The organism is Streptomyces cavernicola (assembly GCF_029968035.1).
Lineage (GTDB): Bacteria > Actinomycetota > Actinomycetes > Streptomycetales > Streptomycetaceae > Streptomyces > Streptomyces cavernicola.
Window position 1 is genome coordinate 1 of sequence record NZ_JASCIQ010000056.1, and the last position, 48017, is coordinate 48017.

Genomic DNA, 48017 nt, shown 5'->3' on the forward strand with positions numbered 1-48017 from the left:
CTCTATTGGCCCTCCCCCCCCCCCCCCCCCGGCCCCCCGGGGGGGGGGCCCCCCCCCGCCCCCTCCGTACCACCCACGCACAACCTGGAGTTCGCATGTCCTCGTCCCAGCCCCTCCGCGGAGTCGTCCCGCCCGTCTGCACCCCCTTGGACGCGGCGGGAGACGTCGACACGGCCTCCCTCGCCCGCCTCGTCGACCACCTCGTGGGCGGGGGAGTGCACGGCCTCTTCGCCCTCGGCTCCAGCAGCGAGGTCGCTTTCCTCACCGACCGGCAGCGGGCCGTGGCCCTGGAGACCGTCGTCGAAGCCGCCGCGGGACGCGTTCCCGTGCTCGCGGGCGTCATCGACATGACCACCCCGCGCGTCGTCGAACACGCCCGCGCGGCCCGTGCCCTGGGCGCCGACGGCCTCGTGGCCACCGCCCCCTTCTACGCCCGCACCCACCCCCGCGAGATCGCCCGCCACTTCCGGACCGTCCGCGACCGAGCAGACCTGCCGCTGTACGCCTACGACCTGCCCGTCTCCGTACACAGCAAGCTGCCCACCGCCCTGGTCCGCGAACTCGCCGAGGACGGCACCCTCGCCGGACTCAAGGACAGCAGCGGCGACGAGGGCTCCCTGCGCCGCCTCATCGTCGAGCTCGGCGGCCGGCACGGCCGCGCCGACGGCCCCGCCCCCGCCTTCAGTATCCTCACCGGCTCCGAACTGACCGTGGACGCCGCCCTGTTGGCGGGCGCGGACGGCGTGGTCCCGGGCCTCGGCAACGTGGACCCGGCCGGGTACGTCCGGCTGTACGACGCGGTACGCGGCGGCGACCTGGACAGCGCCGTCAAGGAACAGGAGCGTCTTGTCGAGCTGTTCGGCCTCGTCGAGGCGGGCCCGGACAGTGAGATGGGCCGCAACTCCTCGGCCATCGGCGCCTTCAAGCACGCGCTGCGGCTGCTCGGGGTGTTCACCCACGGCACCACCGCCGCCCCGCAGATCCAGCTGGGCGACGAGTCCGTCGCACACGTCGAGCAGCACCTGCGGACCGCAGGCCTGCTGCCCACCCGATGACGGGCCCCCGGCCGGTGGTCGGCCTCGACCTGGGCGGCACGAAGATCGACGCGGCGCTGGTGGCGGACGACGGATCCCTCCTCGCCCGGCGCAGCGTGCCCACGCCTGCCTCCGAAGGCCCCGAGGCCGTACTCGACGCCCTGGCCGCCGCCGCCGATGCGGTGAGCGGGCCGGACGCGGTCGCCGTCGGCGTCGCCGCAGCCGGGGTCATCGATCCCGTGTCCGGCACCGTCACCAGCGCCACCGACACCCTCCGCGGCTGGGCGGGAACCGCCCTGGCCGAGGGCCTCGCCGCCCGCACCGGTCTCCCGGTCGCCTGCGACAACGACGTACGGGCCGCCGCGGCCACCGAACTCGCCTCCCTGGACGGGCCGGACGGCTCGATGGTCTACGTCGCGGTCGGCACCGGCGTCGGCGGCGCGGTCGCCGCCGCGGGCCGCATCCTGAACGGCACCGCGGGCATCGCCGGCCATCTCGGCCATGTGCCCAGCCCCGAAGCCGCGGGCCTGCCGTGCACCTGCGGAGCCACCGGCCACCTCGAAGCCATCGCGGCAGGCCCAGCCATCGCGGCCCACTACGCCAGAACCACCGGAACGGCCACCGGCCCGCTCCAGCGGATCGCGGCGTACGCGAGCCACGGCGACCCGCACGCCCTGTCCGCCATCGTCCTCGGCGCCCAGGCCCTCGGCCGCGTCCTCGGCGGCCTGGCCAACGCGCTCGGCCCCGAGCGGGTCGTCGTCGCCGGCGGCGTCCCCCGCATCGGCACCCTCTACTGGGACGCCCTCTGCGAGGCATTCACCGACCAACTCATGCCACCGATCGGGGAGTTGCGACCCCAGCCGCCCCGCGTCGGCCACGACGCTGCCGTTCTCGGCGCCGCCGCCCTGACCCGCACGCTGCCCCTGCACAACCCCCGCACCACCGGAGCCCCACGATGACCGACCGCTCTCTCGCCGACGCCCTCACGGGGCGCCTCATCGTGTCCTGCCAAGCGCCTCCCGGGGACGCGATGCGGGACGTCGACACTCTGGTGCGGATGACCCGCGCGGCCCGGGACGGGGGTGCCGCCGCCGTCCGCGTCAACGAGCCCGCGGTCGTCGCGGCCACGGTCGCCGCCGTCGACCTCCCGGTGATCGGTCTCTGGAAGGACGGCGACACCGGCGTCTACATCACACCGACCGTGCGCCACGCACTCGCTCTCGTCGACGCGGGCGCCGCCGTCGTCGCCGCCGACGCCACCGCGCGGCCCCGGCCGGACGGCAGCACCTTCGCGGAACTCGTCACGGCCGTACACGAGGCCGGAGCGCTGGTGATGGCCGACGTGTCCAGCTACGACGAAGGACGGGAAGCCGCCCGCCTCGGCGCCGACTTCGTCTCCACGACCCTCTCCGGATACGTACCGGGCAGTCCGCAGCAGAGCGGGCCGGACCTGGCTCTCGTCGCCGAACTCGCTGCCGCCCTGACCACGCCCGTCGTCGCCGAGGGCCGCATCGCGACGCCGGCGCAGGCGGCCGAGGCACTGGCGGCGGGCGCCGCGAGCGTGGTCGTCGGCACCGCCATCACGGCACCCACCGCGCTGACCCGCCTGTTCGTGACGGGGCTCCGCGAGTGAGTAGCCCTCAGGGCCCTCACGACCTGGCTCCCCGATCCTCGCGGCCCCGCGCAGACCGGAGAGCCGGGACCTCACCGAGCGTGGCACCCAGTTGACCGGCCGGGCCTGGCAGGGTGCCCGCCAACCAGCGGTGGGTCGCGAAGCCGGTGACACCGCGGACGGAGCACCGGTCACACCGGAGCGGGCCGGCGCGTCCGCTGTTCAGACGTGGACGTTCACCGCCCGGTCCTGTCCGGGAACTACGGAATGGTCAAAGAGCAGACGCGGCTCGTCGGATCGAAGATCCGCAGGTCCCTGAACACCTTGTGGGCCAGCACCAGATGGCCCTGCTCGTCGGGATGCAGACCGTCCCCGAGCAGGCCGGCCGGCGGGGTGTCGCCGTAGTCGGCGGACCACTGGGCGAAGTGGTCGACGAGGACCACGTTCTGCTCGCCCGCAACATCCCGCATGGTCTGGGCGTAGTCGGCGAGAGCCGCACGCGCGGGCCATACGGTGGTGTCGACCGGGTTGGGCGTCTGCAGCAGCGGAACGGCCCGGCCCGGCAGCCCCCGGATCGAGGTGATCAGCTTGAGGAGATTCGCGCGATACGTCGCGACACCGATTCCCGAGGTGACGACGTCGTTCGTGCCGAGCATCACAGAGACGACCCGTGGGGAGAAGGCGGAGACTCTCTGGTCGAACTTGGCGGTCAGGTCGTTCGTGGTGCTGCCGCTGACGCCGGTGTCTATGACGAAGTCGCTGTTCTTGGGCTTGCCCAGCTCCCACCGGACTCGTTCCTGGAAGTGCTCGACGTAGCTGCGCCAGCCATCGGTCCACAGCGCGCCGTGCGTGATGCTGTCACCCGTGAAGAGCCAGGTGGCGGGCGTGTCCGAGTTGAGTGCCGCGGCGATTCTGCCGAAGTCCGCGAGGTCGGTCCGGACGCTCTGCGAGGCGATCTGCTGTGCGGTCAGCGTGTGACCGTAGACGGCCACACGCCGGATACCGCCGGTGAAGAACCACTCGCCGCCCGGGTGTTCGCTGTCCACGTTGCGCGCGATGTTCAGCGAGGTCAGCCCGGACACATGGGAGAAGAAGTACCCGGAGGCCGTCGTGTGGACGGGCTGTCCGTCGGCGTAGAAGGTCGTGGCTCCGTCGGCGACGGTGATGGCCGCGGTGTGCCACTCGCCGTCGTCGTAGCGGGTGCGCGTCAGATGGTTCTGCTTGAGCACTCCCTTGTCCCGTACGGAGAACTGCAGGACCCCGGCGCTGACGCTGAGCGTGATGTTGCCGGCGGCCTGCGTCTTGTCCGACGCGCTGACCAGGGTCATTGCCTGGGCGCGGCTGGTCGTCCGGAACGTCACCAGGATGGTGCCGGCTTTCAGCCCTGCGACGGCAGCCGTCTGCCCGGACAGGTCCGTGTAGGTCTGCCCGGTGTAGACGGTCTCGGTGGCGAACTCCACGACGGGCGTTGCCGTTTGAGCCGCCGCCGCGCGTCCCGCCGTCGCCACCGACGACATCAGGGCACCCGCCGCCAGCAGAACTGATCGTCTTCGCAACTGCCTCGCCTTCCAGCCATGGGTACGGGAAGCACAGCGCCAAATGTATGAGGTCTGACGTCTGATGCCCAAGTCACTGTAAGAAGAGCCTGTTTTAGCGTCAAGAGACCCTTCAGAAAGCAGAGTTGAGGAACTGGAGGCGGAAACTCCGGGCTGTCGACGGGGGATTCGGCACGGCCCGCGCTCGGAGTACGTGAGGGGCGGTTGAGCCGTCGGTGCCCTTCGGCAAGGCGCCGACGGCAACCGCCCCCGTCTGCCCGGCGCTCACTGGAAGGCCGGCACGACCTCCTTGATGAACAGCTCAAGGGACTTGACCTTCTCCTCGTGGGGCAGGCCGGTGTCGATCCAGAAGCTGTACTCGTCGATGCCCATCTCCTCGTAGGCGCGCAGCCTTTCGACGACCTCGGCCGGGGTGCCGATCATCGCGGTCTTGTGCAGGGCCTCGGGGGCGAACTCGGGGCGGTCCGCGAACTTCGACTCGGGGCTCGGCTCCAGGAAGCCGTTCTCCGGGGTGGTCCTGTTGCCGAACCAGGCGTCGAAGGTGCGGTAGAAGCGGTTGATCGCCTCCGCGGCCGGGCGCCAGCCCTCGGGCTCGTCGGGAGAGTGGACGTGGGTGTGGCGCAGGACCATCAGGTCGGGGCGGGTCACCTCCGGGTGGTTGGCCACCGCGGTGTCGAACTTGCCCTTGAGGGCGGCGACTTCCTCGTCGCCCTTCATCAGCGGGGTGACCATGACGTTGCAGCCCTGGGCCACGGCGAAGTCGTGCGAGTCGGGGTCGCGGGCGGCGATCCACATGGGCGGGGTGGGCTGCTGCACCGGCTTGGGCACGCTCGTCGAGGTCGGGAACTTCCAGATCTCGCCGTCGTGGGCGTAGTCGCCCTGCCACAACGCCCTTACGGCGGGCACGAGTTCACGCAGGTGCTTGCCGCCGTCGCGCGCCGAGAGGCCTTCCGCGAGGCGGTCGAACTCGAACTGGTAGGCGCCGCGGGCGAGTCCGACCTCCATCCGGCCGTTGCTGATGACGTCGAGGAGCGCACACTCGCCGGCGGCCCGGACCGGGTGCCAGAACGGGGCGATGATCGTGCCCGCGCCGAGGCGGATCGTCGAGGTCTTCGCGGCCAGGTGCGCGAGCAGCGGCATCGGGCTGGGGGAGATCGTGTACTCCATCGCGTGGTGCTCGCCGATCCACACCGTGCTGAACCCGCCGGCCTCGGCCATCAGGGCCAGTTCGGAGAGGTTCTCGAAGAGCTGCCGGTGGCTGACCTCCTCGTCCCAGCGCTCCATGTGCACGAACAACGAAAACCTCATGACTGCTCCTCGTGTGCGGGATCGCTCGGGCCGTTCAGCTCGGCGATGGTGACGTCGCCGGTGGCCCAGTGCGTACGGGGGACTTCGTGGACGACGACCCGGATGTGCTCGGGCCGGGCGCCGGTGGTGCGCAGGACCGCGGTGTGCACCTCGTGCAGCAGGTCCCGGATCTGTGCCGGGGTACGGCCCTCGGCGAGGGTGATGGCGACCTGGGGCATGTCAGCTCCGCATGGTGAACGGGTCGGCCACGGGCTCCTCGCTGGTGTTGATCCAGACGCTCTTGAGCCGCGTGTACTCCTTGATCGACTCGGTGCCGTGCTCGACGCCGACGCCGCTGGCCTTGAAGCCCTGCCGTGGCGACATCGGGGACATGGCCCGGTACGTGTTGACCCACACCGTCCCGGCGTCCAGGCGGGCCGCCATGCGGTGCGCCCGTGCGAGGTTCTGCGTCCAGACTCCGGCGGCGAGCCCGTACTCGGTGTCGTTGGCCAGGCGGACGGCGTCCTCCTCGGTGTCGAACGGCATGACGGCGAGGACGGGGCCGAAGATCTCCTCACGTACGACGCGCATGTCGTTGTGGACGTCCACCAGGACGGTGGGCTCGTAGAACCAGCCGCCGAGGCCGCCGTCGGTGGGGTTGCCGCCGGTCAGCACGCGGGCGCCCTCCTCGCGGCCGAGGTCGACGTACCCGGCGACCTTGTCGCGCTGCTCGGCGAAGGCCAGCGGGCCGAGTTCGGTGCGCTCGTCCATCGGGTCGCCGATGCGGATGGCCTTGGCGCGCTCCGTGACGCGCTCGACCAGCTCGTCGTGGACCGACCGGTGCGCGAAGACGCGGCTGCCCGCGATGCAGGTCTGGCCCGCGGCGGCGAAGATGCCCGCGACCACGCCCATCGCCGCGTTCGGGACGTTCGCGTCGTCGAAGACGATGTTCGGGGACTTGCCGCCGAGTTCGAGGGTGGAGCCGATGAAGCGGCTCGCGGTCGCCGCGGCGATCCGGGACCCGGTTGCGGTGGAGCCGGTGAAGGAGATCTTGGCCAGGTCGCGGTGGTCCACCAGGGCCTGCCCGGCCTCGGCGCCGAAGCCGGTGACGACGTTCACGGCGCCCGGCGGGAACCCTGCCTCCAGGGCGAGTTCGGCGAGCCGGAGCACGGTCGCCGAGGTGTACTCGGAGGGTTTGATCACCACGGTGTTGCCCGCGCAGAGCGCCGGGGCGAGCTTGCTGCTGGTGAGCGTCAGCGGGGAGTTCCACGGGGTGATCGCGCCGACCACGCCGAGGGGTTCGCGGGCCGTGTAGTTGAGGACCTGGCGGTCGGAGGTGGGGATGAAATCGCCGTGGATCTTGTCGGCGAGGCCCGCGTAGTAGTGGAAGTACTCGGGCAGGGTGGCGAGTTGGCCGCGCATCTCGCGCAGCAGCTTGCCGTTGTCCCGCGTCTCCATCCGCGCGAGTTCCTCGGCGTTCTCGGCGATCAGCTCACCGAGCCGGCGCAGCAGATGTCCCCGCCTGGTCTGGCTGAGGTTGCGCCAGCGCGGGTCCTCGAAGGCGAGCCGGGCGGCGGTCACGGCCCGGTCGACGTCGGCGGGGTTGCCGCGCGCCGCCCGGTAGTTGGTCTGCAGGGTCGCCGGGTTGGTGGACTCGAAGTACTCGCCCGACGCGGGCTCGACCCACGTACCGCCGATGAAGTGCTGCAGCGTGGTGAGTTCAGACATGTGCGCTCTCTCCGATGAACGTGGTGAGGGAGTCGACGAACGCCCGCGGGCGTTCGACGGGCAGCATGTGCCGCGCCCCGGGGACGACGACCGCGCGGCAGTGCGGCAGCGCCGCGGCGAGCCGGTGCGTCATCCCGGGCGTGGAACCGGGGTCGTCCGCACCCGTCACCGCGAGCGCGGGGGCGGCGATCTCGCCGAGGTGCGGGGCGAGTTCGGCGTCCGCGGTGGCGAAGACCCGGTAGCAGCCGAGGAAGGACCGCACGTCGTTGGCGAGCAGCGTCGCTTCCGTACGGGCGATCCGGTCGGCGTCGACGTCCGTGCCCGCGTACCACCGCTGCAGGGAGGCGGCCGCGCTCGCCGCGAAGTCCGCCTCGGCGGCGCGCAGCCGGCCGAGGACGGACGCGCGCTCCTCGGCCGTCCGCGCGCATACGGAGCTGACCGAGGTGAGGGTGCCGACCAACTCGGGCCGGTGCAGGGCCAGTTGCTGTGCGACGAGCGCGCCGAGCGAGAACCCGACCAGGTGCGCGCCGACGGGGATCTCACCGGCCACGCCGTCGGCCAGGCCGGCGAGCGCCACCCCGTCGTGCACCGGCGGGCGGGTGCCGTGGCCCGGCAGGTCGGGGGCGATCACGGTGAAGCGGTCGGCGAGGAGCGCGGCGGCAGGCTCCCACATGGTGCGGTCGAGCCCGACACCGTGCAGCAGCACCAGGGGCGGTCTGGTCATACGTGCCTACTGTTCGGTGGAGAGCGGCGCCAGACGCTGCTGCGGGCGCCCCTGGGCGGCGGCGGCGAGCGCGATGACGATCTCGTTCGGGTGCGGGGCGTCGGCGATCCGGACCTCGGTGGTCTGGTGGTGCGAGCGGATCGTGGCGTCGGTGATGTGCTTCAGGGGGATGTCGAAGACCACGCCGGCCGGTCCGCGCTTCTCCACGGCGGGCAGCAGTGTGGTGGCGTTCGCGGCCTTGCGGAAGTGGTCGCCGAACTTCAGCGTGTGGATCAGCGCCGAACCGTGCTCGACCTCGCCGTCCAGGCCGACGATCGCGGCCTTGCCGTACGCCTCGGCGGGGGCCTGCAGGGCGTCGAGCACCTCGGGGGCGAGCAGGGCGCCGACATCGGAGGCGGTGGCTTCGATGCCGGGCCCCAGGTCCTCGACGAAGCCCTCTCCGGCCCACGGGTTCTCGATCACGGCCGCGACGACGGCGACGCGGGCGGGCGGGCTGACCGGGCGGCCGCCCTCGCTGCGGATCTCCTCGACGAGGGTCACGATCTTGCGCACGTTCATGAGGGAAGTGCCTCCAGGGTTTCGGTGGTGACGACGGGGTCGGTCAGGCGGTCCCCGATACGGGGGTGCGGACGCGGGCCGGTGGACGCGGCCGCGATGACGACGAGCTCGTCGGCGCGCGGGGCGTCGGGCACCCGCGCGCCGAAGGTCTGGTAGTGGCTGCGGGTCGCGGCGTGGGTCTTGTGCCAGAGCGGGACGATCAGCGTCTCGCCCGCCTCGGCGCGGGTGTCGGCGAAGCAGATGATCGACTCGCCGCGCAGGTACTCGCGGACGAGATTGCCGAAGTACGGCGTGTGGATGAGGGCCCCGGCGTGCTCGATCTCGCCCGCCGTGCCGACGACGGCGGCCTTGCCGAACGCCTCGACGGCGTCGACACCGCCCAGCGTGCCGACGAGGCGGTCCGTGAGCAGCTTCGCGAGCGCAGGGGCGATGCGCAGCTGCTCGGCCGTCAGGTCGGTGCCCGGCCCGGAGCCCGCCCAGGGATTCCGGATGACGGCGGCGACGCTGGCCCGCCGGGCCGGCCGCGCGGGCGCCTCGCCCGCCTCGGTGAGGACGACCTCCTGATGCAGCACGAGCTTGCGGAGGCCGATGCCCGCGTCGGGGAGGACGGAGGGAGCAGAGGGGCCGGCGGGATCGGAGAGGACGGACGGATCGGAAGGATCCAGACGATCCTGGATGCTCTCTTGCATGCCACAGGACGTTAGACATCCCGTGAAGCGTCGGTCAAGAGGATGCCCTCGATGAATTCCCCGGCCGCTCGGGAATCCCCGTAAACGCACCTTCAATACTCCGCTGAACTGCTGCTTAACCCTTCCTGGAGAGGACTTCGCGCTTCGATGACGTCGACCCCTTGACGCTCCACGTGTGGCATGCCTTACTGCTTCTTGCATGCCAACGCCGGTGGCCTGTTGGCCCCGCGTACTCAAGGAGTTTCATGGCCAGCCACCTTCGAGCAGACGCGGAGACGACCTCCGCCACGTCGCCGGGGAGCACTGCCGCAGACACCGCGGACGCCGCCCGCAGCCCCGCCGCCACCGACCCCGACGCCGACCGTGAGAACGGCGGCCGGCTCGGTTCCGTTTTCTGGGCCTCGATCGGCCTGTCCGTCGTCGTCGTGGCCTGGGCGGTGCTCTTCACGGACAACCTGAACAAGGTCACCACCGCCTCCCTGAACTGGGTCACGGGCACCTTCGGCTGGACCTATCTGCTGGTCACCCTCGTCATCCTGCTGTTCCTGGTGTTCCTCGCGTTCAGCCCCGCCGGCGGCATCCGGCTCGGGAAAGACGCCGACCGCCCCGAGTTCTCCACGCCGGCCTGGATCGCGATGATCCTCAGCGCCGTCATGGGCATCGGCCTCATCTCGTACGGCGTCGCCGAGCCGATCTCGCACCTCTCCACCCCGCCGCACGGGCTCGCCGAGCCCGGCACACCGTCGGCGGCGGTGCGCGCCCTGCAGTACTCCTACTTCGACTGGGGCCTGCACGCCTGGGCGATCTTCGCGGTCTTCGGCCTCGCCATCGCGTACTCGACGCACCGTAAGCAACGGCGCACCCTGGTCAGCCAGTTGTTCGTGCTGCTGCTCGGCGACCGCGTCAACGGCCCGGTGGGCAAGGCGATCGACGTGCTCGCCGTGTTCGCGACGCTCTTCGGCACCACGACCTCGCTCGGCCTGGGCGCCCTCCAGATCAACAACGGCCTGGGCACGCTGTTCGGCATCCCGGTCGATTCGGTGACCCAGGTGCTCATCATCGCCGCCGTCACCACGCTGTTCACGCTGTCCGCGGTGACCGGCGTCAGCAAGGGCATCAGGCTGCTCAGCCAGGGCAGTTCACTGCTCGCCGCCGGCCTGTTCGTGTTCATGCTGGTGGTCGGCCCGACGGTGTTCCTCGCGAACCTGTACATCGAGTCCGTGGGCCGCTGGGCCACCGACTTCTTCCGGATGAGCCTGCAGGGCACCGCCTTCGGCGGGCTTGAATGGATGCAGCTCTGGACCTACTTCATGATGGCCTGGTGGGTCTCATGGGGCGCCTTCGTCGGCGTCTTCCTCGCCCGCATCTCGCGCGGCCGCACCATCCGCGGCTTCATCGTCGGCGTCCTGGCCGTGCCGAGCGCCGTGTTCTTCGCCTGGTTCACGGTCTTCGGCGGTACGGCCATCCACCTCGACCTCTTCGAGGGCGGCGACATCGCCGAGCAGACCGCGGCTGACATCAACAGCGCGTTCTTCGCCACGCTCGACCACTTCCCGTTCGCCTCGGTCACCTCGGCGATCGCGATCCTCCTGGTCGTGATGTTCTTCGTCTCCGGCGCCGACGCCAACACGTACGTCCTCTCCATGATGACCTCGGACGGCTCGCTCACCCCGCGCCGCCCCGTGCTCGTCCTGTGGGGCGTGCTCACCGGCGTCACCGCCATCGTCCTCATGCTCGCGGGCGGACTGAACGCCCTGCAGAACACCGTCATCGTGACGTCCCTGCCCTTCCTCGTGATCATCGTCGGCCTGGCGGTGTCCTTCTGGAAGGAACTGGGCGCCGACCGAAAGGGAATGACCCATGTCGCACGCTGAAGCCCGCCGCCTGCTCATCGAGAAGGTGTGGCGGACGACCTGGGGCGAGGGCGACGTCGACGCACTCGACACCCTCCTCGGCCCCGGCTACCTCCGGCACGGCTCGGACCCGCAGCCGCAGAACCTGACCGCGTTCAAGGCCGCGATCGTCTCCACCCGGGCGGCGTTCCCCGACCTGACCACGACCATCGACGACATCGTCGTCGACGGCGACCGCGCCGCGATCCGCTGGCACAGCAGCGGCACCCACCTGCACTCCTTCCTCGGCGTCCCCGCCACCCGCCGCCGCGTCGACGTCAGCGGCGCCACCTTCGCCCGCTTCGACGGCGACCTGATCGCCGAGGAGCACGTCACCTGGGACCCGCGAGCGCTGCTCTCGGCCCTCGGCATCATCTCCGTAGGACAGGACTGAGCTGTGCCGGACGACGACGGCACCCCCGCCCGACAGGGCCGACCACACCCGCACGACCAGCGAAACGGCAAGACCGGAACGACAAGGAGCACCACCATGACCGCACTTGCCACGAAGCCCGACGTCGACGTGATGAAGCAGGTCAACCGGCAGTTCGTCACCGGCGTCACGGTCGTCACCGCGATGGACGGGGACACCCCGCGAGGCCTCGCGGTCAACGCCTTCTCCAGCATCTCGCTCGACCCCGCGACCGTGATGGTGTGCGTCCAGCGCACCTCGTCCACCCACGACTGCCTGTTCCGCGCCGGCCACCTCGCGATCAACATCCTGTCGACGGATCAGCTCGACGTCGTCGGCACGTTCGCGGGCAAGTCCGACGACAAGTTCAGGGACCTGGACTGGGAGAGCGGACCGTTCGGCAGTCCGCTGATCGCCCGGAGCAGCGCGCGGATGGAGGCCGAGATCCGCGAACGGCTGCAGGCCAGCACCCATACCGTGTTCATCTGCCGGGTGGTGCACGCCTCCGTGACGGAGCTGCCCGCGATGGTCTACAGCGCGGGTAAGTTCTACGACGGTGGCGCACTCGCGCCGCTGGGATGACCCGGCGGGCGGCACTGGAGATGAAGGGGTACTCGGTGGATCGCGCAAAGAGCGAACCGAAGTGGGGGTCCCCCCGGCCGCAGGCTGGGGGAGGGTCGATGCAGGCCACGGTGATCGCCGAAATGCGCAGGCGCATCATCAAGGGCGATATCGAACCCGGGGCTCCGCTCTCCGAGCTCGCTCTCGCGGACGAGTTCGGCGTCAGCCGTACGCCGGTGCGCGAAGCCCTCAAGCAGCTGCAGACCGAAGGGCTGGTCGAGATCCGGCCCCGCGTCGGAACGTTCGTCACCACCCCCTCCCGCCGCGAGATCACGGAACTCTTCGAGATGAAGGAACTCCTCGAGGGGGCCGCCGCCCGCCTGCTCGCCCAGCGCGGCCGCGTCGCGGAGATCGACATGCTTGAACGAAACCTGCGCGAGGCCGATGAAGCGGTCAAGCGAGACGACCGGGAAAGGTACGCGGAACTGGTCCAGGAGTTCCACGACCTGCTGATCGCCGGCGCGGACAACAGCAAGCTGGGGGCCCACTACCGGATGCTGATGAACCAGCTTGCCTACCCCCGCCTTGTGAACACCTCGCTCAGCCAGCCGGGCCGCGCCCTCCAGTCGGACCGCGAACACCACCTCGTCCTGGAGCTGATCCTGGAGAAGGACGGCGACACCGCCGAGCACGTGATGCGTGAGCATGTCCGGGCCAGCCGACGTGCGCTGCTGGCGAGGCTGCCCATCGGCGACTCGAACGACAGGTCCGGCACGGCCCGTTCCTGATTCAGGGCCCATCGCCCTGACGCAGGGCGCACCACGCGAGAGCAACAGACCCGATGCGGGACGTCGGGTGCCCGCGCCTCGCCGATCACTTGACCTCTTGCCCGGTACGAGGCTGCCCGAATTCCCGCCGTAGCAGAACGTCGCTCGCTGCGAATCCGCCGGGGACATAAGGCAATTCAGCACTGGATACCGGCATACAAGAACCTTTGACGGGAGCTGCTACGTGCGTCACATCTCCGAATCAGCGAGTACCGGTGGCGAGGCCGCGGACTGCGGCTACCGCGACAGCATCGCGACGGTCGAACCCTACGGAATCGACCACATACCCGACGTCGAGCGCCATGGACGGCCCATCTCGCAGTTCTACGTCTGGTTCGCGGCCGGGCTGAACTTTCCCATCATGGTGCTGGGTTTCAGCGCCGCCTGGTTCGGGCTCAGCCTCTGGCAGGCGGTGACCGCCGTGGTCGCCGGCGCCGGTGTGGGGTCCGTCCTGATGGGCGTCCTCTCCCGGATGGGCGTCCGCTTGGGCGTCGCCCAGCAGATGCAGGCCCGCGGCCCCCTCGGCTTCGTCGGCAACATGCTCCCGGTGGCCTACATCAACGTCTTCGCCGGCATCGGCTGGGCGGCTCTGACCGTGATCCTCGGAGGAAAGGCGCTCGGTGAGATCACCGGCCTGCCGTTCGTGGTCTCGGCGGCCGGTCTTGTGGGCGTGCAGCTGTTGGTCGCGGTCTTCGGCTACAACATGATCCACCTGCTGCAGAAGGTGCTGTCGTACGTCCTCGTGGTGCTCTTCACGATCATGACCGTGGTGGCCGTCGTCCGCGGATCGTCGTCGCTGGACGCCAACCCGGCGGCGGGTGGCTACATCGGCTCGTTCGGCGGGTGGGTCACCCTGTTCGGCTGGTTCCTGGCCTTCCTGGTGGCGTGGACGCCGTTCGCCTCCGACTACTCCCGCTATCTGCCCGACGACCGCGCCGTGAGCATGCGAGCCGGCTGGTACACGGGCCTGGGCAACTTCGTCACCCTGGCCTGGCTCGGGATCGCCGGGGCGGTGGTGGCCGGGGCCGCGACCGAGACCGACCCGATCGCCGCCGTCAAGGAGCTGACCGGCCCGTGGGCGGTACCCGCGCTCCTCGCGATCCTGCTCTCGTCGCTCTCCCAGAACTTCCTCAACGTGTACGGCGGTGCGATCTCGCTGCAGACGCTCGGCCTGCCCGTCAGTCGCGTCCAGGCCGTCGTCTGCATCTGCCTGGCCTCCTTCGGAGTGAGCCTGTGGGCGGAGGCGGGGGTCTACGACAAGTTCACCGTGTTCCTCAACCTGACCTCGTACTTCATCGCGCCGTACGTCACGGTGGTGCTGCTTGACTACGCGGTCGGGGGCCGCAAGGACAAGAGCCGGATCCCGGAACTCTTCGACCGCACACGCCTCTTGGAGTGGGGTTTCGTGGCGTGGGCGGCGGGCGTCGCGGCATCGGTCCCGTTCTGGCAGTCCTCGCTCTACACCGGTCCGCTGGCGGACGATTTCGGGGGCGGTGACTGGAGCATGCTCGTCGGCTTCACGGCAGCCGCGGTGACCTGGTTCGCCACGTACCGCCTGCCCACGCTCTGGCGCACCGGGCGCCGGGTCGCCGCACCGGCGCCGTCCGATGAGGCCGTGGACGCGATGGAGGCCAAGTGAACGCGCGGGAGCCGTGGTTGGTCGTGATCGATATGCAGGAGGCGTTCAGGGAGCCGTCCTCCGGCTGGGCGGTGGAGGGGTACCGGTCGATCGAGCCAGTGGTGTCGAAACTCGCCGACAGCTTCGGGGACCGTGTCGTGTGGACCAGGTTCGTCCGCGACCCGCGCGAGGACCGGGCGTGGGCGGCGTACTACGACCACTGGCCCTCGTTCCGGCTGCCCGAGACGGACCCGGCCTGGGCGTTGACGTTGCCCGTCCCCGAGAAGGCGCCGGTCGTGACCCTGCCGACGTTCTCCAAGTGGGGTCCTGAACTCGAAGGCATCGTGGGGGACGCCCCGCTCGTCATGTGCGGTGTGGCCACCGAGTGCTGCGTTTTCGGCACGGCCTTCGCCGCGGCGGACGCCGGCCGTGGCGTGACCGTGGTGGCGGACGCGTGCGCGGGAGCGTCGGTCGCCCTCCACGAGCAGGCACTGGTGCTGCTCGGGCAGCTCTCGCCGCTCGTCACGGTGACCACGTCCGACCGGCTCGGCTGAGCTCGGCGTCCCCGCCGCTGACCGCGCGACCCGCGGAGACCGGCGGGGATCCGAGCGTACGTACCGGCTCTCCGCCCAGGCTCCCGGTCAGGGTTCGATCAGGCCGACGCGGATGGCATAGCGGGTCAGCTCCAGACGGTCGCGCAGGCCGAGCTTGTGCAGCAGGTTGGCGCGGTGCCGCTGCACCGTCTTCACGCTGATGTAGAGCGTCTCGGCGATCTCCTTGGAGGAGTGGCCCTCGGCGATGAGCTTGAGCACCTCCTCCTCGCGAGCGGTGATGAGCTGCTCGGCCGTGTCCTCGCCCTGCCGGGCCCGGTCCAGATAGTTGCGGATCAGTGCGGTCACGGCACCGGGATAGAGGAACGGTTCGTTGCGCATGGCGGCGTGACACGCGGCCACCAGGTCGCGGTCGGCGACCGACTTCAGGACGTAGCCGCAGGCGCCGGCCTTGAGAGCCTGGAAGAAGTACTGCTCGTTGTCGTACATGGTCAGCATCAGGATGCGCAGTCCGGGGCGCAGCGCGGACAGCTCGCGTGCCGCCTGCAGCCCTGTCATCCGGGGCATCGCGACGTCGAAAACGGCCAGGTCGATGTCGTGGGTACGAGCCAGTGCGACGGCCTCGGCACCGTCGCCGGCCTCGGCGACGACCTCGAGGTCCGGTTCGCCGTCGAGGATGAGCCGGACGCCCCGACGCACCAGGGCGTGGTCGTCGGCCAGCAGAATCCGGATCGCGGGAGAGTCGGCCATGGTCAGGCTCCCTGCTCGGCGGTCGGCAGGGACAGCGAGACCCGGGTGCCACCCGTCCGGCCCGAGCCGATGTCCAGCGTCGCTCCGGCGAGCAGCGCGCGTTCGCGCATGCCGCGGATCCCGGCGCCCTCACGGCCGATGCCGAGGCCACGGCCGTCGTCGTCGATGCGGAGGACGACGGCGCGCGGGGTGCGGCGCAGGGTCAGTTCGACATGCGCGGCGTCGGCGTGCCGGACGGCGTTCGTCAGGCCCTCCTGCGCGACGCGGTACAGCACCAGCTCCGTGTCCCGGTCCAGCTGCGGCAGGTCTCCGTCGAACCGCCCCACCACCTTCAGACCGGTGTGCCTGGCGAAGTCGGCGGTCAACGACGTCAGAGCGCTGACCAGACCGAGGTCCTCGAGCACCCCCGGCCGCAGCCGGCGGGCGAGGCGCCGGACCTCGTCCAGACTCTGCCGAGTGGTCTCCTGCGCCTGCTGGATCTCGGCGGTCAGATCGGCCCCGGCCTGGTCCGCGATCTGCTTCAGGCCGAGCAGCACCGCGGTCATGCTCTGGCCCACCTCGTCGTGCAGCTCCTGGGCGATGCGGCGGCGCTCGGACTCCTGGGCGGACAGGGCGCGGGCATTGCTCGTCGCGCGCTCCGTCTCCAGCCGCTCCAGCATGTCGTTGAACGTACGGATCAGGTGGGCGACCCCGCCGTGACCGGAGACCTCAAGCCGCTGTCCCGGGCGCAACAGGTCGACCGTGGTCATCAACCGCGTCAGCCGGTCCAGTGGCGCCAGCCCGATGCGCAGCAGCGCAGCATTGGCGATCAGCATGACGCCCAGGCCCGCCACCAGGATGACGGCCTCGGTGATCAACACGGGCACCGACACCGTCACAGGCGCCCAGAGCAGCAGTGCGGTCGCCGCCCCGAGCACCAGGGCGTTGAGCCCGAAAATCCGCCAGAACAATGACACCTTGCTCGGAACCTCCATCTACGCCGGGAACCACCATCATCCGCCAGCCGCCGACGGAACCTTCACAGCCCTGCTCGGCCGGAGCCCGAGGCACCGCACACGGACTCGCGCGAGAAGGCGGGGCCTCAGGCGGTACGGCCCCAGCCTGTCCCCGCGGGCCGCCGCAGTCGAGGGGCCGCCGACCCCATCCACCGCGCCGCGGAGCAGCGTCCGACACGTCCGCGTACACCATCGGCCCGGCCGGAAATGGGTGCCCGGACCTATGGCTTCCGCTCGGCCGCACGAGCAGCGTTGGGGACGTGAATCACCGGCCCTCGGGCCGAGGAGACCAGGCCACGGCCTGCTTCAGGAAAGAGCGTCAGATGCCTCTCGACACCACCCGCCCGGAATCCCGGCCGGAACGTCTCACCGCGTACGAGGCCCGCCAGCGGCTTCAGCAGGAGCGGGACTCCCGCCTCACCCAGCTGCAGGCGATCGAGGAGGCCGGCAGCTCGGCGGTGGCCGACAGCGTGCTGAGCGCGCAGACGACGTCCATCAGGGACGTGCTGAAGGAGATCGACGCGGCCTTCGACCGTCTGGAGCAGGGCACCTACGGGGACTGCCTGCGCTGTGCCAAGCCCATCCCGATCGAGCGGCTGGAGATCCTGCCGTACGTCCGTGCCTGCGTCGGCTGCCAGCAGTGCATGACCTGACGTCGAACGCACCACCCTGTCCTGGCCGTCCGGACGAAGTGTGTTCCCGGAAGTCCCCGTGCTCTTTTGCGGAGAGTGAGTCATGAGCCATCAGATCGTCGGCGACGCCGGGCTGTCCGCCGAGAACCTCGGCGCGCTGCGCGCGAGCCTGCGGGAGCAACGGCAGTTCCGCCTTGAGCAGCTCCGGCGGTTCTCGGAGCCTGCCACCGACCGGGCGGTACGGGTGCGGCAGCAGCGGTCGGCGTCCCAACGGGAGGTGCACATCAAGCTGACCGCGTCCGCGCGCATGGTCCTGGCCGATGTGGAAGCGGCCCTGGAGCGGATGGACCAAGGCACGTACGGAACCTGCCACCGGTGCGAGCGGCCCATCGCGGTGGAGCGACTGCAGGTGGTGCCGCAGGCCCGCTTCTGCGGACCCTGCCACCAGGTCAGGGGCGCCGACCGGTGACCCTCCACGATGTTCGCCTCCAGCCCGGCCGACGCCACAGCGCGTGGCCGGGCGGCCGGCCACGGCCCGGGTTCGCCCTCGACCTCGGCAGCGCGCGCACGCGCGCGTGGGCGCCGGGCCGCGGCGTCATCTTCGACGTGCCGACCGTGACCTTCCCCGGCGCCGGAGCGATCCACCCCATCCAGCGCGGCACCGTCGTCGACCCCGAAGGGACGTCCCGGATGATCGACCGCCTGCTGGGCCGCCACCTGCCGCGCTTCAGACGGCCCGTCATCGTCCTCACCACGCCGGTCCTGGGCGGCCCGAACCACCGCAGCGCACTGCGCACGGCGATGGAGGTGCTGCGCCCGCGCGGCGTCCTGACCGTCCCCGGTCCCAAGGCCGTCGCCATCGCCGCCCGCGGCGACACCACAGGGCCCCTGCTCGTCGTGGACATCGGCGCCCACCTCACCGAAGTGGCGCTGCTGATCGACGGCGCGGTGGCCGACGCCTACCACACCGCGCTGGGCACCATCGACCTCGACGGTTCGACCACCGAGCGCGACCTCGGCCGGTCGGTCGCGTCGATGGTGACCGACATGCTGCGGCGCGACCGGACCGGGCAGACCCTCAACGCACTGCAGCAAGGGGTCCTGCTCGCCGGCGGCGGCGCGCTGCGCCCCGCCTGCGTCTACGACATCGCGAGCCGCCTTGACACCGACGTCCGCCCGGTCGCCGCACCCCACACCGCCGCCCTGCGCGGAGCCGCACGCCTGCTCCAGTCGGCCACCGGTCGCCGCGGCGCCACAGTGCCATGACACGCCTCTGGAACTTCTCCCGCCGCCCGCCCAGCCCCCTGCGACGCCGCTCGGACCGGATCCAGGCGCGGGTCGGCCGAGCCCTGTCGGTGGCCGTACTGACCCTGGCCCCGCTGTCGGCGGCACTGGTCGGCGGGACCGTCCACGACTCCCTGCGGAAGACCGCCGAGGAGCAGACGCGTACCGGACATCGCACGACGGCCGTCCTCCTCCGGGACGCTCCACGGCACCTCGAACCCGGATCGGAAGAGGCCCAGCACGTCCGCTACCCGGTGAAGGTTCGGTTTGTCGCGCCCGACGGCACGCCGAGCACAGGCACGGCACACGCACATCCGGGCGCGGTCGCCGACAGCACGGTCCAGGTGTGGAGCGACGCGACCGGCACGATCACCGAACCGCCGCTCGACTCGGGGGAGATCCGCCTGCGCGCGGTGAGTTGGGCCGCCGGCGCCGGGGGAGCGGTGGTGCTGTCCGGCGTCGTGATCCACACCGTGTTCGGCCGCTTCCTTGACCGGCACCGCATGCAGGAGTGGGAACGCGCATGGTCCGCCGTCGCCCCCGGTTGGACACCGCCCACGTGAGGGCACAGGTCTGACCCCACGGTGATCCGGGTCGTCCCTGGGCGCGTGGACGCAACCGGCTGAACCCTCAACTGCCCTTTGTTCTCACGGTGTTGGAGGGATGCGCCGTGAGACATAAGACGTCTGGGGTCTAGACCTCTGTTCCGGTGGTCCCTACGCTGGCCAACACCCCCTAGCCCGTCCCGGATGCGGCATGGGGCAGGCCCCGACCCATGCCCCGGTACAGCCGCACGCCCCCGCAGAGACGCTCCTTGACCGCGTGTCATCGAAAGGCATCCGCCCATGAACCCGTCATCCCGGCCCCGCGGCCCCCGAGGTCGCCGTTCATCCCGGACCGCCACCGTCCTCGCCGCGCACCGGACGGCCGCCGCCCTCGCACTGGCCCTGGGGCTCACGGCCCTCCCGCACGGCGCCCCCGTGGCCGCCGGCCCGTCGTCGCCCGTCGAGCAGGCCGCGAGCACCGCGGCCGACCCGGTCGCCTTCCCGGGCAACGACGGCAAACCGCACCGGGTGACCTGGGACCACAAGTCCCTCAAGATCGACGGCGAGCGACTGGCCGTCTGGTCCGGCGAGTTCCACTACTGGCGGCTGCCGAGCCCGCACCAATGGCGGGACGTCCTGCAGAAGTTGAAGGCCTCGGGCTTCAACGCCGTGTCGCTGTACTTCTTCTGGGGCTACCACTCCAGCAAGCCCGGCAGCTATGACTTCGAAGGCATCCGCGACATCGACCGGCTCCTCACCATGGCCGAGGAGGAAGGCCTGTACGTCATCGCCCGCCCCGGCCCGTACATCAACGCCGAGGCGAGCATGGGCGGCCTGCCCGCCTACATGACCAACCACGGCGGTGAGGAACGCACCGCGGATCCGCAGAACCTCGCGGCCGACCTGGAGTGGCTGAAGGCGGTCAACCGCATCATCGGCAGACACCAGATCACCGACGGCGGCGGCAGTGTCATCGCGTACCAGGTCGAGAACGAGCAGATCGACAACGCGCCCAAGCACATCGAGTACATCGAGAAACTCCAGAGCGCCGTCGAGGAGCACGGCATCGACGTACCGCTCTTCCACAACGACTGGGGCGACGGCCACGGCTGGAACGTGCCCGGCGGGCCCGGCGGCTCCAAGCTCGACCTCTACGCCTTCGACACCTACCCGCTGGGTTTCGACTGCGCGGGCTCCCGCGGCGGGTTGAAGGACTTCGAGTCCCGCATCCGGAGCTATTCGCCGAAGACGCCCGTCTTCATCGCGGAGGGACAGGGCGGGGCGTTCACCGCGTGGGGCCGGGACTTCCAGACGTCCGAGTGCGCGAAGTTCGCCGACGAGGCGTTCACCCGCCAGTTCGCGGTGAACAACCTCGCCAACGGCGTGACGATGTTCAACTCCTATATGGAGTACGGCGGCACGAACTGGGGCTGGACCGGCGACCCCGGCTCCGGCTTCACCTCGTACGACTACGGTGCGCCGATCTCCGAGGACCGGCGGATGCGTCCCAAGCTCGCCGTGCACAAGGAGTTCGGCTACCTGCAGAACGCGGTGAAACCCCTCGCGTCGGCGCAGAACGTCACCGCGCCGGAGACCACGGCCACGGGCGGCGGCCCGGTCAAGGCGCAACAGCGGCTGTCCACGGAGAACGCGCAGGAGACCTCCGTCTCCGGCAACGGCATGCGGCTGATCACGCTGCGGCACCCGGACTCCAACGACACCTCGACCAGCGAGGTGAGCTTCCCGCTCGACCTGGCCGCACCGCCCGCGCCGGCCGGGGCGACCGCTGATGAGGGAGGCTCCCGCGTCGAGCCGTCGGCTGTCGGCTATCCGCGCGTCCCGCAGAAGCAGGGCACCTCGATCCGCGTGGCCGGGCGGGACGCCAAGTCACTCGTCGCCGACTACGCCTTCGGCCCGCACCGTCTCGTCTACTCCACTTCGCAGCTGCTGACCCACCTGGACGCAGGCGGCGACCTCCTCGTCCTCGACGGCGCCGCCGGTGAGGACGGCGAGACGGTACTGCGCTACGCGACCGAGCCGAAGGTCACCACAGCCGACGGCGCCCCGGTCGACGTCGCCTGGGACGAAGAACGCAAGGACCTGCGGCTCAACTACGCGCACGACGGCACCCGTACGCTCAAGATCGAGGGCGACGGCAAGGAGCTGACCGTCCTGATCACGGACCGCTCCTCGGTGGCCACCACCTGGCAGCTGGACTCCAGCTCCGGCCAAGTCCTCGTGTCCGGGCCGGAGTTGGCGCGTACCGCCCGTGTCGAGGGCGGGCGGCTCGACCTCACCGGAGACACCCGGAAGCCCACGGAGCTGCGTGTGTTCGCCCCGAAGCAGGTCGACACCCTGACCTGGAACGGCGGCCAGGTCGACGCCACCCGCGACAAGGCGGGCGCGCTCGTCGCCACCCTGCCCGGGGCCCGGGACGTGTCGCTGCCCGGCCTGGAGGACTGGCGCTCCCACGACTCCGACCCCGAACGGCTCGCGGACTACGACGACTCGGCCTGGACCGAGGCCGACAAGACCAGCGCCGACAACCCGCAGCACGGACCCGGCGAGGTCCAGGGCGTCGTACTCGACACCGACGAGTACGGCTTCCACGAGGGCGACACCTGGTACCGGGGCCGCTACACACCCGACGCGGCGAGCGAGAGCGTCACGGTCCACGCGAAGACCGGCACCGCAGGCCATGCCATGGTCTGGCTGAACGGCCACTACCTGGGCCGGCAGGGCGACGGCACCGCCGTCCACGCCGTGCCGGACGGCATCGCCGAAGCGGGCGAGCCCGCCGTCCTGTCCGTCCTCGTCCGCAACATGGGCCACTACGAGGACTGGTCGTCCGACGGCCGTTCCAAGACCGGCCGCGGGCTCGCCGACGTGGACATCCCCGGCTCGGGCAAGGTGAGTTGGCGCATCCAGGGCGCGGCGGGCGGACCCGTCCCGGTCGACACCGCCCGTGGCATCTACAACAACGGCGGCCTGTACGGAGAGCGCCGGGGCTGGCACCTGCCCGGCGCACCGGACTCCTCCTGGAACAGCACCCGTTCGTTCAAGAGCGAGCGGGCCGGGGTCCGCTTCTACCGCACCACGGCGCAGCTGAACCTGCCGGAGGGGCAGGACACCGCGATCGGCCTGCGGATCGGCGACGACAGTGCGCGCCGGGACCCGTACCGCGTGCAGATCTTCGTGAACGGCTGGAACACCGGCCAGTACGTCAACAACGTGGGACCACAGAAGGAGTTCGTCATCCCGTCGGGCTTCCTCGACAAGAACGGGGAGAACACCGTCACGCTCGCGGTCAGCGCCGAGGAGAAGGGTGTGGGCCCCGACTCGGTCGAGCTGGTGAACCGGGGCACGGTACTCGGCGGCGTACCCGACCAGCAGAACGATGCACCGGAGTACGGGGACCTCCGTCGCCGCTGAGGGCGGCGACGGGCCGAGCGCGTGGCTCTCCTTGCGAACCGGTGGGCAGACAGGCCGCCTGCCCACCGGTTCGGGCCACCGGCGTCCAGGCGCGCCGGTGCGCTCTCAGACGTCTGTCCGGATCACCACGTCCAGGGTGCGTGGCCCGTGTACTCCCTCCACGCGCTCCAGTTCGATGTCGGACGTGGCCGACGGACCGCTGATGAGGGTCGTCGGGCGTTCCGGTACGAGGCGGGCGAGCGCCTCGGGGACGCCTACCTCGACGGTCGACAGGTCGACCACGCAGACGTGCAGGTCGGGTACGAGGGACAGGGCGCGCCGCCCCTGGTCGGGAGAGCCGTCCAGGAAGAGGGTGCCGGTCTCGGCGCAGGTCACCGCGGAGGCCGTCACCACACCGTCCAGGTCGTTCAGCCGCGGGGCCGGTACGTCCGGGGAGTCCTCCCGCACGGTGCCGTCGAACCCGGCCAGCCAGGAGCGGTCGAGGCCGGCCGGCACGCCCACCGTGCGGGCGCCGCGTGCTGCCAGGACCCGCGCGATCGTGCTGGCCGTGGTGGCCGCCGTACAGGGGTGCACCACGGCCTTGTAGTCGACGAGCCGGTCGACCAGCAGGTCGAGACGCTCCTCGGCGGGCAGCGTCCGGCCGGTGCGGTAGGCGCGTTCGACCTGCTCGTCAGGTTTCGGGGCGAGGGCCAGGGCGTCGCGGATCCGTCCGAGCACCGTCTCGCGTGCGCCGGTCTTGTCGGTCATCGCTGTTCCTCGGGGTTCTCGCCGGTGGACGGGTGGGAGGGGGCGCCGGTGCCCTCGGCCGCCGCCTTCCGCAGCGTGGCGGCGCCCTCGGCGGAGGCGAGCCAGGAGCGGAAGGTCTGCTTGGGCGGTGCGGGGGTGTCCCGGCTCTCGCTCCAGCCGTCGAAGGGCGGTGGCAGGTGCGAGATCTTCCGGTCCCGGCCGGCGATGACCCGGCCCAGGCCCGCTGCCTTCTGGGCGTTCGTGTACAGCTTGGGCCGGGACATCACCGCGCCGGCCGCCTTCATGGCCAGCTTCTCGGCGGTGGTGCCGGACTGCTCGGTGTGCTGGTGGCGCAGTTCGACGAGAAGCGAGGGGATGTCGATCTTCACGGGGCAGGCGTCGAAGCAGGCCCCGCAGAGGGTGGAGGCGTACGGCAGCGAGCTGTTCGGGTCGTTCTTGGCCTCGTGCATGCCGGCCAGCTGCGGCGTGAGCACCGCGCCGATGGGACCGGGGTACGTCGATCCGTAGGCGTGGCCGCCGGCGCGTTCGTACACGGGGCAGACGTTCAGGCAGGCCGAGCAGCGGATGCAGTTGAGCGCCTCGCGGCCGACGGAGTCGGCGAGCGCGGCGGTGCGCCCGTTGTCGAGCAGGACGAGATGGAAGTCCTGCGGTCCGTCACCGGGGGTGACACCGGTCCACAGCGAGGTGTAGGGGTTCATCCGCTCTCCGGTGGAGGAGCGGGGGAGCAGTTGGAAGAAGACCTCGAGGTCGCTGTAGCGGGGCAGCACCTTCTCGATGCCCATGACGGTGATCAGAGTGTCCGGCAGGGTCAGGCACATCCGGCCGTTGCCCTCGGACTCGACGACCGACAGGGTGCCGGTCTCGGCGATGCCGAAGTTGGCTCCGGAGACCGCGACCTTGGTCGTCATGAACTTCTCGCGCAGGTAGGCACGCGCGGCGGCGGCCAGGTGCGCCGGTACGGAGTCGAGGCCGGGGTCGACTCCGGGGATGCCCTTGAGGAAGATCTGCCGGATCTCGTCGCGGTTGCGGTGGATCGCCGGGACCAGGATGTGCGAGGGCTTGTCGTGCGCCAGCTGCACGATGAGCTCGGCGAGATCGGTCTCGTGGGCCTGGATGCCCCGCTCCTCCAGGTGTTCGTTGAGCCCGATCTCCTGGGTGGCCATCGACTTGACCTTGATGACCTCGCTGCTGCCGGTCGCCTCCACGAGACGGGTCACGATCGCGTTCGCCTCGACGGCGTCCCGTGCCCAGTGGACGGTCCCGCCGGCCGCGGTGACCTTCTCCTCCAGCTGTTCGAGGAGCTCGGGAAGCCGGTTCATCGTGTCCGTCTTGATCGCCGATCCGGCGGCCCTGAGCTGCTCCCAGTCGGGGAGTTCGCCGGTCATCGCGAGCCGCTTGGCGCGGATGGTGTGCGTCGCCCTGTGCAGGTTCTCGCGCAGCTGCTCGTTGCGCAGCTCCGTGTGCGCGGCCTTGGGGAACTTCTTGTCGCCGCGCAGGTTGCCCTCGCCGTACGGGGCGCGGGGCGGGGCGGCGGGCATGCCGAGGAAGGTGCTGCTCATCGTGCGGCCTCCGTCAGGGCGTCGTACGGCGTGGTTCGGGTGGCGGCCAGGATCTGCGCGAGGTGCAGGGTCCGGGTGCCCGACTTGATGCGGGACAGGCCGCCGCCGATGTGCATGAGGCAGGAGGAGTCTCCGGCCGTGCAGACGGCGGCGCCCGTGGCGGTCACGTGAGTGATCTTGTCCTGGAGCATGGCGGTGGACGTGTCGGCGTTCTTCACGGCGAACGTGCCGCCGAAGCCGCAGCAGGCGTCGGCCTCCGGCAGCTCGACCAGGTCGATCCCCTCCACGGCGCGCAGCAGCTGCAGCGGCTTCTCGCCGACGTGCAGCATGCGCAGTGAGTGGCAGGTGGGGTGGTAGGTGACGCGGTGCGGGAAGTAGGCCCCGACGTCCACGGTGCCCAGGACGTCGACGAGCAGCTCGGACAGCTCGTAGGTCTTCGCCTTGACGCGCGCGACACCCGACCGAAGCGCTCGGTCGCCGTACCGCTCGGCGATGATCTCGTGCTGGTGGCGGACCGATCCCGCGCAGGAGCCGGACGGCATCACGACGGCGTCGATGGCGGAGTCGCCGAACTGCTCGGCGAAGTTGCGCACCAGCGGCACCGGCTCACGCTGGTAGCCGGTGTTCACATGCATCTGTCCGCAGCAGGTCTGCTCCGGCGGGAACACCAGCTCGTGGCCGAGCCTGCTCAGCACGATGGCGGTGGCTTTGACCGCGTCGGGGAAGAGGGTGTCTCCCAGGCAGGTGGCGAAGAGTCCGATACGCAAGGGAGGGCCTCCACGATCCAGTCTCGCGATTCGATTTACGGTCCGACCATACTAGCGTCGTGCCACAAGGTCGCCAGGGTCATCCAGATTTTGAGGTCATCGGCGCAGACAGCAATTTGGTCGGACCTTATTGACATCAGGCATTAGTGGGTGCGCTACTGAGTGCGCCCGCTGCCCTGAGCTGTGGCCACTCCAAGGGGAGCGGCCGAGAGGCAGCAGTCGCTTCCCATCGCACACCGTGAGACGAGCCCTCCGGTTGCGTGGTCCGGAACTCGACGAGGAGTACTTTTCGTGGCCTCAGCACACCCCTGGGCGGCACTCGCCGCCTACACCCCGGACGTGCACGCCGTCGGCGGCAGTCTCGCCGGCACGGCACTGCTGGGCCTCGCGCCCCTGGGTGTCTTCTTCCTGCTGCTCATGGTGGTCAAGCGGTCCGCGCTGCAGTCCGCACTCGGCGCGCTGATCACCGCCCTGCTCGTCGCCGTGTTCGGCATGGGCATGCCGGTGGACCTCGGACTGCTCTCCGCCTCGCAGGGGCTGGTCTTCGGCCTCTTCCCTGTGATGCTCATCGTGGTCGCGGCCATCTGGTTCTACGAGCTCACCGTGGTCAGCAACCGCTTCGAGGACCTACGGCGCTCCTTCAGCGCGGTCGGCCGCGGCGACCTGCGGATCCAGGCCATGCTGATCGCCTTCTGCTTCGGCGGACTCCTGGAGGCGCTCGCCGGCTTCGGCGCACCCGTCGCCATCACCGCGGCCATGCTGATGGCGCTCGGCCTCCCGCCGCTGCGTGCGGCCGTCACCGTCCTCGTGGCGAACACGGCCCCGGTCGCCTTCGGCGCGATGGCCATCCCGATCACCACGGCCGGAAACCTCACCGGCATCCCGCCCGAGGAGATCGCCGCGGTCGTGGGCCGGCAGAGCCCGCTGCTCGCCCTCTTCGTCCCGCTGCTGCTGCTCTTCCTGGTCGACGGGCTCCGCGGAGTGCGTCAGCTGTGGCCGATCGCCCTGGTCACCGGAGCGGTCTTCGCCGCCGCGCAATTCTGGTGCTCGGCCCACTTCGCGTACGAACTGACCGACGTCGTCGCCGCGCTCGCCGGCTTCGCGGTCGCCGTGCTCATGCTGCGCTTCTGGCGGCCGACCACCCCGGACGACCAGCGCTCCCAGGTCGAAGCCGACCAGCAGCTCACCCCGCGGCGTGTCCTGCTCGCCGTCCTGCCGTACCTGCTGGTCATCGTGATCTTCGGGCTCGCCAAGCTGAAGATCGGCGCCCTCGACGTGCCCGCGGCCCTCGGTATCTGGAACCTGAAGATCGAATGGCCGGGCCTGTACGGCGCACTCCTCGCCCCCGACGGCTCGGCGGCCGACAGCGCCGTCTACAAACTGGAGGTGCTCGGCAACCCCGGCACCCTGCTGATCGTCTCCGGCGTCCTCGTCACCCTGATCTACCGCCTCACCCGCGACGAGCACTTCCCGATGACCGCGGGCATGGCCGCCACGGCCGCCGGCCGCACCGTGAAGAACATGCGCGTCGCCATCGCCACGGTCGCGACCGTGCTGTCCCTGTCCTACGTCATGAACCAGTCGGGGCAGACCGTCGCCATCGGCACCTGGCTGGCCGCGGCCGGCGGGATCTTCGCCCTCCTCTCGCCCTCCCTCGGCTGGCTGGGCACGGCTGTCACCGGCTCGGACACCTCGGCGAACGCGCTTTTCGCGACGCTCCAGCAGACCGCGGGCCAGAAGGCCGGCATCGATCCGACGCTGCTCGTCGCGGCGAACACGTCGGGCGGGGTGGTCGGCAAGCTGGTCAGTCCGCAGAACCTGACCATCGCCGCGACCGCCGTCGGCGTGCCGGGCAGTGAACGGGTCCTGCTGCGCAAGGTCGCCGGCTACAGCCTCGCCATGCTCGCCGTCCTGTGCGTCCTGGTGTACCTGCAGTCGCTGCCGGTGCTGTCCTGGATGCTGCCCTGACGTCCTCGTACCCGCGCCGGGACGATGCCGCTACGCCGTGGGCGTGGCGGCATCGTCGACGAGCGTGCCGTGGAACCCGCGGATGTGCCGCTCGACCAGGTCCGCGGCGCGCGGGCCGTCGCCGGCCCGCACCAGCCGCAGCAGCTCGGTGTGCTCTTCGTTGAGCGCGCGGGCCGTCTCCGGCCAGTCCTCGCCGGTGGCCTCCTCGGCCTCCAGAATCAGCGTCCGCACGGATTCGCGCACAGCCGAGGTCAGCGTCGAGATCAGCTCGTTGCCCGAGCTGCGGGCGATGTGCACGTGGAAGCGCGTGTCCAGGTCGTTGAACTCGCCGACCGGGAGGGCGGGGTCCTGCATGCGCTCCAGCACGGCCGCGGCCTCGTCCAACTCCTCCTCGGAGGCGGAACGGGCGGCCGCCTCGAAGCTGGAGCGCTCCAGGACGACCCGGGACTCCATCACGTCCTCGAGGCTGTAACTGCCGAGTGCGACATGCAGCCGGAGCAGTCGCCCCAGGGCGCTGTCCGGGTTCTGCACCATCCGGGCGCCGGCGTCCGGGCCGCGCCCGGCGGTCGCCACCAGTACGCCGATCGTCTCCATCACCCGGAGCGCTTCGCGCAGGGCGGACCGGCTGACTCCGAGGGCGGGGGCCAGCTCGCGTTCGGGAGGAAGCCGGTCGCCGGCCTTGAGCTGCCCCGCGAGCACCTGCTCCTCGATGCTCTCCAGGACGAGCTCATGTGTCCGCGACTGTCGAACCGGACGCCATTCGGCCACCGTCGGCACCTCCACAACCCGTTTGCCGTATGTGAGGATCACTATGGCACAACTGGGCTATGGTCGGACCATAAAACGGTACGTTCCGGACGGTGCCCCAGGCGGCGGCGACGGTCCGGTCCACCCGCTACGAACACAGCGCCTCCGCATCGGTGCCCTTCCCGGCGAGGGAGAAGAACGCGGCGGCGTTGCCGCCGAGCAGGAGGGCGCGCTCGGCGTCGCTCAGGCCGGGGCAGTTCCGGATCACCGATCCCGGCTCCTGTTCCCCGAGGGGGAAGGGGAAGTCGGTGCCGAGCATCACCCGGTCCGGGCCCATCACGTCGACGAGGAGCCGCAGCGCCCGCGGGTCGAAAACGGCGGAGTCGACGTGGAAGCGACGCACGTACGCCGAGGGCGGTTCGGGTGAGTCGGCACGGACGATGTCGCGGTGGTGCCAGGCGTTGTCCGCTCGGCCGAGCAGGTAGGCGAAACTGCCGCCGCCGTGGCAGAAGCACAGCTTCAGCGACTCCGGCAGCCGCTCGAACGTGCCGGCCAGGGCCATGCCGAGGATGGTGAGCTGGGTCTCGGCGGGCATGCCGACCAGCCACTTCAGCATGTGCGGGCTCATCCGCTCGCCGCCGGGCATGTCCCAGGGATGTACGAGCACCGGCACGCCCTCGTCCGCGCAGTGCACGAGGAACGCCGTGATGTCCTCGTCCGTCAGTGAGCGGTCGCCGATGTGATTGCCGATGTGGACGCCTCGGTGTCCCGCGGCGGCTGCTTTGGAGACCGTCTCGCAGGCCAGTGCGAGGTCCTGCAGCGGCACCTGGCACAGCGGCAGCAGTCGTTCCGGGGCTTGGGCGCAGTAGGCGAGGATGCGCTCGTTGACCAGCTCGCACCACTCCGAGGCACGGGCGGGATCGGCTTCGTATCCGAACATCAGCGGGGTGGAGGAGACGGCCTGGACATCGACGCCGAGTGTGTCCATGGCGGCCACTCGCTGCTCCGGGTCCCACAGGGGCCCGGTGACGGGGCGGTACTCATCGGCACCGCTCATCATCATGCCGGTGCCGTCGCGGTGGACGCGCAGCCAGGGCTCGCCGGAGCCGGTGAGGATACGGCTCTCGGATTCGGAGATGCGGGGGAAGACGTGCGCGTGGACGTCGATGATCGACAAGGAGGTCTCCTGAGTGTGGGTCATGCGCGGGTCTGCGTGCGCGGGCGCATCTCCTCGGGCCACTGCCGGCCCGGGTGCACGGCGCCGCAGTGCGGGCAGGTGCGGTCGCCGCCGTAGAAGGCCTCGAAGACGGGCGGCAGGTCGTCGACGATCGAGGCGAGCTGGAGCTCCGAGCGGTGCACCAGGCGGTGGCAGTCGACGCAGTACCACTCGAAGGCGTCCAGCTGGCCCTCCGGCCGGGCGAACTCGACGACGAGGCCGATGCTGCCGGGTTCGGGCCGCTGCGGGGAGTGCCGCACGTGCGGCGGCAGCAGGAAGACGTCGCCCTCGTTGATCTGGACGTCGACCGGCGGCTTGCCCTCTTCCTCCATGACGCGGAGCACCATGTTGCCGCGGAGCTGGTAGAAGAACTCCTCGAGCGGGTCGTCGTGGAAGTCGGTGCGCTGGTTGGGGCCGCCGACCACGGTGACCATCAGGTTGGCGTCCTGCCAGATCTGGACGTTGCCGACGGGCGGCTTGAGCAGTTCCCGGTGCTCGTCGATCCACTGGCTGAAGTTGAACGGCAGTCCGCTCGTGATCTTCGGCAGGTTCATGGTGGTGCTCCTCAGGACGTGGCGAGGGGGATGCGGGCGACGCAGGCGATCTCGATGAGCAGGTGCGGGTGCGGGAGTTGGTGGACTGCGACGGTGGTACGAGCGGGGCCGGTCTCGTCGAAGTACTCGGCGTAGACCTCGTTGTAGCCGCCGAAGTCGTTCATGCTGACCAGGTACGTGGAGATGTTGACGACGTCGCACAGGTCGCCTCCGGCGGCGCGCAGCACGTCGCGGATGTTCTCGATGACGGTGCGGGTCTGCTCGCGGATGTCGAGACTGGTCGTCCCCATCGCGTCGGCACTCGCCCCCGCGAAGGAGCCGTCCGGCCGCCGTGAACTGGTCCCGGAGACGTAGACGAAGTCACCGGCACGCTTCAGATGGGGAAAGCGGCCGCGGGGTCGTGCCTTGCCCTCGACCAGGACGCCCGGGTCAGTGCTCATCGGGTCGTCACCTCCGCGGCGCCCAGGCCGGCGCCGGCGATCCGCAGGTGCGCGTTCGCGGGCAGTGGTACGGCTGCTGTGGCTGCGCCGGCGAGCACCACGAAGCCGGGCTCCAGCACGACCCCGGCGTCGCCGGCGAGCCGGGCCGCAGCGGTGAGGGAGCGCAGCGGGTGGCCGAGGACGGCCGCCGACGAGCCGGTGGCCACCGGGCGGCCGTCGACCTCCACGGTCAGCCCGAGATTGCCGAGGTGCACACCGTCCGGGTCGTGCCAGGGGGCGTTGCCGAAGTGGGCCGCCGAGGCGTTGTCGGCGATGACGTCGGGCAGCGTGAACCGGAAATCCTCGTAGCGCGAGTCGAGCACCTCGTACGCGACCGCGACTCCCGCGACCGCGCGGGCCGCCTCGGCGGGGGAGATCCGCCCGGACAGCGGGCGGCCCAGCAGAAAGGCGATCTCGGGTTCGATCCGGGGGTGGATGAGGCCACCGGTGTCGAGGACGCCGCCGTCCTCGACCAGCATGGCGTCGGTGAGCAGGCCCCAGATGACGTCGTCGACGCCCATCTGCGCCATCTTGGCGCGGCTCGTGAAGCCCATCTTGACGCCGATCAGCGACTCGCCACGCGCACGCCTGCGGTCGATGCCGGCCCGCTGGACGGCGTAGGCCGTGGGTATGTCGAGCGGTGTGGTGTCGGTGAGCCGGGCGGTGGTGCGGGCGGAGCGGGTGGCGTCGTCCAGGGTCTCGGCGAGCGCCGCGATGTTCGGTTGGTTCATCGTCATGCCTCCTCGGCGGTGTCGGGGGCGAAGGCGACGCGGACGTCGCCGAGCCCGTCGATGCGGGCCTGCAGCACATCTCCCGGTGCCACGGGCACCATCGGGCCGAGTGCGCCGGTCAGCACGGTGTCGCCCGCGCGCAGCGGACGGCCCAGACGGACGAGAGCGTCGGCCAGCCACAGGGCGGCGGTGAGCGGGTGGCCGAGGCAGGCGGTGCCCGCTCCGGTGGAGATCTGCTCGCCCCGGCGTTCCAGGACCATGCCGGCGAGCCGAAGGTCCACGTCGCGCAGCGGCACGGGGCGGCTGCCGAGGACGTACAGACCGGAGGAGGCGTTGTCGGCGACGGTGTCGGTGAGGGTGATGTCCCAGTCGCGGATCCGGCTGCCGCACACCTCGACGGCGGGCAGCGCGAACGCGGTGGCCCGCAACAGGTCGGCGACGGTGTGCCGTTCGTGGGTGAGGTCGGCCTCGAGGACGAGGGCGACCTCGGCCTCCGCCCTGGCCTGCTGCACCGTTCCTGCGGGGATCTCCGCACTGTCCGGGACCGCCATGTCGGCGTAGAGCATGCCGAAGTCCGGGGCGTCGACGCCGAGTTGGTGCTGTACGGCCGGCGAGGTCAGGCCGATCTTGCGGCCGCTGAGCCGGCGGCCTTCGGCGAGCCAGTGCTCGGTCAGCCGGTCCTGCACGGCGTAGGCGGTGTCGATGTCGTCGACCAGGTCGCGCACCGGCGCACAGGGCGTGCGGGTGGCATGGGCTTCGAGCAGCCGGGCGACGGCGGCGTCCACAGCGGTGCCGGGGCGGGGCGGGTCACTGACGGGTGAGGTGTCGATCACGGAGTCTCACTCCAACTCTGACGGGGAGGGTGGCTTGGGCTCAGACCTGGACGCACACGTTGACCGGCTCGGAGAAGAAGTCGAGCGAGTGTTCGCCGCCCTCCCTGCCGATGCCGGAGTCCTTGCTGCCGCCGAACGGGGTCCGCAGGTCGCGCAGGTTCCAGCAGTTGACCCAGACGACCCCGGCTTCGATCTGCGGGGCGACCCGGTGTGCGCGGGACAGGTCGGTGGTCCACACGGTCGCGGCGAGTCCGTAGCGGCTGTCGTTGGCGAGCCGTACCGCCTCTTCCTCGGTGTCGAAGGGGGCGACGTGGCACACCGGGCCGAAGATCTCCTCCTGCACGACGCGGGAGCTCTGCGGCAGCCCGGTCAGTACGGTCGGTTCGACGTGGAAGCCCTGGTCCCTGGCGTCGCCGAAGTGCGGCACCCCGCCGCCGGCGACGATCTTCGCGTTCTCGTCGGCGGCCAGCCGGTAGTAGGAGAGCACCTTGTCGCGGTGGGCGGCGGAGATCATGGGCCCGTAACCGGTCAGGGCGCGGGCCCGTTCCCCGAGCCCGGCGACGAACTCCTCGAAGACCGGGCGCTCGACGTAGACGCGTTCGGTGCACAGGCAGATCTGCCCGGAGTGGGTGAACGCGGAGCGCGCGGTGCCGTCGACCGCCGCGTCGATGTCGGCGTCGGCGAAGACGAGTGCGGCGTTCTTGCCGCCGAGTTCGAAGGAGACCGGGGTGATGTGGTCGGCGGCGCCGCGCATGATGGCGGCACCGGTGGCCGAGGCGCCGGTGAAGGCGATGGCGTCCACGTCGGAGTGCGTGGTGAGGTACTCGCCCGCCGAGCCGGCGCCCCTGCCGTGGACGAGGTTGAACACGCCGGCCGGCAGCCCGGCCTCTCCGATCACCTCGGCGAGCAGTGTCGCCGAGGTGGGGGTCTCCTCGGAGGGCTTGGCGACGACGGTGTTGCCGGCCGCCAGCGCCGGTGCCACCTTCCAGGTGAGCAGCAGCAGCGGAAGGTTCCACGGCGAGACGACCGCGACCACGCCGAGCGGGCGGCGGACGGTGTAGTTGAGGGCCTGGCCCGATCCCGCGCTCCAGCCCGGGACCGCGGTGGCGTACAGGTGCTCGGGACGGCCGTACAGGAGGTCGGCGTAGGCGCGGAAGTTGCCGATCGCCCGGGGGATGTCGACGGTGGCCGCCAGCTCGCGGGGCTTGCCGGTGTCGCCCACCTCGGCGTCGACGAACTCCTCGAAGCGCGCCTGGATGCCGTCGGCGATCCGGCGCAGGGCGGCGGCCCGGTCTTCGGCGGAGGTTCCGCCCCAGGGGCCGTTCAGCGCGGTGCGGGCCGCGTTGACGGCGGCGTCGACCGTCTCCCGGCCCGCCTCGGGAACCTGCCCCCGGACGGCGGCGTCGACCGGGTCGACCAGCGGAAGCATCGTGGTGGCGTGGCTGTGCGGAAGGAAGGTCCCGCCTATGTAGTGCGCCGGATTCATCTGCCTTGCCCCTTGTTCGTCGACTCTGGGTCCGCACAAGGAGCATCCGGCAGGTGATCTATGTCTGTCTAATATCTATCTTCGACTCGGCTATACCCGTTTAGGCATACCCGGCGTACTTGCCAGGCGTACCTGTACGTGACTCAGGACTCCTCCAGCTCGGCCGCGACAGACCTCAGCGTCGTCAGCAGCTTCTGCGTCGACGGGCCGAGCGGCCGGCCGGCGGGCAGGGTGACGCCCACGCTGTGCCCGATGGGCTCCAGCGGAACGGGGAGCGTGACGAGGCGCGGGTCGCCCCTGCCGATCAGGCCCGGCAGCACGGCGACGACGTCGGTCTCGATCAGCAGCTGGCGAACGGTGAGGAACGAGGTGCACTCCACCCGGTTCTCGGGCAGAGCCAGGCCGTTACGGACGAAGAACTCCTCCAGCTCGCGGCGCAGCACCGTCTCCGTCCCGGGCAGGATCCACGGGTACTCCAGCAGATCCGCGAGGCCGACCTCTGCGCGGTCGCTCAGCGGATGGGCCTCGCCGACGACGACCTTCACGGACTCCTCGTAGAGACTCTCCCGGACCGTGGTGTCGCCGGCGAGGGAGGTGAGCCGGCCGAGAATCAGGTCGACCCGCCCGGCCTCCAGGCCGACCAGCAGTACCTCCGGCGTCGCCTCGCGCACCACGACCGTCAGCAGCGGGTGCCTTTCCTTCACCGCCGCGATGGCCCGGGGCAGCAGAAGGTTGGACCCTGCGAGGTGGGTGCCGACCACCACGGTCCCGCGGTCGGCTTCCGCGATCTCGGTCATATGGCGCGCCGCCTGCCGCAGCTGCGCGAGAACGGCGCGGGCGTGGTCGGTGAACGCCGCACCGAAGACGGTCGGCGTGATCCCGCGCGGCCCGCGGTCGTACAGCGTCACCCCCAGGATGGCCTCGAGATCGTGCAGCCCACGGGTCACCACAGGCTGCGTCACATGGAGGGCGGCCGCGGCGCCGACGACGCTGCCCTGCTCGGTGAGCGCGTCGACCAGGATCAGATGACGGAGCTTGAGGCGTCCGTCCAGCAGGCGAGGCATGTCCATGAAGGAACCCTATAGCGGGGGACTCGCCATCTGGAGCTCAGCCATACCCGTCAGGGCATAGGTGGCGGATCGCGCGCGATCTGGCGTATTCATCGGTGAAGGAAGCGCGGCGCTATGACCGTACGGCTATGGCATCGAGCCAAGTTGGCATTGGCCGGGCATGACTCCCAGAGGTCACGATGAGCGTCACGATGTGGCGGCGAGCACACACGGGTGTGCCGGGGCTGGAACGCCCCTCGTCACAGGGCCCCAGCAGAAAGCAGGGACGCATGACATCCCCCGTACGCGTACCTGACGTCGAGGCCAACCTGAAGCGCAGTATCACGCTGCCCCAGGCACTGGGCGTCTCCTTCCACCAGATCGTAGGCGGCGGGGTCATAGCCCTGATGGGTGTGGCCGTCGCTCTCACCGGGGGCGGAGCGCCCCTGGCCTTCGCCATCGCAGCCGTGATGGTGATCGTCTACTCAATGCCGGTCGCGGTGCTCGGCAGTGCCATGCCGGTGACCGGCGGCCGGTACAGCTACGCGGCCCGCCTGATCTCGCCGTCCATGGGCTTCACCACGATGTGGTTCTCGGTCCTGGTCACCATCCAGCTGAGCCTGATGGCGCTGGCGGGGGCCGACTACCTGCACAGCCTGGTTCCGTCCGTGCCGGCGCGGCCGCTGGCCCTCGGGCTGATCACGGTGTTCTTCCTGGCGAATCTGGCCGGCGCCGCGTTCTCCAACCGCCTGGGAATCGTCCTCGCCTTCGTCATGCTCGCGGCGTTCCTGCTCTACGGGTTCGCCGGGCTGCCGCAAGTCGAGTGGAGCACGCTGGGCGAGGTCGCGCCGAACGGCACAGGGAACCTGCTCACGGCGGCCGCTCTGCTCACCTTCGCCGTCACCGGCAGCACGTACGTCGCCGAGCTGGGGCGCGAGATGAAGCGGCCGGGGCGCGACATCCCGCTGTCGATGATCGGCGGCATCGTCCTTTCCGCCGTCCTGTACGTGTTCCTCGCGATCCCGTCGGTCGGCGTACTGCCGGTGCCCGATGTCGCGGGCAAGCCCATGTCGGTGGTGGCCGATCACGTCCTGTCGCCGGGCGGCTTCGCCTTCTTCATCCTGGGCGGAGCCCTCGCGTCCGTGGTGGGCCACATGAACTCGCTGCTGCTCACCGCGACCAAGCCTGTGCTCGCCGCCATCGGCGACGGCTGGCTGCCGCCGCGGCTCGGCGCCGTGAACGAGCGCTACGGCACACCGCACTGGCTGCTCTTCGGCCTCTACCTCATCGGTGCGGTTCCGGTGGTGATCGGGTTCAGCGTCGCCTCCATCGCCGGCATGGTGTCGGTCGCGGCCACGCCGATGCTCGCCATCATGATCATTTCGTCCTGCCGGCTGCGGGCCCGTTACCCGAGGCTGTACGAGGCCGCGCCGTTCCGGATGCCCTGGCGCCTGCACCTCATCACCGTGGCTCTCGGCACGGTCGTGCTGGCCGTCCAGGCGTACCTGCTCCTCGACAAGCTGACCGGGCCGGCCGCGGTGGCGCTGGCGTGCTGGCTGGTGGCGGGCGCCGCCCTGTGGCTCGTGCGCCACAAGCATGCCGATGCGGTCGTCCAGGCCCGCCGTGACGCCGGGGCGGAAAGCGACCTGACCCCTCAGACCACGGCCGACTGAACGTACGTACAACTCTCAGGAGCATCACATGAGTACGCAACTGACCCTTCTCGGCACCGCCGCCGGCCCGGCCCCCAAGCGGACCCGCAGCGCTCCCGCCCAGGTCATCGTCGTCAACGGGGCGAGCTATGTCGTCGACTGCGGCAACGGCGTCGCCCGCCAACTGGCCCTGGCCGGAGTGCCCTTGTCGTCCCTGCGCGGAGTGTTCATCACGCACCACCACTCCGACCACAACGCCGACTACGGCAACCTGTTCCTGCTCGCCTGGGCGGCCAACCTCGAACGCAGAGTTCCCGCCTACGGCCCTCCGCCGCTCACGCGGATGACCGAACAGTTCCTGGCCATGAACCGGTTCGACATCGACACCCGCATCGCCGACGAGGGCCTGCCGCCGCTGGGCGACCTCATCGCGCCGTCCGAGATCACCGAGGCACGCGTGGTGCACGAGGACGAGAACGTCCGGGTCACCGCCACGCTGGTGCACCACCCGCCGATCGCGACCGCCCTCGCCTACCGGTTCGACACGGCCGACCGTTCCATCGTCATCTCCGGGGACACCGCCCCGTCGGAGAACCTGATCCGGCTCGCCTCCGGAGCGGACGTCCTGGTCCACGAAGTGATGTACCTGCCGGCCGTCGACGCCATGGTGGCCGAGTTCAACGGCAAGACCCTGCGGCAGCACCTGCTCGCCAGCCACACCGACGTCGACCGAGTCGGACGCATCGCCCAGGAAGCCGGGGTGAGGACACTCGTCCTGTCCCACTTCGTCCCCACGGACGTCGACATCCCCGACGAGACCTGGCGCAAGCACGCCTCCCACGGCTTCGACGGCGACGTCGTCGTCGGCCACGACCTGCTGACCCTGTGACGGAGAAGAGAGACCCGATGCCCACGACACGATCCGAGTGCGAGCAGTACGACGCCGATGACCCGCTCGCGTCCCTGCGCGAAGAGTTCGTCCTCCCCGAGGGGGTGATCTATCTGGACGGCAACTCCCTCGGCGCCCTGCCGCAGACCGCCGCAGGCCGGGTCGCCGACATGGTCGAGACCGAGTGGGGGCAGGGCCTGATCCGCAGCTGGAACGACGCCGGCTGGTTCGACAAGCCCGGGGTGCTCGGCGACCGCATCGCCCCGCTGATCGGCGCCGGCACGGGTGAGGTCGTGGTCTGCGACTCCACCTCGATCAACCTGTTCAAGGTGTTCGCCGCCGCCCTCGCGATGCGCCCCGACCGCAAGGTCGTCGTCTCCGAGGCGGGCAGCTTTCCCACCGACCTCTACATGATGGAGGGCGCCACCGGGCTGCTCGACGGCTACGAGCGACGCCTGATCGGCGCCGGCGGGCCGACGCTGGAGGACGCACTCGACGAGGACGTGGCGGTCGTCGTCCTCAGCCACGTGGATTACCGCACCGGACGCCTGCACGACATGGTCACGGTCACCGAGCTGGCGCACCGGCACGGCGCCCTGGTCGTGTGGGACCTCTGCCACAGCGTCGGCGCCCTCCCCGTCCACCTGGGCGACTGCCGGGCCGACTTCGCCGTGGGCTGCACCTACAAATATCTGAACGGCGGCCCCGGCTCTCCGGCCTTCCTCTACGTCGCCGCACGGCACCAGGACGTGGCCCGGCAGCCGCTGTCCGGCTGGCACGGTCACGCCAACCCCTTCGCGTTCGCCACCGACTACCGCCCGGCCGACGGCATCACCCGGTTCCGTTGCAGCACCCCCCAACTGCTGTCGTACGCACCGCTGGAGGCGAGCCTCGACATCTGGGAGCGCGTCGACCTCGACCTGCTGCGGGCCAAGAGCCTGCGGATGACGGACCTGTTCATCGAACTCGTCGACCAGGAGTGCGCGGGGCTCGGCCTGGACATCGCCTCCCCGCGTGACGCGGACGCCCGCGGCAGCCAGGTCGCCGTGCGGCACGCGGACGGATACCCCGTGATGCGGGCGCTCATCGACCGCGGCGTCATCGGCGACTTCCGCGCACCGGACCTGCTGCGCTTCGGGTTCACCCCGCTCTACGTGCGCTACGTCGACGTGTGGGACGCGGTGCAGGAACTGCGCGACGTCCTCTCTTCCGAGGTGTGGCGCGACGTCCGGTACGCCACCCGCGCCCAGGTCACCTGACGCCCCGGACGCCCCCGTCACAAGGCGGTGCAGCGGGCGCTGCACCGCCTTGTGACGGGGGGCCTCAGCTCTTGGGCATGAGGACGGTGTCGATGATGTAGACGTGGGCGTTGCCGGTCTTGACGTTGCCGCAGACCACGTTCGCCGAGTCGTTCACCTTGAACTTCTCGCCCGAGCCGGCGGTGGTCAGCTCCCCGCCTTGCAGAGTCTTGAAGGTTCCGTCCTGGAGTTTGTCCGGAGTGATCCGCTCACCCACGACGTGGTACGTGAGGATTTTGGTGAGCTGTGCCTTGTCGTTGAGGACCTTGTCGAGGTCGGCCTTCGGGATCTTGGCGAAGGCGTCGTTGGTCGGGGCGAAGACCGTGATGTCCTTCGCGTTGTTCAGGGTGTCGACGAGACCGGCCTTCTTCACAGCGGTGACCAGCGTCGACAGGGCCGGGTTGTTCGACGCGGCGGTCGCCACCGGGTCCTTGGCCATGCCGTCGAACGAGCCCGCCCCGTCCTTCGGCACCGACGCGCACGCCGGACCGAACGGCCCGTCCATGCCTTGCGCAGAGGCGGATGTGGACAGTGCCATCGAGGCGGGCAGTGCCAGTACCGCGGCGGCGACGAGAGCCTTGCGCACACGTAGAGCAGTCATGATCGAACCTCTCCGGGCGGCGGAAGGCTCTCAGAACCCGCCGCGCCCTGGGTTGGCTGCCAAGCCGGGTGGAGGAGGAAGACCGAGGTCCTCGGCCTGACGTTCCGCATCCACCTACGGGTAATTCGGAGCGGGTCGGGCGGCGGATGTATCGGATGCGGATCTTTCCCGGTTTCCGGCCGCCGGCCCCACGGGTCAGTCGACGGTGACGACGACGGAGTGCCAGCCCGAAGCGCCGTCCGGGATGGTGCGGGTGCGCTTCTCGGTCTGGGTCTCGCCCGTGCCGTCGGTGGCACGGACGGTCAGGGTGTGGGAGCCCTTGGCGGCCGTCCACTCGTACGACCACTGCCGCCAGGTGTCGCGGGTGTCCTCGGCGGCGAGGCGGGCCTCCTTCCAGGGGCCGTCGTCGACCCTGACCTCGACCTTGGTGATGCCGCGGCGCTGCGCCCAGGCGACCCCGGCGATCATCACGGTGCCGGCCGCCGGGCGGGCGAACGGCTTGGGGGTGTCGATACGGGACTGGGTCTTGACCGGTGCGCGCTGCGCCCAGTCCCGCTTCACCCAGTACGTGTCGTACGCGTCGAAGGTGGTCAGTTCGATGTCCTGGATCCACTTGCAGGCGGAGACGTAGCCGTAGAGGCCGGGCACCAGCATGCGTACGGGGAAGCCGTGGACGAACGGCAGGGGATCGCCGTTCATGCCGACGGCGAGCATCGCGTCGCGTCCGTCCATGATGTCCTCGACGGGGGTGCCGATCGTCATGCCGTCCACGGAGCGCGCCACGAGCTGGTCGGCGGGCCCGCCCTCGGACGGCGGCCGGACGCCGTACTGCCGGAGCAGGCGGGCGAGGGGGACGCCGATCCAGCGGGCGTTGCCGATGTACGGACCGCCGACCTCGTTGGAGACGCAGTTCAGGGTGATGGTGCGTTCGACGAGCGGCATCTTCAGCAAGTCGTCGAAGGTCAGGGTCCGTTCGCGGGTGACGCCCTTGCCGTGGATGCGGAGCTTCCAGGTGGTGGCGTCGACTTTGGGTACGACGAGGGCGGTGTCGACGCGGTAGAAGTCGTCGTTGGGCGTCAGGTACGGGCTGATGCCTTTGATGCGCAGTGCGGCTCCGGGGGGTGTGGGGGCGGCTTTGGACGACGGCGCGGGCAGCAGGACGCTCTTGCGCGAGGCGGCCGCGCTGCCCGCCTGCGAACGGTTCAGAGCGCGGCCCGCGAGCCCCGCGCCGGTGGACGCGGCGGCTGCGGCGGTCGCGGCGATGACGAACGCGCGACGGTCGAAGCCGGGCCGGTCTGCTTCCTCCCCTGCGGTGGCGGGGGCCGCGGCCGGTCCGAGGCGGCCGGTCAGCCAGTACAGCAGCAACGCCCCGACCACCGCGCCGACCGTGGACGGCAGGGCGTCGGCCACGCTCGTCGAGTCGGGTCGGCTGGTGGCGGCCAGCGCGCCGACTGCGCCGAACGCGAGGATGCCGAGCGAGCCGACACGGCGCCATCGGCTCGCGAGAACCCCGAGGAACAGCGCCAGGCCGCAGAGCACGACGAGGATGCCGAGTTGCAGCACCAGCTTGTCGCTCTCGCCGAACTGACGGATCGCCCAGTCCTTCACGGGCGTCGGCGTACGGTCGATGGCCGCGCCGCCGACCGCGATGACCGGCCCCGACTCGGGCCGCACGGCTGCCGATACGAGTTCGGCGACCGCGATGGCCGCGTACCCGGCGAGCAGGCCGCAAAGAGCGCCGAGTGAGAGTCGTTTCAGGCTCGGCCTGCGTCTGTTGTCGCCGTCCATGTGGTCGTTCATGTCGTCGTCCACGTTGTCGTTCATGTCGTCGTTCATGTGGTGAATCCGTTCTCGCGCCGGTTCCGGCTTGGCGGTTGGCCCGGACGGGTGGCGGCGGAAGTTTTTTGAGAAGGGGCCAATCCGCCTCCGTACTCGCCTCGGATTACCGGCGATGAGAGCGCAGGGCTCTTACGCATCCGATCGATGAGGGATTGCCATGCAGAATCGTGTCCGTCGTGCCGCCGTCGCTGTCGCCGCTGCTGCCATGCTGCCGCTCGCCCTGGCCGCCTGCTCCGACAGCGGTTCCCAGGACAAGGCGTCCGACAGCGCCTCGGCCCCCGCGTCGAAGGACAAGGAGAAGGAGCCCCAGGCCCCCACTGACGACGCCGAGGGCATGGACGGGCCGTTCGGTCCGGCGTGTGCGTCGGTGCCGAAGGACGGCGCGGGCTCGTTCGACGGGATGGCGAAGGACCCGGTGGCCACCGCCGCGTCCAACAACCCGGCCCTGTCGACGCTGGTCACCGCTGTGAAGAAGGCCGGCCTGGTCGACACCCTGAACAACGCGAAGGACATCACGGTCTTCGCCCCGACCAACGACGCCTTCGCGAAGATCCCGAAGGCGGACCTGGACAAGGTCCTCAACGACAAGGCGCAGCTCACCAAGATCCTCACCCATCACGTGGTCGGTCAGAAGCTCGCCCCGAAGGACCTGGAGAACGGGACGTTCGAGACCCTGGCGAAGACCGAGGTGACCACCACCGGCTCCGGTGAGTCCTTCAAGGTCGCCGACTCGGCCAACGTCGTCTGCGGCAACGTCAAGACCGCCAATGCCAACGTCTACATCATCGACTCGGTCCTGATGCCGAAGTGACGTACGAGAACTGACGCCTGAGAGCCCACGGGGAGTCCGGCCGCCTGCTGCCGGCCGCCGGGCTGCGTGAGGGAGGTGTGCGGCCGCGGGAGTGGGTCCCCGCGGCCGCACAGTCCTGTCGGCAGGCCATGGCCTTCCGTCGAGCCGTACGGCTGGTTCACCGGAAAAGCTGCGCACTCTTCCAATCCGCCACCGCGCCGCCTCCGGATTACCTGTGAGACCGCACCCGCGGGCCGGAGAGGAACGACGATGTCCATGGGGTCAGCGATTACGTCGGGCGAGGCCGAGAGGTTCCCGGCTCCCCAAGGCCGGGGCCGGCCGCGTACGGCGGTGATAGGCAGCGGTGTGGCCGGTCTCACCGCCGCGTACATTCTCGCCCGCGCGCATCACGTCACGCTGTACGAGGCCGACGACCGGCTCGGCGGGCACGCCCACACCCACGACCTGACCTCGCCCGACGGCTCGGCGCACCGCGTGGACTCCGGGTTCATCGTCCACAACCGCCGCACCTACCCGAACCTGCTGCGGCTGTTCGCCGAACTCGGAGTCACCACACAGGAGTCGGAGATGAGCCTGTCGGTGCGGTGCGAGGGCTGCGGCCTGGAGTACGCCGGTGCGCGCGGCCCGGCCGGGTTGTTCGCCCGGCCCCGAAACGCCCTGAGCGCACGGCATCTGCGGCTGCTCGCCCAGGTGCCCGCCTTCCACCGGGCCGCGCGCCGAGTGCTCGCGCGGGACGCCGAAGCGTCGCTCACCCTCGGCGAGTTCCTGGACCGCGAGAGATTCTCCCCGTACTTCCGTACGCATTTCATGACGCCGCTGGTGTCGGCCGTCTGGTCTTGCGATGCCGCCACCGCCCTGCGCTACCCGGCCGCGTATCTGTTCCGTTTCCTGCGCCACCACGGACTGCTCTCCGTCGGCGGATCGCCGACCTGGCGCACCGTCAGCGGCGGCTCGCGCACGTACGTCGAGCGGGTGGCCCGCGCCCTGCACGAGGTGTGCCTCGCGACTCCGGTCCGTGCCGTTCAGCGGCACCCGGACGGCGTCCGTGTCACCGCTGCCGACGGTGTCGTGCGGTCGTACGACTCGGTGGTCGTCGCCACCCACCCGTACCAGGCGCTCCGGCTCCTCGCCGACGCCACCGCGCAGGAGAAGGAAGTCCTCGGCGCGTTCCGGTACTCCCGCAACACCACGCTCCTGCACACCGACACCAGCCTGCTGCCGCGCGCCCGGGGCGCCCGCGCCTCCTGGAACTACCTGATGCCGTCCTGCACGGCGGGCTCCGACCGGGTCCGGGTCAGCTACGACATGAACCGGCTCCAACGCCTGGACGCACCCGAGACGTACGTGGTCACGCTCGGCGGCGAGGACCGTGTCGACCTGGACCTGGTCCGGGCCCGCATGGTGTACGAACACCCGGTCTACACCCCGGAGTCGGTGGCCGCCCAGCAGCGGCTGCCCGAACTCGGCACCCCCGTCACGGCGTTCGCCGGGGCGTACCACGGCTGGGGGTTCCACGAGGACGGCTGCCGCTCCGGCGTCGCGGCCGCCGCGGCGCTCGGAGTGCGCTGGTGACCACCGACCCGGCCCCGGCCCTGTACAGCGTGGCGATCGCGCACGTCCGTACCGCCCCGTGGCGGTACGCGCTGCGCCACCGCTCCTACATGTGGCTGATCGACCCCGACCGCCCGCCCGAACTGCCCGCATCCCTGCGGCCGTTGGCGCGTTTCGACGCCCGCGACCACTTCGACGGCGACCGTCCGACGATCCGCGCCGGACTCGACGCGTTCCTGGCCGGGCACGGCGTGGACCTGGACGGCGGCCAGGTCCTGATGCTCACCCATGCCCGCGTCCTCGGGTACGTGTTCAACCCGCTGACGGTCTACTGGTGCCACGGCCCCGACGGCACCCCGCGCTACGTCGTCGCCGAGGTGCACAACACGTACGGCGGCCGCCACTGCTACCTGCTGCGCCCTGACGCCGAGGGCCGGGCGGTGACCGGCAAGGCGTTCTATGTATCGCCGTTCTTCCCCGTCGACGGCCGCTACCGCATGCGGCTGCCCGCACCCGGCGACCGACTCGACTTGACCGCGCACCTGGAGCGCGACGGCGGCAGGCCCTTCACCGCAACCGTCCGGGGCCTTCGCCGCGAAGTACGTACGAGCACCCTGCTGCGGCTCGCCCTGCGCCACCCGTGGTCCACGCTCGCCGTGTCCGCCGCGATCCGGTGGCACGGCATCCGCCTCTACCTGCGGGGACTGCCCGTACAGCCGCGACCCGAACCAGCTGTGCCAACCGAACCACTCGTACCCGAACCGAGGACCCCGGAGAACGCTTCATGACGACAGCCGAGCCCCGCACCGCCGAGCCGCCCGCCGCCTCCGCCGGGGGTGGGACAGCGGTCGGCCCCGCCGGTCGTCCCAGTGGACCGGACCCGATCCGCTGGCCCGACATAGCCGCCCCCGCTCCCCGCCACGGCCCCCGTACCGTCATCGCCGCCGCCGTGGTCCGACGAGCCCTGAAACAGCTGCCGTTGCGGGTGCGGTTCGCCGATGGCACCGAACTCGGCAAGGGCGGGCCGGTGATCGACGTCCACGACCCGGGGGCCTTCCACGGCCGGATCGGCGCGCAGGGCCTGATCGGGTTCGGCGAGTCCTACATGGCGGGCGAGTGGGACGCCCCCGATCTGGTCGCCGCCCTCACCGTGCTCGCCGCGCACGCCGCCGAGCTGGTCCCCGCGCCCCTGCAACGATTGCGCGCGCTGTGGGCGCCGCGCCGACCGCGCGCGCAGCTCAACACCCCTGGCGGCTCCCGGGACAACATCAGCCACCACTACGACCTGTCCAACGACCTGTTCGCGCTGTTCCTCGACGAGACCCTCAGCTATTCCTCGGGCGTCTTCCGTTCCCTTCCCGCACGGTGGGACCTGCTCGCCGACGCCCAGCACCGCAAGATCGACCGGCTGCTCGACCTGGCCGACGTGCGCGAGGGCAGCCGAGTCCTGGAGATCGGCACCGGCTGGGGCGAGTTGGCGATCCGCGCGGCCGCCCGCGGCGCCCACGTCACCTCGCTCACCCTCTCCGCCGAACAGCGCGACCTCGCCCGCACACGGATAGCGGCGGCCGGGCTTGCCGATCGCGTCTCTGTCGAGCTGTGCGACTACCGCGAGGCACGCGGCACGTACGACGCCGTCGTGAGCGTCGAGATGATCGAGGCCGTCGGCGCCGAGTTCTGGCCGGTCTACTTCCGCACCCTCGACGCGCGCCTCGCCCCAGGCGGGCGGGCCGCCCTGCAGGCCATCACCATGCCGCACGACCGGATGCTCGCCTCCCGCTCCACGCACACCTGGATCGGCAAGTACATCTTCCCCGGCGGGCTGCTGCCCTCGACGCGGGCCGTCGCCGAGACCATGCGCGATCACACCGGGCTCACCGTCGACCGCCGCGAGCCCTACGGCCCGCACTACGCCGAGACGCTCAGGCTCTGGCGCGAACGGTTCACCGAGCGGGCATGGGAGGTCGAGGCGCTGGGCTTCGACGCGACGTTCCGCCGCATGTGGAACTTCTACCTCGCCTACTCTGAGGCCGGGTTCCGCTCCGGCTACCTCGACGTCCAGCAGTACCTGCTCACCAAGGAGGCCGCCGCCCGATGACCACCACCCGTCCCGCCCGGACCGCGGCGGCCCACCGCCTCGCGGCACTCGCCGCATCCGCGCTCGGCGGCCCACTGCCCGTACGGCTGCGCGCCTGGGACGGCAGCGAGACCGGCCCCGCCGACGGCCCCGTGGTGGTCGTACGCTCCCGGCGCGCCCTGTGCCGACTCCTGTGGCAGCCGGGCGAGTTGGGGCTCGCGCAGGCCTACGTCACCGGGGAGCTGGACGTCGAGGGCGACCTGGCCGAGGGGCTGCGCGCCATCTGGGCAGCCGCCCGGGAGCAACAGCTGGGCGCACCCCGGCTCTCCCTCGCCGACCGGCTCCGCGCCGCCGGCGCCGCCGCCCGACTCGGCGTCGCGGGCCCGCCGCCGGCCCCGCCCGCCTCCCAGGCCCGGCTGCGCGGCGCCCTGCACTCCAAAGCCCGCGACCGCGCCGCCATCAGCCACCACTACGACCTGTCCAACGCCTTCTACCGGCTGCTCCTCGACGAGACCATGGCCTACTCGTGCGGCTACTGGGTCGGCGAGGAACCGGAGTTCGGCCCCGCGGACGCCCAGCGCGCCAAGCTGGAGCTGATCTGCCGCAAGCTCAACCTCATGCCCGGCGCCCGGCTGCTCGACATCGGCTGCGGCTGGGGTTCCCTCACCCTGCACGCCGCCGAACGCCACAAGGCCCACGTCACCGCCGTGACCCTCGCCAGGGAACAGGCCACGCACGTACGCGAGCAGGTGCGCGCCCGCGGCCTCGGCGACCGGGTCGAGGTGTTCTGCCAGGACTACCGCGACATCGCGGGCGGTGGGTACGACGCGGTCGCCACCGTGGAGATGGGCGAATATGTCGGCGACGCCGAGTACCCCGGCTTCGCCGCCACGCTGCACCGGATGCTCCGCCCGCAGGGGCGCGTCCTCGTCCAGCAGATGTCCCGGGGCGCGACGGCCCCCGGAGGTGGCGCGTTCATCGAGGCGTACATCGCCCCGGACATGCATATGCGCCCCCTCGGCGAGACCGTCTCATTCCTGGAGACGGCGGGCCTTGAGGTCCGCTCGACGGAATCCATGCGGGAGCACTACGTCCGCACGATCGAGGCCTGGCACCACACCCTTGAAGAGCGCTGGGACGACGTCGTGGGCCTTGTCGGAGTGGAGACGGCGCGGGTCTGGCGGCTGTATCTGGTCGGCGGGGCGCTCGCCTTCGAGGAGCGGCGGATGGGCGTGGACCAGGTCCTCGCCGAGCGCCCGGCCACCGACGGGCAGGACAGCCGCCCGCCGACTCCCTGGAACTGGTACACGGGATTGGACCGGCTGTGAACGGATTCCTCTGGGGTGACTTCGCGGCCGGCCTGCCCTGGTCCGCCCTCGCCGCGCTCGCCGTCATGCTCGTCACCTTCGGTGTCGCCGTGCGCAAGGGCATGCACCGGATCGTCGACATCGCCTGGGGCCTCGGCTTCACCGCCGTCGCCCTGGTGAGCCTCATCGCCTCGGCCGGCGCGGGCGGCGACCCGGTCCGGCGCACCCTCGTCACCGTGCTGACGGCCGTATGGGGTCTTCGGCTGGCCGCGCACATCGCCCGCCGCGGCCGGGGCCACGGGGAGGACCCGCGCTACGCCCGCATGCTGGCCAAGGCCTCCGGCGACCCGCACCTGTATGCGCTGCGCATGGTCTACCTGCTGCAGGGCGCGCTGGTCTGGCTGGTGTCCCTGCCGGTCCAGGCCGCCCACTATGTACCGGAACCGATGGGCCCGCTCGCCTGGGCGGGCGTCGCGCTGTGGGCGGTGGGGCTGTTCTTCGAGGCGGTCGGCGACGCGCAGCTGGCCCGGTTCAAGGCCGACCCGGCGAACCGGGGCCGGATCATGGACCGGGGCCTGTGGCGCTACACCCGCCACCCGAACTACTTCGGCGACTTCCTTGTGTGGTGGGGCCTCTTCCTGTTCGCGGTCGGCCCGCTCGCCGTCGCCGCCACCGTCGTCGTCGCGCCGCTCGTCATGTCCCTGCTCCTGACCCGGGGCAGCGGACAGCGCCTCCTCGAACAGCACATGTCCAGCCGTCCGGGATACGACGACTATGTGGCCCGCACGAGCGGCTTCTTCCCACGACCGCCCCGCAATTGAGCCTGCCGCCCGGCCACCGACACGTCGGTGGCCGGGCGGCGTACGCCTCAGGCGGGCAGCGGCATCAGGGCCAGCGGGGCGGAGGTCGGCTGTGCGGAGCCGCCAGCCGGCTCGACGGTGATGCCCATGCCGGACGCACCGCCCACCGCACCGCTCATCAGCACCGTCTGCCCGCTGCGGCCAGGCTCCATCAGCCCCGCGGAGCGCATCTTCCCGCCGTCGTCGAACCACAGCTGGTACGTCTTGCCCTCGGGCGGCGGGGCCATCCCGGAGACCACGAACACGGCCCGATCCTGGCGCTTGGAGACGACGACCGTGCCGGTCGCTCCGTCGCCCAGCTTCACCGTC

General features: G+C 70.8%; 47 protein-coding genes. 24 read left to right on the forward strand and 23 right to left on the reverse strand.

Annotated elements, in window-relative coordinates:
* The first annotated feature begins 95 nt into the window (after nucleotides 1-95).
* The 3 genes from QIS96_RS34675 to QIS96_RS34685 are packed head-to-tail and all read left to right on the forward strand — an operon-like array spanning nucleotide 96 to nucleotide 2667.
* Nucleotides 96-1055, forward strand: a complete 960-nt coding sequence (locus QIS96_RS34675) for a dihydrodipicolinate synthase family protein (protein ID WP_282546824.1) — start codon at nucleotides 96-98, stop codon at nucleotides 1053-1055.
* Entirely contained in the window at nucleotides 1052-1993 is a 942-nt protein-coding gene (locus QIS96_RS34680; protein WP_282546825.1) for an ROK family protein, read from the forward strand. Before QIS96_RS34675 ends, QIS96_RS34680 begins: the two co-directional genes overlap by 4 nt.
* Entirely contained in the window at nucleotides 1990-2667 is a 678-nt protein-coding gene (locus tag QIS96_RS34685; protein WP_282546826.1) for an N-acetylmannosamine-6-phosphate 2-epimerase, read from the forward strand. Before QIS96_RS34680 ends, QIS96_RS34685 begins: the two co-directional genes overlap by 4 nt.
* 239 nt (nucleotides 2668-2906) lie before the next feature.
* On the opposite strand, the gene QIS96_RS34690 is transcribed toward QIS96_RS34685, so the two are convergent.
* From QIS96_RS34690 to QIS96_RS34720, 7 genes are all read right to left on the reverse strand, one after another.
* Nucleotides 2907-4163, reverse strand: a complete 1257-nt coding sequence (locus QIS96_RS34690) for a GDSL-type esterase/lipase family protein (RefSeq protein ID WP_282546827.1) — start codon at nucleotides 4161-4163, stop codon at nucleotides 2907-2909.
* Nucleotides 4164-4466: 303 nt separating this feature from the next.
* Complete coding sequence (locus QIS96_RS34695; RefSeq protein WP_282546828.1) at nucleotides 4467-5510, reverse strand: LLM class flavin-dependent oxidoreductase; 1044 nt, start codon at nucleotides 5508-5510, stop codon at nucleotides 4467-4469.
* On the reverse strand, nucleotides 5507-5728 hold the full coding sequence (locus QIS96_RS34700) for a 2-hydroxymuconate tautomerase (RefSeq protein ID WP_282546829.1): 222 nt from the start codon (nucleotides 5726-5728) through the stop codon (nucleotides 5507-5509). The genes QIS96_RS34695 and QIS96_RS34700 overlap by 4 nt, the downstream gene beginning before the upstream one ends.
* A gap of 1 nt (nucleotide 5729) precedes the next feature.
* Nucleotides 5730-7217, reverse strand: a complete 1488-nt coding sequence (locus tag QIS96_RS34705) for an aldehyde dehydrogenase (RefSeq protein ID WP_282546830.1) — start codon at nucleotides 7215-7217, stop codon at nucleotides 5730-5732.
* On the reverse strand, nucleotides 7210-7941 hold the full coding sequence (locus QIS96_RS34710; protein WP_282546831.1) for an alpha/beta fold hydrolase: 732 nt from the start codon (nucleotides 7939-7941) through the stop codon (nucleotides 7210-7212). The genes QIS96_RS34705 and QIS96_RS34710 overlap by 8 nt, the downstream gene beginning before the upstream one ends.
* 6 nt (nucleotides 7942-7947) lie before the next feature.
* Complete coding sequence (locus tag QIS96_RS34715; RefSeq protein WP_282546832.1) at nucleotides 7948-8499, reverse strand: amino acid synthesis family protein; 552 nt, start codon at nucleotides 8497-8499, stop codon at nucleotides 7948-7950.
* A complete protein-coding gene (locus QIS96_RS34720; RefSeq protein ID WP_282546833.1) occupies nucleotides 8496-9188 on the reverse strand; it encodes an amino acid synthesis family protein in 693 nt (230 codons plus the stop codon). Before QIS96_RS34720 ends, QIS96_RS34715 begins: the two co-directional genes overlap by 4 nt.
* Nucleotides 9189-9433: 245 nt before the next feature.
* Between QIS96_RS34720 and QIS96_RS34725 the strand changes: the two genes are divergently transcribed.
* The 6 genes from QIS96_RS34725 to QIS96_RS34750 all read left to right on the forward strand — a co-directional run bounded on the left by QIS96_RS34725 (nucleotide 9434) and on the right by QIS96_RS34750 (nucleotide 15052).
* On the forward strand, nucleotides 9434-11062 hold the full coding sequence (locus tag QIS96_RS34725; RefSeq protein ID WP_282546834.1) for a BCCT family transporter: 1629 nt from the start codon (nucleotides 9434-9436) through the stop codon (nucleotides 11060-11062).
* Nucleotides 11049-11474 (forward strand): ester cyclase, encoded by a 426-nt coding sequence (locus QIS96_RS34730; RefSeq protein WP_282546835.1) that lies wholly within the window; start codon nucleotides 11049-11051, stop codon nucleotides 11472-11474. Before QIS96_RS34725 ends, QIS96_RS34730 begins: the two co-directional genes overlap by 14 nt.
* A gap of 96 nt (nucleotides 11475-11570) precedes the next feature.
* The gene (locus tag QIS96_RS34735) at nucleotides 11571-12074 is read left to right on the forward strand and encodes a flavin reductase family protein (RefSeq protein WP_282546836.1); all 504 of its coding nucleotides are present in this window, start codon (nucleotides 11571-11573) and stop codon (nucleotides 12072-12074) included.
* Nucleotides 12075-12172: 98 nt separating this feature from the next.
* Nucleotides 12173-12841, forward strand: coding sequence for a GntR family transcriptional regulator (locus QIS96_RS34740; RefSeq protein WP_282546837.1), 669 nt, complete (start codon nucleotides 12173-12175; stop codon nucleotides 12839-12841).
* Nucleotides 12842-13064: 223 nt separating this feature from the next.
* On the forward strand, nucleotides 13065-14519 hold the full coding sequence (locus QIS96_RS34745; RefSeq protein ID WP_282546838.1) for a purine-cytosine permease family protein: 1455 nt from the start codon (nucleotides 13065-13067) through the stop codon (nucleotides 14517-14519).
* Between the two features lie 23 nt (nucleotides 14520-14542).
* The gene (locus QIS96_RS34750; protein WP_282546839.1) at nucleotides 14543-15052 is read left to right on the forward strand and encodes a cysteine hydrolase family protein; all 510 of its coding nucleotides are present in this window, start codon (nucleotides 14543-14545) and stop codon (nucleotides 15050-15052) included.
* Between the two features lie 87 nt (nucleotides 15053-15139).
* On the opposite strand, the gene QIS96_RS34755 is transcribed toward QIS96_RS34750, so the two are convergent.
* Complete coding sequence (locus QIS96_RS34755) at nucleotides 15140-15799, reverse strand: response regulator (protein WP_282546840.1); 660 nt, start codon at nucleotides 15797-15799, stop codon at nucleotides 15140-15142.
* 2 nt (nucleotides 15800-15801) lie between these two features.
* Nucleotides 15802-16755 carry a HAMP domain-containing sensor histidine kinase gene (locus QIS96_RS34760; RefSeq protein WP_282546841.1) on the reverse strand — a complete coding sequence of 318 codons (954 nt, stop codon included), beginning with the start codon at nucleotides 16753-16755 and terminating at the stop codon, nucleotides 15802-15804.
* Nucleotides 16756-17117: 362 nt separating this feature from the next.
* Here QIS96_RS34760 and QIS96_RS34765 point away from each other — a divergent pair, with 362 nt between their 5' ends.
* From QIS96_RS34765 to QIS96_RS34785, 5 genes are all read left to right on the forward strand, one after another.
* Nucleotides 17118-17447 (forward strand): TraR/DksA family transcriptional regulator, encoded by a 330-nt coding sequence (locus QIS96_RS34765; protein WP_282546842.1) that lies wholly within the window; start codon nucleotides 17118-17120, stop codon nucleotides 17445-17447.
* 82 nt (nucleotides 17448-17529) lie between these two features.
* Nucleotides 17530-17895 (forward strand): TraR/DksA family transcriptional regulator, encoded by a 366-nt coding sequence (locus QIS96_RS34770; protein ID WP_282546843.1) that lies wholly within the window; start codon nucleotides 17530-17532, stop codon nucleotides 17893-17895.
* Nucleotides 17892-18692, forward strand: coding sequence for a rod shape-determining protein (locus tag QIS96_RS34775; RefSeq protein ID WP_282546844.1), 801 nt, complete (start codon nucleotides 17892-17894; stop codon nucleotides 18690-18692). Before QIS96_RS34770 ends, QIS96_RS34775 begins: the two co-directional genes overlap by 4 nt.
* Nucleotides 18689-19273, forward strand: coding sequence for an Rv1733c family protein (locus tag QIS96_RS34780; protein WP_282546845.1), 585 nt, complete (start codon nucleotides 18689-18691; stop codon nucleotides 19271-19273). Before QIS96_RS34775 ends, QIS96_RS34780 begins: the two co-directional genes overlap by 4 nt.
* Before the next feature lie 282 nt (nucleotides 19274-19555).
* Nucleotides 19556-22687 carry a glycoside hydrolase family 35 protein gene (locus tag QIS96_RS34785; protein ID WP_282546846.1) on the forward strand — a complete coding sequence of 1044 codons (3132 nt, stop codon included), beginning with the start codon at nucleotides 19556-19558 and terminating at the stop codon, nucleotides 22685-22687.
* Nucleotides 22688-22792: 105 nt separating this feature from the next.
* Here the strand turns inward: QIS96_RS34785 and QIS96_RS34790 are convergent, their stop codons facing one another.
* Genes QIS96_RS34790 through QIS96_RS34800 form a run of 3 tightly spaced genes read right to left on the reverse strand, consistent with a single transcriptional unit; the run spans nucleotide 22793 to nucleotide 25760 of the window.
* On the reverse strand, nucleotides 22793-23434 hold the full coding sequence (locus QIS96_RS34790; protein WP_282546847.1) for a LutC/YkgG family protein: 642 nt from the start codon (nucleotides 23432-23434) through the stop codon (nucleotides 22793-22795).
* Nucleotides 23431-24993, reverse strand: a complete 1563-nt coding sequence (locus QIS96_RS34795; protein ID WP_282546848.1) for a LutB/LldF family L-lactate oxidation iron-sulfur protein — start codon at nucleotides 24991-24993, stop codon at nucleotides 23431-23433. Before QIS96_RS34795 ends, QIS96_RS34790 begins: the two co-directional genes overlap by 4 nt.
* The gene (locus QIS96_RS34800) at nucleotides 24990-25760 is read right to left on the reverse strand and encodes a (Fe-S)-binding protein (protein WP_282546849.1); all 771 of its coding nucleotides are present in this window, start codon (nucleotides 25758-25760) and stop codon (nucleotides 24990-24992) included. Before QIS96_RS34800 ends, QIS96_RS34795 begins: the two co-directional genes overlap by 4 nt.
* A gap of 291 nt (nucleotides 25761-26051) precedes the next feature.
* On the opposite strand from QIS96_RS34800, the gene QIS96_RS34805 reads away from it, so the two are divergent.
* Nucleotides 26052-27728, forward strand: a complete 1677-nt coding sequence (locus QIS96_RS34805) for an L-lactate permease (protein ID WP_282546850.1) — start codon at nucleotides 26052-26054, stop codon at nucleotides 27726-27728.
* Nucleotides 27729-27758: 30 nt separating this feature from the next.
* On the opposite strand, the gene QIS96_RS34810 is transcribed toward QIS96_RS34805, so the two are convergent.
* From QIS96_RS34810 to QIS96_RS34845, 8 genes are all read right to left on the reverse strand, one after another.
* Entirely contained in the window at nucleotides 27759-28505 is a 747-nt protein-coding gene (locus tag QIS96_RS34810; protein WP_282546851.1) for a FadR/GntR family transcriptional regulator, read from the reverse strand.
* A gap of 118 nt (nucleotides 28506-28623) precedes the next feature.
* Nucleotides 28624-29676 (reverse strand): amidohydrolase family protein, encoded by a 1053-nt coding sequence (locus QIS96_RS34815; protein WP_282546852.1) that lies wholly within the window; start codon nucleotides 29674-29676, stop codon nucleotides 28624-28626.
* Entirely contained in the window at nucleotides 29673-30245 is a 573-nt protein-coding gene (locus tag QIS96_RS34820; protein ID WP_282546853.1) for a 3-hydroxyanthranilate 3,4-dioxygenase, read from the reverse strand. Before QIS96_RS34820 ends, QIS96_RS34815 begins: the two co-directional genes overlap by 4 nt.
* Nucleotides 30246-30256: 11 nt before the next feature.
* On the reverse strand, nucleotides 30257-30685 hold the full coding sequence (locus QIS96_RS34825; RefSeq protein WP_282546854.1) for a RidA family protein: 429 nt from the start codon (nucleotides 30683-30685) through the stop codon (nucleotides 30257-30259).
* Nucleotides 30682-31461, reverse strand: coding sequence for a 2-keto-4-pentenoate hydratase (locus QIS96_RS34830; RefSeq protein WP_282546855.1), 780 nt, complete (start codon nucleotides 31459-31461; stop codon nucleotides 30682-30684). The genes QIS96_RS34825 and QIS96_RS34830 overlap by 4 nt, the downstream gene beginning before the upstream one ends.
* Nucleotides 31458-32288, reverse strand: coding sequence for a 2-keto-4-pentenoate hydratase (locus QIS96_RS34835; RefSeq protein WP_408907304.1), 831 nt, complete (start codon nucleotides 32286-32288; stop codon nucleotides 31458-31460). The genes QIS96_RS34830 and QIS96_RS34835 overlap by 4 nt, the downstream gene beginning before the upstream one ends.
* Nucleotides 32289-32328: 40 nt before the next feature.
* Nucleotides 32329-33774, reverse strand: coding sequence for a 2-hydroxymuconic semialdehyde dehydrogenase (locus tag QIS96_RS34840; RefSeq protein ID WP_282546856.1), 1446 nt, complete (start codon nucleotides 33772-33774; stop codon nucleotides 32329-32331).
* Nucleotides 33775-33917: 143 nt separating this feature from the next.
* Nucleotides 33918-34844, reverse strand: coding sequence for a LysR substrate-binding domain-containing protein (locus tag QIS96_RS34845; protein WP_282546857.1), 927 nt, complete (start codon nucleotides 34842-34844; stop codon nucleotides 33918-33920).
* Between the two features lie 269 nt (nucleotides 34845-35113).
* Here QIS96_RS34845 and QIS96_RS34850 point away from each other — a divergent pair, with 269 nt between their 5' ends.
* The 3 genes from QIS96_RS34850 to kynU are packed head-to-tail and all read left to right on the forward strand — an operon-like array spanning nucleotide 35114 to nucleotide 38623.
* Nucleotides 35114-36496: an APC family permease gene (locus QIS96_RS34850; protein WP_282546858.1), complete on the forward strand. Its 1383-nt coding sequence runs from the start codon at nucleotides 35114-35116 to the stop codon at nucleotides 36494-36496.
* A gap of 28 nt (nucleotides 36497-36524) precedes the next feature.
* Nucleotides 36525-37364, forward strand: coding sequence for an MBL fold metallo-hydrolase (locus QIS96_RS34855; protein ID WP_282546859.1), 840 nt, complete (start codon nucleotides 36525-36527; stop codon nucleotides 37362-37364).
* Between the two features lie 17 nt (nucleotides 37365-37381).
* Nucleotides 37382-38623: a kynureninase gene (kynU, locus tag QIS96_RS34860; RefSeq protein WP_282546860.1), complete on the forward strand. Its 1242-nt coding sequence runs from the start codon at nucleotides 37382-37384 to the stop codon at nucleotides 38621-38623.
* Nucleotides 38624-38687: 64 nt separating this feature from the next.
* Here the strand turns inward: kynU and QIS96_RS34865 are convergent, their stop codons facing one another.
* Both QIS96_RS34865 and QIS96_RS34870 read right to left on the reverse strand, forming a co-directional pair.
* Nucleotides 38688-39263: a fasciclin domain-containing protein gene (locus tag QIS96_RS34865; RefSeq protein WP_282546861.1), complete on the reverse strand. Its 576-nt coding sequence runs from the start codon at nucleotides 39261-39263 to the stop codon at nucleotides 38688-38690.
* Nucleotides 39264-39458: 195 nt separating this feature from the next.
* Nucleotides 39459-41051 (reverse strand): sulfite oxidase, encoded by a 1593-nt coding sequence (locus QIS96_RS34870; protein WP_408907305.1) that lies wholly within the window; start codon nucleotides 41049-41051, stop codon nucleotides 39459-39461.
* A 208-nt stretch (nucleotides 41052-41259) separates the two neighbouring features.
* Between QIS96_RS34870 and QIS96_RS34875 the strand changes: the two genes are divergently transcribed.
* The 6 genes from QIS96_RS34875 (at nucleotide 41260) to QIS96_RS34900 (ending at nucleotide 47669) form a co-directional block, all read left to right on the forward strand.
* Nucleotides 41260-41913: a fasciclin domain-containing protein gene (locus QIS96_RS34875; protein WP_282546862.1), complete on the forward strand. Its 654-nt coding sequence runs from the start codon at nucleotides 41260-41262 to the stop codon at nucleotides 41911-41913.
* Nucleotides 41914-42168: 255 nt separating this feature from the next.
* A complete protein-coding gene (locus QIS96_RS34880; RefSeq protein ID WP_282546863.1) occupies nucleotides 42169-43485 on the forward strand; it encodes an NAD(P)/FAD-dependent oxidoreductase in 1317 nt (438 codons plus the stop codon).
* Entirely contained in the window at nucleotides 43482-44252 is a 771-nt protein-coding gene (locus QIS96_RS34885) for a DUF1365 domain-containing protein (protein ID WP_282546864.1), read from the forward strand. The genes QIS96_RS34880 and QIS96_RS34885 overlap by 4 nt, the downstream gene beginning before the upstream one ends.
* Nucleotides 44249-45562 carry a class I SAM-dependent methyltransferase gene (locus QIS96_RS34890; protein WP_282546865.1) on the forward strand — a complete coding sequence of 438 codons (1314 nt, stop codon included), beginning with the start codon at nucleotides 44249-44251 and terminating at the stop codon, nucleotides 45560-45562. The genes QIS96_RS34885 and QIS96_RS34890 overlap by 4 nt, the downstream gene beginning before the upstream one ends.
* A complete protein-coding gene (locus tag QIS96_RS34895; protein ID WP_282546866.1) occupies nucleotides 45559-46869 on the forward strand; it encodes an SAM-dependent methyltransferase in 1311 nt (436 codons plus the stop codon). The genes QIS96_RS34890 and QIS96_RS34895 overlap by 4 nt, the downstream gene beginning before the upstream one ends.
* Nucleotides 46866-47669 (forward strand): DUF1295 domain-containing protein, encoded by an 804-nt coding sequence (locus QIS96_RS34900; RefSeq protein WP_282546867.1) that lies wholly within the window; start codon nucleotides 46866-46868, stop codon nucleotides 47667-47669. The genes QIS96_RS34895 and QIS96_RS34900 overlap by 4 nt, the downstream gene beginning before the upstream one ends.
* Before the next feature lie 47 nt (nucleotides 47670-47716).
* Here the strand turns inward: QIS96_RS34900 and QIS96_RS34905 are convergent.
* Nucleotides 47717-48017 (reverse strand): anti-sigma factor (locus QIS96_RS34905; RefSeq protein ID WP_282546868.1); only part of this gene is annotated, 301 nt, incomplete at its 5' end.

What these genes read in the sequence shown, in the direction of transcription:
- QIS96_RS34675 (WP_282546824.1), top strand. Translation starts at nt 96, where the DNA reads ATGTCCTCGTCCCAGCCCCTCCGCGGAGTCGTCCCGCCCGTCTGCACC.
- QIS96_RS34680 (WP_282546825.1), top strand. Translation starts at nt 1,052, where the DNA reads ATGACGGGCCCCCGGCCGGTGGTCGGCCTCGACCTGGGCGGCACGAAG.
- QIS96_RS34685 (WP_282546826.1), top strand. Translation starts at nt 1,990, where the DNA reads ATGACCGACCGCTCTCTCGCCGACGCCCTCACGGGGCGCCTCATCGTG.
- QIS96_RS34690 (WP_282546827.1), bottom strand. Translation starts at nt 4,163, where the DNA reads ATGTCGTCGGTGGCGACGGCGGGACGCGCGGCGGCGGCTCAAACGGCA.
- QIS96_RS34695 (WP_282546828.1), bottom strand. Translation starts at nt 5,510, where the DNA reads ATGAGGTTTTCGTTGTTCGTGCACATGGAGCGCTGGGACGAGGAGGTC.
- QIS96_RS34700 (WP_282546829.1), bottom strand. Translation starts at nt 5,728, where the DNA reads ATGCCCCAGGTCGCCATCACCCTCGCCGAGGGCCGTACCCCGGCACAG.
- QIS96_RS34705 (WP_282546830.1), bottom strand. Translation starts at nt 7,217, where the DNA reads ATGTCTGAACTCACCACGCTGCAGCACTTCATCGGCGGTACGTGGGTC.
- QIS96_RS34710 (WP_282546831.1), bottom strand. Translation starts at nt 7,941, where the DNA reads ATGACCAGACCGCCCCTGGTGCTGCTGCACGGTGTCGGGCTCGACCGC.
- QIS96_RS34715 (WP_282546832.1), bottom strand. Translation starts at nt 8,499, where the DNA reads ATGAACGTGCGCAAGATCGTGACCCTCGTCGAGGAGATCCGCAGCGAG.
- QIS96_RS34720 (WP_282546833.1), bottom strand. Translation starts at nt 9,188, where the DNA reads ATGCAAGAGAGCATCCAGGATCGTCTGGATCCTTCCGATCCGTCCGTC.
- QIS96_RS34725 (WP_282546834.1), top strand. Translation starts at nt 9,434, where the DNA reads ATGGCCAGCCACCTTCGAGCAGACGCGGAGACGACCTCCGCCACGTCG.
- QIS96_RS34730 (WP_282546835.1), top strand. Translation starts at nt 11,049, where the DNA reads ATGTCGCACGCTGAAGCCCGCCGCCTGCTCATCGAGAAGGTGTGGCGG.
- QIS96_RS34735 (WP_282546836.1), top strand. Translation starts at nt 11,571, where the DNA reads ATGACCGCACTTGCCACGAAGCCCGACGTCGACGTGATGAAGCAGGTC.
- QIS96_RS34740 (WP_282546837.1), top strand. Translation starts at nt 12,173, where the DNA reads ATGCAGGCCACGGTGATCGCCGAAATGCGCAGGCGCATCATCAAGGGC.
- QIS96_RS34755 (WP_282546840.1), bottom strand. Translation starts at nt 15,799, where the DNA reads ATGGCCGACTCTCCCGCGATCCGGATTCTGCTGGCCGACGACCACGCC.
- QIS96_RS34765 (WP_282546842.1), top strand. Translation starts at nt 17,118, where the DNA reads ATGCCTCTCGACACCACCCGCCCGGAATCCCGGCCGGAACGTCTCACC.
- QIS96_RS34770 (WP_282546843.1), top strand. Translation starts at nt 17,530, where the DNA reads ATGAGCCATCAGATCGTCGGCGACGCCGGGCTGTCCGCCGAGAACCTC.
- QIS96_RS34780 (WP_282546845.1), top strand. Translation starts at nt 18,689, where the DNA reads ATGACACGCCTCTGGAACTTCTCCCGCCGCCCGCCCAGCCCCCTGCGA.
- QIS96_RS34785 (WP_282546846.1), top strand. Translation starts at nt 19,556, where the DNA reads ATGAACCCGTCATCCCGGCCCCGCGGCCCCCGAGGTCGCCGTTCATCC.
- QIS96_RS34790 (WP_282546847.1), bottom strand. Translation starts at nt 23,434, where the DNA reads ATGACCGACAAGACCGGCGCACGCGAGACGGTGCTCGGACGGATCCGC.
- QIS96_RS34795 (WP_282546848.1), bottom strand. Translation starts at nt 24,993, where the DNA reads ATGAGCAGCACCTTCCTCGGCATGCCCGCCGCCCCGCCCCGCGCCCCG.
- QIS96_RS34815 (WP_282546852.1), bottom strand. Translation starts at nt 29,676, where the DNA reads ATGACCCACACTCAGGAGACCTCCTTGTCGATCATCGACGTCCACGCG.
- QIS96_RS34820 (WP_282546853.1), bottom strand. Translation starts at nt 30,245, where the DNA reads ATGAACCTGCCGAAGATCACGAGCGGACTGCCGTTCAACTTCAGCCAG.
- QIS96_RS34825 (WP_282546854.1), bottom strand. Translation starts at nt 30,685, where the DNA reads ATGAGCACTGACCCGGGCGTCCTGGTCGAGGGCAAGGCACGACCCCGC.
- QIS96_RS34830 (WP_282546855.1), bottom strand. Translation starts at nt 31,461, where the DNA reads ATGACGATGAACCAACCGAACATCGCGGCGCTCGCCGAGACCCTGGAC.
- QIS96_RS34840 (WP_282546856.1), bottom strand. Translation starts at nt 33,774, where the DNA reads ATGAATCCGGCGCACTACATAGGCGGGACCTTCCTTCCGCACAGCCAC.
- QIS96_RS34845 (WP_282546857.1), bottom strand. Translation starts at nt 34,844, where the DNA reads ATGGACATGCCTCGCCTGCTGGACGGACGCCTCAAGCTCCGTCATCTG.
- QIS96_RS34850 (WP_282546858.1), top strand. Translation starts at nt 35,114, where the DNA reads ATGACATCCCCCGTACGCGTACCTGACGTCGAGGCCAACCTGAAGCGC.
- QIS96_RS34855 (WP_282546859.1), top strand. Translation starts at nt 36,525, where the DNA reads ATGAGTACGCAACTGACCCTTCTCGGCACCGCCGCCGGCCCGGCCCCC.
- kynU (WP_282546860.1), top strand. Translation starts at nt 37,382, where the DNA reads ATGCCCACGACACGATCCGAGTGCGAGCAGTACGACGCCGATGACCCG.
- QIS96_RS34865 (WP_282546861.1), bottom strand. Translation starts at nt 39,263, where the DNA reads ATGACTGCTCTACGTGTGCGCAAGGCTCTCGTCGCCGCCGCGGTACTG.
- QIS96_RS34870 (WP_408907305.1), bottom strand. Translation starts at nt 41,051, where the DNA reads ATGGACGGCGACAACAGACGCAGGCCGAGCCTGAAACGACTCTCACTC.
- QIS96_RS34875 (WP_282546862.1), top strand. Translation starts at nt 41,260, where the DNA reads ATGCAGAATCGTGTCCGTCGTGCCGCCGTCGCTGTCGCCGCTGCTGCC.
- QIS96_RS34880 (WP_282546863.1), top strand. Translation starts at nt 42,169, where the DNA reads ATGGGGTCAGCGATTACGTCGGGCGAGGCCGAGAGGTTCCCGGCTCCC.
- QIS96_RS34890 (WP_282546865.1), top strand. Translation starts at nt 44,249, where the DNA reads ATGACGACAGCCGAGCCCCGCACCGCCGAGCCGCCCGCCGCCTCCGCC.
- QIS96_RS34895 (WP_282546866.1), top strand. Translation starts at nt 45,559, where the DNA reads ATGACCACCACCCGTCCCGCCCGGACCGCGGCGGCCCACCGCCTCGCG.